This is a genomic window from Pseudomonas sp. MSSRFD41 (assembly GCF_014230245.1).
GTDB classification, from domain to species: Bacteria; Pseudomonadota; Gammaproteobacteria; order Pseudomonadales; family Pseudomonadaceae; genus Aquipseudomonas; species Aquipseudomonas piscis.
Genome location: NZ_JACKZK010000002.1, coordinates 285,974 through 343,284, shown reverse-complemented (window position 1 = coordinate 343,284; position 57,311 = coordinate 285,974). Strand labels below are relative to the sequence as shown.

50 protein-coding genes and 1 riboswitch (2 of these 51 running past the window's edge) are annotated in these 57,311 nt (G+C 64.2%); of the genes, 14 read left to right on the top strand and 36 right to left on the bottom strand.

The window, feature by feature from the left end; all coding sequences use genetic code 11:
- A protein-coding gene (locus H7A76_RS05185; protein WP_185697514.1) for an iron ABC transporter permease crosses the window boundary here: on the top strand, positions 1-1,540 show its 3' portion. The gene continues 20 nt to the left of window position 1, outside the view; 1,540 of the gene's 1,560 nt are visible here — the last part of the coding sequence; its start codon lies off the left edge, out of view; its stop codon occupies positions 1,538-1,540.
- A 46-nt stretch (positions 1,541-1,586) separates the two neighbouring features.
- Here H7A76_RS05185 and H7A76_RS05180 read toward each other — a convergent pair whose 3' ends face one another.
- From H7A76_RS05180 to H7A76_RS05125, 12 genes are all read right to left on the bottom strand, one after another.
- Positions 1,587-3,521, bottom strand: a complete 1,935-nt coding sequence (locus H7A76_RS05180; RefSeq protein WP_185697513.1) for a methyl-accepting chemotaxis protein — start codon at positions 3,519-3,521, stop codon at positions 1,587-1,589.
- 139 nt (positions 3,522-3,660) lie between these two features.
- Positions 3,661-4,953, bottom strand: coding sequence for an adenylosuccinate synthase (locus H7A76_RS05175; RefSeq protein ID WP_022641569.1), 1,293 nt, complete (start codon positions 4,951-4,953; stop codon positions 3,661-3,663).
- Between the two features lie 54 nt (positions 4,954-5,007).
- Positions 5,008-6,195, bottom strand: a complete 1,188-nt coding sequence (locus H7A76_RS05170; RefSeq protein ID WP_185697512.1) for an ATP phosphoribosyltransferase regulatory subunit — start codon at positions 6,193-6,195, stop codon at positions 5,008-5,010.
- Between the two features lie 292 nt (positions 6,196-6,487).
- On the bottom strand, positions 6,488-7,357 hold the full coding sequence (gene hflC, locus H7A76_RS05165; RefSeq protein ID WP_185697511.1) for a protease modulator HflC: 870 nt from the start codon (positions 7,355-7,357) through the stop codon (positions 6,488-6,490).
- Positions 7,357-8,535 (bottom strand): FtsH protease activity modulator HflK, encoded by a 1,179-nt coding sequence (gene hflK, locus H7A76_RS05160; RefSeq protein WP_022641566.1) that lies wholly within the window; start codon positions 8,533-8,535, stop codon positions 7,357-7,359. Before hflK ends, hflC begins: the two co-directional genes overlap by 1 nt.
- Positions 8,536-8,631: 96 nt before the next feature.
- Entirely contained in the window at positions 8,632-9,933 is a 1,302-nt protein-coding gene (gene hflX, locus H7A76_RS05155) for a ribosome rescue GTPase HflX (RefSeq protein ID WP_185697510.1), read from the bottom strand.
- Between the two features lie 12 nt (positions 9,934-9,945).
- Positions 9,946-10,206: an RNA chaperone Hfq gene (gene hfq, locus H7A76_RS05150; RefSeq protein ID WP_007921378.1), complete on the bottom strand. Its 261-nt coding sequence runs from the start codon at positions 10,204-10,206 to the stop codon at positions 9,946-9,948.
- 92 nt (positions 10,207-10,298) lie between these two features.
- Entirely contained in the window at positions 10,299-11,270 is a 972-nt protein-coding gene (gene miaA, locus H7A76_RS05145; RefSeq protein WP_185697509.1) for a tRNA (adenosine(37)-N6)-dimethylallyltransferase MiaA, read from the bottom strand.
- On the bottom strand, positions 11,270-13,183 hold the full coding sequence (gene mutL, locus H7A76_RS05140) for a DNA mismatch repair endonuclease MutL (RefSeq protein WP_185697508.1): 1,914 nt from the start codon (positions 13,181-13,183) through the stop codon (positions 11,270-11,272). Before mutL ends, miaA begins: the two co-directional genes overlap by 1 nt.
- On the bottom strand, positions 13,180-14,607 hold the full coding sequence (locus tag H7A76_RS05135; protein ID WP_221775112.1) for an N-acetylmuramoyl-L-alanine amidase: 1,428 nt from the start codon (positions 14,605-14,607) through the stop codon (positions 13,180-13,182). Before H7A76_RS05135 ends, mutL begins: the two co-directional genes overlap by 4 nt.
- Positions 14,607-15,080 carry a tRNA (adenosine(37)-N6)-threonylcarbamoyltransferase complex ATPase subunit type 1 TsaE gene (tsaE, locus tag H7A76_RS05130; protein ID WP_185697506.1) on the bottom strand — a complete coding sequence of 158 codons (474 nt, stop codon included), beginning with the start codon at positions 15,078-15,080 and terminating at the stop codon, positions 14,607-14,609. Before tsaE ends, H7A76_RS05135 begins: the two co-directional genes overlap by 1 nt.
- Positions 15,068-15,928 (bottom strand): NAD(P)H-hydrate dehydratase, encoded by an 861-nt coding sequence (locus H7A76_RS05125; RefSeq protein WP_185697505.1) that lies wholly within the window; start codon positions 15,926-15,928, stop codon positions 15,068-15,070. The genes tsaE and H7A76_RS05125 overlap by 13 nt, the downstream gene beginning before the upstream one ends.
- A gap of 64 nt (positions 15,929-15,992) precedes the next feature.
- On the opposite strand from H7A76_RS05125, the gene queG reads away from it, so the two are divergent.
- A complete protein-coding gene (gene queG / locus H7A76_RS05120) occupies positions 15,993-17,072 on the top strand; it encodes a tRNA epoxyqueuosine(34) reductase QueG (RefSeq protein ID WP_185697504.1) in 1,080 nt (359 codons plus the stop codon).
- Here the strand turns inward: queG and H7A76_RS05115 are convergent.
- Positions 17,054-17,665 carry a trimeric intracellular cation channel family protein gene (locus H7A76_RS05115; RefSeq protein ID WP_185697503.1) on the bottom strand — a complete coding sequence of 204 codons (612 nt, stop codon included), beginning with the start codon at positions 17,663-17,665 and terminating at the stop codon, positions 17,054-17,056. The genes queG and H7A76_RS05115 overlap by 19 nt on opposite strands.
- 102 nt (positions 17,666-17,767) lie before the next feature.
- A complete protein-coding gene (orn, locus tag H7A76_RS05110; RefSeq protein WP_185697502.1) occupies positions 17,768-18,310 on the bottom strand; it encodes an oligoribonuclease in 543 nt (180 codons plus the stop codon).
- A 108-nt stretch (positions 18,311-18,418) separates the two neighbouring features.
- On the opposite strand from orn, the gene rsgA reads away from it, so the two are divergent.
- Positions 18,419-19,450, top strand: coding sequence for a small ribosomal subunit biogenesis GTPase RsgA (rsgA, locus tag H7A76_RS05105; RefSeq protein WP_185697501.1), 1,032 nt, complete (start codon positions 18,419-18,421; stop codon positions 19,448-19,450).
- Positions 19,451-19,503: 53 nt separating this feature from the next.
- Here rsgA and motB read toward each other — a convergent pair whose 3' ends face one another.
- Both motB and motA read right to left on the bottom strand, forming a co-directional pair.
- Positions 19,504-20,595 carry a flagellar motor protein MotB gene (gene motB / locus H7A76_RS05100; protein ID WP_185697500.1) on the bottom strand — a complete coding sequence of 364 codons (1,092 nt, stop codon included), beginning with the start codon at positions 20,593-20,595 and terminating at the stop codon, positions 19,504-19,506.
- Between the two features lie 3 nt (positions 20,596-20,598).
- Positions 20,599-21,450 (bottom strand): flagellar motor stator protein MotA, encoded by an 852-nt coding sequence (gene motA, locus H7A76_RS05095; protein WP_185697499.1) that lies wholly within the window; start codon positions 21,448-21,450, stop codon positions 20,599-20,601.
- A gap of 165 nt (positions 21,451-21,615) precedes the next feature.
- On the opposite strand from motA, the gene H7A76_RS05090 reads away from it, so the two are divergent.
- Genes H7A76_RS05090 through asd form a run of 3 tightly spaced genes read left to right on the top strand, consistent with a single transcriptional unit; the run spans position 21,616 to position 24,892 of the window.
- Positions 21,616-23,154: an HDOD domain-containing protein gene (locus tag H7A76_RS05090; RefSeq protein ID WP_185697498.1), complete on the top strand. Its 1,539-nt coding sequence runs from the start codon at positions 21,616-21,618 to the stop codon at positions 23,152-23,154.
- 43 nt (positions 23,155-23,197) lie between these two features.
- Positions 23,198-24,013: a thiosulfate sulfurtransferase gene (gene rhdA / locus H7A76_RS05085; RefSeq protein WP_185697497.1), complete on the top strand. Its 816-nt coding sequence runs from the start codon at positions 23,198-23,200 to the stop codon at positions 24,011-24,013.
- An 18-nt stretch (positions 24,014-24,031) separates the two neighbouring features.
- Entirely contained in the window at positions 24,032-24,892 is an 861-nt protein-coding gene (gene asd / locus H7A76_RS05080; RefSeq protein ID WP_185697496.1) for an archaetidylserine decarboxylase, read from the top strand.
- 72 nt (positions 24,893-24,964) lie between these two features.
- Here the strand turns inward: asd and serB are convergent, their stop codons facing one another.
- Positions 24,965-26,179 carry a phosphoserine phosphatase SerB gene (gene serB / locus H7A76_RS05075; RefSeq protein WP_185697495.1) on the bottom strand — a complete coding sequence of 405 codons (1,215 nt, stop codon included), beginning with the start codon at positions 26,177-26,179 and terminating at the stop codon, positions 24,965-24,967.
- A gap of 134 nt (positions 26,180-26,313) precedes the next feature.
- Here serB and H7A76_RS05070 point away from each other — a divergent pair, with 134 nt between their 5' ends.
- The gene (locus H7A76_RS05070) at positions 26,314-27,843 is read left to right on the top strand and encodes an AhpA/YtjB family protein (RefSeq protein ID WP_185697494.1); all 1,530 of its coding nucleotides are present in this window, start codon (positions 26,314-26,316) and stop codon (positions 27,841-27,843) included.
- A 231-nt stretch (positions 27,844-28,074) separates the two neighbouring features.
- On the opposite strand, the gene H7A76_RS05065 is transcribed toward H7A76_RS05070, so the two are convergent.
- The 9 genes from H7A76_RS05065 to H7A76_RS05025 all read right to left on the bottom strand — a co-directional run bounded on the left by H7A76_RS05065 (position 28,075) and on the right by H7A76_RS05025 (position 37,337).
- Positions 28,075-28,785 (bottom strand): membrane integrity-associated transporter subunit PqiC, encoded by a 711-nt coding sequence (locus H7A76_RS05065; RefSeq protein WP_185697493.1) that lies wholly within the window; start codon positions 28,783-28,785, stop codon positions 28,075-28,077.
- A 167-nt stretch (positions 28,786-28,952) separates the two neighbouring features.
- Complete coding sequence (gene parC, locus H7A76_RS05060) at positions 28,953-31,211, bottom strand: DNA topoisomerase IV subunit A (RefSeq protein ID WP_185697492.1); 2,259 nt, start codon at positions 31,209-31,211, stop codon at positions 28,953-28,955.
- A gap of 7 nt (positions 31,212-31,218) precedes the next feature.
- Complete coding sequence (locus H7A76_RS05055; RefSeq protein WP_185697491.1) at positions 31,219-31,740, bottom strand: TIGR02281 family clan AA aspartic protease; 522 nt, start codon at positions 31,738-31,740, stop codon at positions 31,219-31,221.
- On the bottom strand, positions 31,737-32,720 hold the full coding sequence (locus H7A76_RS05050) for an esterase-like activity of phytase family protein (RefSeq protein WP_185697490.1): 984 nt from the start codon (positions 32,718-32,720) through the stop codon (positions 31,737-31,739). Before H7A76_RS05050 ends, H7A76_RS05055 begins: the two co-directional genes overlap by 4 nt.
- On the bottom strand, positions 32,720-34,624 hold the full coding sequence (parE, locus tag H7A76_RS05045; protein WP_185697489.1) for a DNA topoisomerase IV subunit B: 1,905 nt from the start codon (positions 34,622-34,624) through the stop codon (positions 32,720-32,722). The genes H7A76_RS05050 and parE overlap by 1 nt, the downstream gene beginning before the upstream one ends.
- Before the next feature lie 42 nt (positions 34,625-34,666).
- Positions 34,667-35,275 carry a YqiA/YcfP family alpha/beta fold hydrolase gene (locus tag H7A76_RS05040; protein ID WP_185697488.1) on the bottom strand — a complete coding sequence of 203 codons (609 nt, stop codon included), beginning with the start codon at positions 35,273-35,275 and terminating at the stop codon, positions 34,667-34,669.
- Positions 35,276-35,340: 65 nt separating this feature from the next.
- Positions 35,341-36,156 carry a 3',5'-cyclic-AMP phosphodiesterase gene (gene cpdA / locus H7A76_RS05035; RefSeq protein ID WP_185697487.1) on the bottom strand — a complete coding sequence of 272 codons (816 nt, stop codon included), beginning with the start codon at positions 36,154-36,156 and terminating at the stop codon, positions 35,341-35,343.
- 120 nt (positions 36,157-36,276) lie between these two features.
- Positions 36,277-36,729: a DUF1249 domain-containing protein gene (locus tag H7A76_RS05030; protein WP_022641344.1), complete on the bottom strand. Its 453-nt coding sequence runs from the start codon at positions 36,727-36,729 to the stop codon at positions 36,277-36,279.
- Complete coding sequence (locus tag H7A76_RS05025; protein WP_185697486.1) at positions 36,720-37,337, bottom strand: NUDIX domain-containing protein; 618 nt, start codon at positions 37,335-37,337, stop codon at positions 36,720-36,722. Before H7A76_RS05025 ends, H7A76_RS05030 begins: the two co-directional genes overlap by 10 nt.
- Positions 37,338-37,561: 224 nt before the next feature.
- Here H7A76_RS05025 and H7A76_RS05020 point away from each other — a divergent pair, with 224 nt between their 5' ends.
- Positions 37,562-38,308 (top strand): DUF3298 domain-containing protein, encoded by a 747-nt coding sequence (locus H7A76_RS05020; RefSeq protein WP_185697485.1) that lies wholly within the window; start codon positions 37,562-37,564, stop codon positions 38,306-38,308.
- Here H7A76_RS05020 and cytX read toward each other — a convergent pair.
- Together cytX and thiC are read right to left on the bottom strand one after the other, a co-directional pair.
- Positions 38,277-39,563, bottom strand: a complete 1,287-nt coding sequence (cytX, locus tag H7A76_RS05015) for a putative hydroxymethylpyrimidine transporter CytX (RefSeq protein WP_185697484.1) — start codon at positions 39,561-39,563, stop codon at positions 38,277-38,279. The genes H7A76_RS05020 and cytX overlap by 32 nt on opposite strands.
- Before the next feature lie 117 nt (positions 39,564-39,680).
- Complete coding sequence (thiC, locus tag H7A76_RS05010) at positions 39,681-41,570, bottom strand: phosphomethylpyrimidine synthase ThiC (RefSeq protein WP_185697483.1); 1,890 nt, start codon at positions 41,568-41,570, stop codon at positions 39,681-39,683.
- A gap of 165 nt (positions 41,571-41,735) precedes the next feature.
- A riboswitch (TPP riboswitch) is annotated at positions 41,736-41,840 on the bottom strand.
- Between the two features lie 196 nt (positions 41,841-42,036).
- On the opposite strand from thiC, the gene H7A76_RS05005 reads away from it, so the two are divergent.
- Positions 42,037-43,470 carry a TolC family outer membrane protein gene (locus tag H7A76_RS05005; RefSeq protein WP_185697482.1) on the top strand — a complete coding sequence of 478 codons (1,434 nt, stop codon included), beginning with the start codon at positions 42,037-42,039 and terminating at the stop codon, positions 43,468-43,470.
- A gap of 63 nt (positions 43,471-43,533) precedes the next feature.
- On the opposite strand, the gene waaA is transcribed toward H7A76_RS05005, so the two are convergent.
- Entirely contained in the window at positions 43,534-44,817 is a 1,284-nt protein-coding gene (gene waaA / locus H7A76_RS05000; protein WP_185697481.1) for a lipid IV(A) 3-deoxy-D-manno-octulosonic acid transferase, read from the bottom strand.
- A gap of 22 nt (positions 44,818-44,839) precedes the next feature.
- Positions 44,840-45,730 (bottom strand): LysR family transcriptional regulator, encoded by an 891-nt coding sequence (locus tag H7A76_RS04995; RefSeq protein ID WP_185697480.1) that lies wholly within the window; start codon positions 45,728-45,730, stop codon positions 44,840-44,842.
- A 102-nt stretch (positions 45,731-45,832) separates the two neighbouring features.
- Here H7A76_RS04995 and H7A76_RS04990 point away from each other — a divergent pair, with 102 nt between their 5' ends.
- The 4 genes from H7A76_RS04990 to H7A76_RS04975 all read left to right on the top strand — a co-directional run bounded on the left by H7A76_RS04990 (position 45,833) and on the right by H7A76_RS04975 (position 49,275).
- Positions 45,833-46,165, top strand: coding sequence for a multidrug efflux SMR transporter (locus H7A76_RS04990; RefSeq protein WP_185697479.1), 333 nt, complete (start codon positions 45,833-45,835; stop codon positions 46,163-46,165).
- Between the two features lie 112 nt (positions 46,166-46,277).
- On the top strand, positions 46,278-47,453 hold the full coding sequence (locus tag H7A76_RS04985) for an FAD-binding oxidoreductase (RefSeq protein ID WP_185697478.1): 1,176 nt from the start codon (positions 46,278-46,280) through the stop codon (positions 47,451-47,453).
- The gene (locus tag H7A76_RS04980; protein ID WP_185697477.1) at positions 47,450-48,262 is read left to right on the top strand and encodes an aldo/keto reductase; all 813 of its coding nucleotides are present in this window, start codon (positions 47,450-47,452) and stop codon (positions 48,260-48,262) included. The genes H7A76_RS04985 and H7A76_RS04980 overlap by 4 nt, the downstream gene beginning before the upstream one ends.
- A gap of 41 nt (positions 48,263-48,303) precedes the next feature.
- Positions 48,304-49,275, top strand: a complete 972-nt coding sequence (locus tag H7A76_RS04975; RefSeq protein WP_185697476.1) for a metal ABC transporter ATPase — start codon at positions 48,304-48,306, stop codon at positions 49,273-49,275.
- A gap of 43 nt (positions 49,276-49,318) precedes the next feature.
- On the opposite strand, the gene hldE is transcribed toward H7A76_RS04975, so the two are convergent.
- The 4 genes from hldE to msbA all read right to left on the bottom strand — a co-directional run bounded on the left by hldE (position 49,319) and on the right by msbA (position 54,148).
- Positions 49,319-50,752, bottom strand: a complete 1,434-nt coding sequence (hldE, locus tag H7A76_RS04970; protein ID WP_031320616.1) for a bifunctional D-glycero-beta-D-manno-heptose-7-phosphate kinase/D-glycero-beta-D-manno-heptose 1-phosphate adenylyltransferase HldE — start codon at positions 50,750-50,752, stop codon at positions 49,319-49,321.
- A 102-nt stretch (positions 50,753-50,854) separates the two neighbouring features.
- The gene (gene cysC / locus H7A76_RS04965; protein WP_185697475.1) at positions 50,855-51,457 is read right to left on the bottom strand and encodes an adenylyl-sulfate kinase; all 603 of its coding nucleotides are present in this window, start codon (positions 51,455-51,457) and stop codon (positions 50,855-50,857) included.
- Positions 51,450-52,154 (bottom strand): sulfotransferase family 2 domain-containing protein, encoded by a 705-nt coding sequence (locus H7A76_RS04960; protein WP_185697474.1) that lies wholly within the window; start codon positions 52,152-52,154, stop codon positions 51,450-51,452. The genes cysC and H7A76_RS04960 overlap by 8 nt, the downstream gene beginning before the upstream one ends.
- A gap of 188 nt (positions 52,155-52,342) precedes the next feature.
- Positions 52,343-54,148, bottom strand: coding sequence for a lipid A export permease/ATP-binding protein MsbA (msbA, locus tag H7A76_RS04955; RefSeq protein ID WP_185697473.1), 1,806 nt, complete (start codon positions 54,146-54,148; stop codon positions 52,343-52,345).
- Between the two features lie 155 nt (positions 54,149-54,303).
- Between msbA and H7A76_RS04950 the strand changes: the two genes are divergently transcribed.
- Complete coding sequence (locus H7A76_RS04950; protein WP_185697472.1) at positions 54,304-56,136, top strand: bifunctional O-antigen ligase/aminoglycoside phosphotransferase family protein; 1,833 nt, start codon at positions 54,304-54,306, stop codon at positions 56,134-56,136.
- A 59-nt stretch (positions 56,137-56,195) separates the two neighbouring features.
- Here the strand turns inward: H7A76_RS04950 and H7A76_RS04945 are convergent, their stop codons facing one another.
- Together H7A76_RS04945 and H7A76_RS04940 are read right to left on the bottom strand one after the other, a co-directional pair.
- Positions 56,196-57,080 (bottom strand): glycosyltransferase, encoded by an 885-nt coding sequence (locus tag H7A76_RS04945; RefSeq protein WP_185697471.1) that lies wholly within the window; start codon positions 57,078-57,080, stop codon positions 56,196-56,198.
- Positions 57,080-57,311, bottom strand: partial view of a glycosyltransferase gene (locus tag H7A76_RS04940; RefSeq protein WP_185697470.1) — the 3' portion only. 920 nt of this gene lie beyond the right edge of the window; only the last 232 of its 1,152 coding nucleotides appear in the window; the start codon falls outside the window, past its right edge; its stop codon occupies positions 57,080-57,082. The genes H7A76_RS04945 and H7A76_RS04940 overlap by 1 nt, the downstream gene beginning before the upstream one ends.

Sequence of the window (57,311 nt, the reverse complement as noted above, 5' to 3'; positions counted from 1 at the left end):
CGCACGCGCCCCTCGCGCACTGGGGCGCAAGCCCCCTCCTGCCTGGTTGCTACTACCGGTCCTGCTGTTGGTCTGCCTGAGCCTCTTGCCCCTGGGTTATGTGGTGCTCAAGGCCTGGCAAGCCGGCTGGGCGGAAGCCTGGCACCTGCTATGGCGCCCCTACGTATTCCGCCTGCTACGCAACACGCTGTTGCTGATGCTCGGAACGACCGGCGCCTGCGCGATCATCGGCCTGTCCCTGGCCTGGCTACTGGAGCGCAGCGACCTGCCGGGCCGGAGGATCTGGGGCGTGGTGCTATGCCTGCCATTCGCCGTGCCAGCCTTCGTCAGCAGCTTCACCTGGGTGTCCCTGAGCGCCAGCTTCGAAGGATTGGGCGGGGCGATCCTGGTGATGACCCTCTCCAAGTACCCGCTGGTATTCCTGCCTGTAGCCGCCACCCTACGCAATCTCGACCCATCCCTGGAGGAATCCGCGCGCACCCTGGGGCAGGACCGCTGGGGAGTGTTCTTCAAGATCACCCTGCCCCTGCTCTGGCCATCGCTACTGGCGGGATCGCTGCTGATTGCCTTGCACATGCTGGTGGAATTCGGCGCCCTGTCGATCATGGGCCTGCAGACCTTCACCACGGCGATCTACCAGCAATTCGAGCTGGAATTCAGCAACGCCAACGCGGCGATGCTGTCGGCCGTCCTGCTGCTGTTGTGCCTGGCCCTGCTATGGCTGGAACTGCGGGCCCGCGGCAAGGGTCGGCACGTACGCATCGGTCAGGGAGTCGCCCGCCATGCCGAACAGGTGCGCCTGGGCGCCTGGAGCCTGCCCGGACAGCTCTATTGCCTGGCACTGGCGCTGATCGGCAGCGGCATCCCCCTGGCAATGCTGGCCTATTGGCTGGCGGTAGGTTCATCGGCCGCCTTTCCCATGGCCGCCATCGGCGAGGCCCTGCTTTCGTCCCTGGCGCTCTCCCTTGGCGGCGCGGCGCTGTGCCTGCTGCTGGCGGTGCCGGTGGGCCTGCTGGTGGTGCGCTACAAAGGGCGACTGGCGATCTGGGCCGAACGCCTGCCTTACTTGCTGCACGCCTTGCCGGGCCTGGTGATCGCCCTGACCCTGGTGTACTTCGCCTTGCACTATGTGCCGGCGCTGTACCAGACCTCGGCGCTGCTGCTGATCGCCTACGCCTTGCTGTTCCTGCCACTGGCCCAGGCACCGATTCGCACAGCCTTGAACAAGGCAGCACCACAGCTGGAAGAGGCGGCACGAACCCTGGGAGCTTCGTCGTTCGGGGCCTTTTGCCGGGTCACCCTGCCAATCATCTTCCCGGCACTGGGTGCGGCCTTCGCCCTGGTGTTCCTGGATGCGATGAAGGAACTCACCGCGACCCTGCTACTCAGCCCCACGGGGCTGAACACCCTGGCCACCGCAGTCTGGGCCCATACCTCGAACCTGGAGTTCGCCGCAGCGGCGCCCTATGCGGTGCTATTGATCCTGGTCTCGGGCCTGCCGGTGTACCTGCTAACGACGCGCATGTACTTGAACCGCTGAGAGCAGCCGGCCGATGGCTCGCCAGAGCCATCGGCCAGCACCAACCTCAGGCGCGAAACTGGCCCAGGCTGGCCTTGAGCTGCGCCGCCAGGCTGTCCAGCACCTTGCCGCTGGCGGTGGTTTCCACCACCGCCTGGGCCGCACGCTCGGCCTGGGCATGAATGGTCTCGACCCGTCCACGCACCGCCTGCGCCCCCTGGGCCTGTTGCGCCGCAGCCTGGGTAGCCAGACCGATGGCAGCGTGCACCTGCTCCACCGACGACTGCACCGACTGCTGCAATCGAGCGCTGTCGCGCAGCACCAGCAAGCCTTCACTGGCCTGGCGCCCGGCCTGGCCGATAGCCGCCACTGCTTCGCGCGCACCTTGCTGCAAAGCACCGATATGGGCCTGGATATCGCCGGTGGAACTCTGGGTCTTGCTGGCCAAGGCCCGCACTTCGTCCGCCACCACCGCAAAACCGCGCCCGGTCTCGCCGGCCCGAGCCGCCTCGATCGCCGCATTCAGCGCCAGCAGGTTGGTCTGCTCGGCGATGCCATGGATCACCGTCAGCACCACCTCGATCTGCTCGCTCTGCTGGGCCAAGCGCTCGATCACCTTGGCCCCGGTATCTACCTGCCCGGCCAACGCTTCGATCAAGTTGCCGACCTGTTCCGAAGTCCGGGTGGTCTCATCGGTGGCTTGGCGGATCTCTACCACTTGTTGCAACGCGGCCTGCATAGCCTGGCTCTCCGCCTGGGCCTCGTCAGCCATGTGCGACAGGGCCCGCAGGCTCTCCGCCACCTCGTCGCGCTGAGCCGCGGCCGCCGCATCGGCGCCGGCATTACGCAAGCTCATCGCGCCAATCTCGACCCCGGTGCGCTGTGCCACATCGCCCGCCTCACGGACGATCGGCTGCAACTTGTCGACGAAGCGATTCACCGCCGAGGCCATGTCGCCGATCTCGTCGTTGCTGTTGAGCGGCACACGCTTGGTGAGGTCGCCCTCACCGGCCGCCAGGTCATTGAGCGCGGCAATCAGCAGGTGCAGCTTGTTGACCACCCGCCGCCCCAGCACCACCGCCAGCAACAGCAGCAGCGCCAGGCCCACCAAGGCCAGGCCTACGCCAATCTGCCAACGCAGGGTGGCCGCCGCCTCTTGCACGGTACTGGCAGTGTTGGCCTGCATCTCGGCCGCCGTGCCCTGGGCCGACTGCAGCCGTGAACGCATCGCCGCCGAACTGTCGGCGGAAGCCCCCTTGAGACTGTCGCCAACGAGTTGGTCGCTGCTTGCGATCAAGGCCGTGAAGCGCTGGTCCAACGCCGCGATGTCTGCCTCCACGGAAGCCGTGGATACCCCCATCAGCACCTTGCCGATCTCCACCCCATTGGGATTGATCGAGGCCTCGATGTAGTAGACCGAAGGATCGTTCTTCGCCGCATCCAGGACCTTGTCCAGAGCCCGATCGCCCTTGCCCTTCTCCAGCAGGGCGCGGTTGATGGGGTTTTCACGGTTCAGGTAGCGAGTCAGGTGCGCACCCGTGGCATCGTCATACACCACGAAGAGCACGCTAGGATTGCGCTGGGCCCGCCGCGCGAACTCGGACAAGGTTGGCACATCGTTGTCCCACATGGCCCGAGGCGCCACCGAGGCCAGCAACTGGGCCATATCGTTGGCGGAATCCTTCAGGTCTTTCTCCAGCGCGTCGCGCAGCTGTACCTGCTCCTCCTTGAGCCGCGACGACAAGCCAGCCGTGAGCCGCTGGCGAGTACTGGCGGACAGGCTCTCCAGGCTGGAGGTGACCTCCTTGCCCGCCTGCTCCAGTTCCCCCGCAAGCTTCTGGCTGTCACCGCCCAGGCGCGAAGCCAGGTTTGCCTCCAGGGCTGTCACCGTGCTCCGGGTCAGGGCGACGGCGACCAGCACCTGCACCAAAAGGGCGATACCAAGAGTAACGAAAACAGGCCGTAGTAAACGGCTTTGTAACAGTGAGAGAACGGCCGACACAGGAAATCCCTCTACTTTTGACGCCATTATTCTGATGGCACTCTAGAAGTGGATTCCCCAGCAAGGGTCGTGCCGTGCAGCAGGCAGAAACGACAAAGGGCCCCATGAGGAGCCCTTTGCTTGCTACATCAACAGCTTATCAAGCGAACGGATGACGCAGGACGATGGTCTCGTTGCGGTCCGGGCCTGTCGAAATAATGTCGATCGGCGCGCCGACCAGCTCTTCGATGCGCTTGATGTAGGCCAAGGCGGCAGCCGGCAGCTCTTCCAGGGTCTTGACGCCCAGGGTCGACTCGCTCCAGCCCGGCATCTGCTCGTACACCGGCTCCAGGCCAATGTAGCTGTCAGCGTCGGTTGGCGCGTCGATGACTGCACCATCCTGGTTCTTGTAGCCAACGCAGATATTGATGGTTTCCAGGCCGTCCAGTACGTCCAGCTTGGTCAGGCACAAGCCAGAGATGCTGTTGACGTCGATGGCGCGACGCAGGATCACGGCATCGAACCAGCCGCAACGGCGGGCACGGCCAGTGGTGGCACCGAATTCATGGCCACGCTTGGCCAGGAAGGCACCGACGTCATCGAACAGCTCGGTCGGGAACGGGCCCGAACCAACACGAGTGGTGTAGGCCTTGGTGATGCCCAGGATGTAGTCGATGTACATCGGGCCCACTCCGGAGCCGGTGGCAATGCCGCCAGCGGTGGTGTTGGAGCTGGTGACGTACGGATAGGTACCGTGGTCGATGTCCAGCAGCGAACCCTGGGCGCCTTCGAACATGATGTCCTTGCCGTCGCGACGCAACTGATGCAATTCGGCGGTGACGTCGAGCATCATCGGCTTGAGCTGCTCGGCGTACTCCATGCACTCGTCCAGGGTCTTCTGGAAGTCGATGGCTGGCTCTTTGTAGTAATTGACCAGGACGAAGTTGTGGTAGTCCAGCAACTCGCCCAGCTTGGCGGCGAAACGCTCGCGGTGGAACAGGTCGCCGATGCGCAGGCCACGGCGAGCCACCTTGTCTTCGTAGGCCGGGCCGATGCCACGACCGGTGGTGCCGATCTTGGCTTCGCCACGGGCTTTCTCCCGGGCCTGGTCCAGCGCCACGTGGTAGGACAGGATCAGCGGGCAGGACGGGCTGATGCGCAGGCGCTCGCGTACCGGTACGCCTTTTTCTTCCAGCTTGACGATTTCACGCATCAAGGCATCCGGAGCCACCACCACGCCGTTGCCGATCAGGCACTGCACGCCTTCGCGCAGCACGCCGGACGGGATCAGGTGCAGAACGGTCTTCTCACCGTCGATCACCAGGGTATGGCCGGCGTTGTGGCCACCTTGGTAGCGCACTACGGCGGCGGCATGTTCGGTCAGCAGATCAACGATCTTGCCTTTGCCCTCATCACCCCACTGGGTGCCCAGGACTACGACATTCTTACCCATAACATTTGTCCTCATTCGCGCAAACTTGGTGCCGGCGAGCGCCGGCAGGAAAACTCAGGAAACCAGTGGCAATACTTGCCAAATACCATCTTGCTGAACCAATTGCCGGTCGCAGTCCGCTTCCGCGGCGGCGGCCAGGGGCTGCCCTGGCAGGGCCTGGACCACGCGCTGGCCTTCGCTGCGCAGCTGGCAGACGGTCCGCCAGAGCGTTGCGTCGGTGTTATCGGGCATCCAGATACCACCCGACGGCAATTCGATCTCGGCACGCCCCAGGGTCACCAGGGTCTTGAGGTCGGTGGAGAAACCGGTAGCCGGCCGGGCACGCCCGAAGTCCGCACCGATGTCATCGTAACGACCGCCCTGGGCGATGGATTGACCCACGCCAGGGACGAATACCGCGAACACCACGCCGGTGTGGTAGTGATAGCCACGCAGTTCGCCAAGATCGAAATACAGCGGCAGATCCGGGAAACGCACCGACAGGCGCTCGGCAATCGTCAGCAGTTCATCCAGGGCCACCAGCACCGGGGTCGGCGCACCGGCCAGGCGACGGCGAGCGTCGCTCAGTACCTCACGGCTACCGCACAGGTCCACCAGGGAACGCAGCATCTGCGCCAGGTCCGCCGGCAGCCCTTCGGTCAGGCTGATGACTTCATCGATCGCCTTGCGCTGCAAGGCGTCGAACAATTGTTGCTCCACGGCGCCGGACAGGCCGGCAGCCTGGGCCAGGCCACGGTAGATACCCACGTGGCCCAGGTCCATGTGCACATCCGGCACCTCGGCCAGCTGCAGCATGGCCAACATCAGGCTGATGACCTCGACGTCGCTGCTTGGGCTGGCGTCGCCGTACAACTCGGCACCCAACTGGATCGGGCTACGGGAAGTCGACAAGGCCCGCGGCTGGGCATGCAGCACACTGCCGGCGTAGCACAGGCGGCTCGGCCCTTCACGACGCAGGGTGTGGGCGTCGATACGCGCCACTTGTGGCGTGATGTCGGCACGGAATCCCATCTGCCGGCCCGATTGCGGATCGATGACCTTGAAGGTGCGCAGGTCCAGGTCCTGGCCGGCGCCCGTCAACAGGGACTCCAGGTATTCGATATGGGGAGTGACGACGAACTCGTAACCCCAGCTCTGAAACAGATCCAACACCTGACGACGCGCCACTTCGATGCGCGCCGCTTCCGGCGGCAATACTTCTTCGATGCCATCTGGCAGCAGCCAGCGGTCTACCGTTGCCATTACGCCATTCCCCTATGGTCCGGGCGGCAAGCCTGGGGCCAGCCTTAGAGTGAAGCAGAAAACAGTCGCATCCGACGCGAGCTCAGCCGGACAGGCAGCCAGAAATCGGCTGTACAGACCCTTTTCCTCGAAAAATCCCGCCGGACTCTTGAACGAGCCACGGCCAATCAAACATGCAGACGCAAAAAAGCCGGGAATTTCCCGGCTGCCGCATCATACACCCGTTTTCCCAAAGGATCACCCCGCGAGGCATTTTAGCCGCCCGGCGGGGTGCTCCAGGGTCAGGGACGGATCAAGGCTTGGACTTTTCCAGGTAGTGGAAAAAGTCGCTGCTTGGGTCCAGCACCATGACGTCGGATTTGTTCGCGAAGCTTTCACGGTAGGCACGCAGGCTACGGTAGAACGCGTAGAACTCCTGGTCCTGGCCGTAGGCCTTGGCGTAGATCGCTGCCGCCTGGGCGTCACCATCACCACGAATCTCCTCGGACTCACGATAGGCTTCGGCCAACAGCACCCGACGCTGACGATCGGCGTCGGCACGGATGCCTTCGGCCAGCTCGTTACCCTTGGCACGGTGCTCGCGGGCCTCACGCTCACGCTCGGTGCTCATCCGCTCGAACACGCTGCGGTTCACTTCCTTGGGCAGGTCGATCGCCTTGACCCGGACATCCACGACTTCGATGCCCAGCTCTTTCTCCGCCATCTTGTTCAGCGAGCCGGTGATGTCGGCCATCAGCGCATCGCGCTCGCCGGACACCACCTCATGCAGGGTGCGCTTACCGAACTGGTCACGCAGGCCCGACTCCAGGCGGCGGGACAGGCGCTCGTCAGCGATCTGCTTGAGACCGGAAGTCGCGGTGTAGAAACGCTCGGCGTCCTTCACTCGCCACTTGGCGTAGGCATCCACCATCACGGCTTTCTTTTCCAGGGTCAGGAAGCGCTGAGTCGGTGCGTCCAGAGTCATCAGGCGCGCATCGAACTTACGCACCTGGTTCACGTAGGGCACTTTCACATGCAGGCCAGGCTGGACATCGGCCTGGACCACACGACCGAACTGCAGCAACACCGCGCGCTCGGTCTGAGCCACGATGTAGAAGCTGTTCCAGGCAACCACCGCCACGACTACACCCACGATCAGGGCGATCAGCGATTTATTGCTCATCAGCGACTCTCCCTAGAACGCGTCTGCTGCTGTTGCTGCATATGCTCAACCGCCGCGCGCGCATTCGCTTCATTGCTGGAGGTAGAAGCAGAGCCCGTTACCGAGGAGCCACCGCTACGACCACTGTCGATCATCTTGTCCAACGGCAGGTACAGCAGGTTGTTCTGCCCGCCCTTGCCACCGGTCACCAGCACCTTGCTGGTATTGCTGAAGACTTCCTGCATGGTGTCCAGGTATAGGCGCTGGCGAGTGACCTCTGGCGCCTTGCGGTACTCGGCAACCAGCTTGGTGAAGCGATCGGCCTCACCCTTGGCGCGCGATACCACTTCGTCGCGGTAACCGTTGGCATCCTCGAGGATGCGCTGGGCCTGGCCGCGAGCTTCAGGAACCACGCCGTTGGCGTAGGTTTCAGCCTGGTTGCGCGAACGCTGCTCATCTTCACGAGCACGGATCACGTCGTCGAAGGCTTCCTGCACTTCACGCGGGGCCGCTGCGCTCTGTACGTTCACCTGGGTCACGGTAATACCGGTGCGATAGTTGTCGAGGAAACGCTGCAGACGCTCCTTGATCTCGCTGGCCATGAGTTCACGCCCCTCGGTCAACACCTGGTCCATGGCGGTGGAACCCACCACGTGACGCAAGGCACTGTCGGTCGCGTGTTGCAGGCTGATCTCCGGCTGGTCGACGTTCAGCACGAAGTCCTGCAGGTTACTGATCTTGTACTGCACGGTCAGCGGCACCTCGACGATGTTCTCGTCCTCGGTCAGCATCTGGCCCTGCTTGGTGTAGGCACGCTCACGCGTGACGTTTTCCATGTACTTGCGATCGATCGGCGGGAAATAGATGTTCAGGCCCGGGCCAACGGTCTCGTAATACTTGCCGAAGCGCAGCACCACGGCCTGCTCCTGCTCGTCGACGACGTAGACGGCGCTGTACAGCCATGCCGCCGCCAACACCACCAGACCAATACCCAGCAAGCCGAAACCACCACCCTTGCCGGAGCTGGGGCCGTCATCACCACGTTTCTTGCCACCACCGAACAACCCATTCAGGCTTTCCTGCAGCTTACGGAAGGCCTCGTCGAGATCTGGCGGGCCCTTGCGATCGCCGTTATTGCGGCGCTTACCGCCCCAAGGGTCCTGATTATTCGAGTTGCCACCCGGCTCATTCCAAGCCATAGCGCTCTCCATCTGATAAAGCAAAGACGCGCCCACGGCGCGCCGGCCAATGCTACAGAATGCCTGCTACAGCGGCACAACCGCATGCCCAGGCTTTTATTGCAAAGTGTGTTGCTCGATGAAGTCCGACGGTTGCCATCCTTCGCGACTGACCAGCCGATTCAACTCGGCACGGGGCAGGCGAACGGCCAGCAAACTGACACCCTCGTCGTCGTGATCTTCTTTCTGCACAGCGTTCAACTGGAAAAACTGTGCTCGCAGTCGAGCAAAACGCTGGGGCAAGCGCAAGGTGCCCACGAACAAATCTTCCCCCAAAAGCTCGGCGATGGCCTGCTTGAGCAGATCCAGGCCCTGCCCGTCGCGAGCCGACAGCCAGACCCGCTGCGGCTTGCCATCGGGATCACGCTGGATCTGCGGTTCAACCCCCTCGAGCAAATCGAGTTTGTTATAGACCTCCAGGATCGGCAAGTCTTGAGCCCCGATCTCCCCCAGCACCACCATGACCTGCTCGATCTGGGCCATGCGCTCGGGCTCATGGGCGTCGATCACATGCAGCAGCAAATCAGAGTTGCTCGACTCTTCGAGCGTCGCACGGAACGCCTCGACCAGCTTGTGCGGCAAGTGGCGAATGAAGCCCACGGTATCGGCCAGCACGATCGGCCCCAAGTCATCCAGCTCAAGTCGGCGCAAGGTAGGATCGAGGGTGGCGAAAAGCTGGTCTGCCGCGTAGACATCGGACACGGTGACAGCATTGAACAGGGTGGATTTGCCGGCGTTGGTGTAACCCACCAGCGACACCGAGGGGATATCGGCCCGTTTGCGGCCACGACGAGCCTGCTCACGCTGGCTGCGGACCTTTTCCAGGCGAGCCTTGATCTGGCGCAAACGCACTCGTAGCAGACGCCGGTCTGTTTCCAGCTGGGTTTCCCCCGGCCCACGCAGGCCGATACCGCCTTTCTGCCTCTCGAGGTGAGTCCAACCGCGCACCAATCGGGTGCTCATGTGCTCAAGCTGAGCCAGTTCGACCTGGAGCTTGCCTTCATGAGTACGGGCTCGTTGAGCGAAGATATCGAGAATCAGCCCCGTGCGGTCGATCACGCGACACTCGAATGCGCGTTCGAGGTTGCGTTCCTGGCTGGGCGTGAGGACGTGATTGAAAATCACCAGGTCTACCTGTTCGGCTTTGACCAGGTCGCGTAACTCATCGACCTTGCCGCTGCCAATCAGGTATTTGGCGGTTGGCCGATGACGCGGCACGCTGATAAACGCGACGGTCTCGGCGCCGGACGATACTGCCAGCTCCTGAAACTCCTGCGGATCTTCGCGCGCCTCAGGGTCCTGACCTTCCAAGTGAACGAGAATGGCTCGCTCACCACCACCGTGGCGCTCAAAGAACAAAGGAGACTCCTATCAGGCGTTACCTGGCTCAGCGTCACCCTGTTCGGATTCGGATGCGCTAGGCAGGCGAATCGGGCGAACTGGAACCACTGTCGAGATAGCGTGCTTGTAGACCATCTGGCTGACGGTGTTTTTCAGCAGGATGACGAATTGGTCGAAGGACTCGATCGTGCCTTGCAGCTTGATGCCGTTGACCAGATAGATGGAAACCCCAACTTTCTCTTTACGCAATGTATTCAAGTAAGGGTCTTGTAGCGAATGCCCTTTTGACATGTGCCGCACTCCTTTAAGGATCAATAATAAAAACCGGAAAACAGATGACCAAAGCCGTCACACCCCCAAGGATAGACGGCAATTGCAAGGACTCAGCCCAATATGGAGATCGTCCCTAAGTATTTCAAGGCGCGTGGCAGATTGTCGCAATCCAAGCTGTCCAACCATTGCAGGCCGGACCAGCTGCGTAACCAGGTAAACTGGCGTTTCGCCAATTGGCGCGTGGCGATGATGCCTCGCTCCTGCATTTCGGCGAACGTCAACTTGCCATCCAGGTGATCCCAGACTTGGCGGTAGCCCACTGCACGTATAGACGGCAACCCGGCATGCAGGTCACTTCTCGAACGCAGAGCTACGACCTCATCGATGAATCCCTGTTCCAACATTTGTGTGAATCTTTGTGCAATACGTTGGTGCAGTACCTGGCGATTCGCCGGAGCGATGGCCAGATTGGCGACAGTATAGGGCAATTGGCCGTGTCCCGAAGCGCCTGCTTCGGTACTTTGCGCCAATTGACGCTGACGATGGGCCGTCATCGTCAGGCCACTGGCCCGATAGACCTCCAATGCCCGGGTCAAACGCTGGGGATCATTGGGATGGATCCTCGCCGCGGATTCCGGGTCCACCACCGCCAACTGCTCGTGTAGCGCCTGCCAGCCAAGACGCGCCGCCTCTTCTTCCAGCTCGGCGCGGATCCGCGGATCCGCCGGCGGCATATCCGCCAGGCCTTCGAGCAGCGCCTTGTAATACAGCATCGTGCCCCCCACCAGCAGCGGGATCTTGCCCCGAGCGGTGATATCGGCCATCGCCGCCAGGGCATCGGTACGAAAATCCGCCGCCGAATAACTTTCGGCCGGGTCGAGGATATCGATCAGGCGATGGGGAAACTGCGCCAGCAGCTCCTTGGAGGGCTTGGCGGTGCCGATGTCCATGCCGCGATAGACCAGCGCCGAGTCGACACTGATCAATTCGCAGGGCAATACCTTGGTCAACTCGATGGCCAGGTCGGTCTTGCCCGCCGCGGTCGGGCCCATCAGGAAAATCGCGGGAGGAAGCTGGGTCATCAACGGCCGCGCAAAAAGAGTTTGTCCAGGTCGTCCAGGCCCATCTGGGTCCAGGTCGGCCGGCCGTGGTTGCACTGGCCGCTGCGCTCGGTGTTTTCCATGTCGCGCAGCAGTGCGTTCATCTCCGGAATGGCCAGGCGCCGGTTGGCGCGCACGGCGCCATGGCAGGCCATGGTTCCCAGTAGTTCGTTGAGGTGGGCCTGGATACGATCACTGGTACCGTATTCCATCAGGTCGGCCAGTACGTCCTGCACCAGGCGGTTGGCCTCGGCCTGCTTGAGCAACGCGGGTATCTGCCGAATCGCCAGGCTCTCGGGGCCCAGGCGCTGCAATTCGAAGCCCAGGCGCTGGAACCACTGGGCGTGTTCCTCGGCGCAATCGGCTTCGCGTTGGCTCAACGCCAGCGATTCAGGCACCAGCAGCGGCTGGCCACTGAGCCCTTCGCTGGCCATGGCCACCTTCAGCCGCTCGTACATGATCCGCTCATGGGCGGCGTGCATGTCCACCAGCACCAGGCCAATGGCGTTCTCGGCCAGGATATAAATGCCCTTGAGCTGGGCCAGGGCGTACCCCAGCGGTGGAATGTCGCCCTGGCTTTGCGGCAATACACCACTTGCGCTCGGGGCAGTTTCCAGCGGCGCATAGAACTCGCGGTAGACCGCCTGGCTCTCCCCGGCATTCACCGGCTGCGCCGGACGCGGCGTGTACTGATATTGATAACCCGCACCCGCTCCGCTCGAGGAAAACGCCGGACGCTGCTCACCCTGGGGCTGTTCGAGTACCGGCGAAGCCAGGCGCATCTCGCCCTGGGGCCCGAACTCACCCGCCTGCAGGCCGGTCGGGCGGACCATCTCGGCAGTCGAGGCGGGAGCCGCCAGCTGGTCCTCCGGACGCACGTCGGCCAGGGCCCGGTGCAGGGTGCCATACAGGAAGTCGTGGACCATCCGCCCTTCGCGAAAGCGCACTTCGTGCTTGGTCGGATGCACATTGACGTCGACCCCGGTGGGATCGAGCTCGAGGAACAGCACGAACGTCGGGTGCCGGCCGTTGAACAGCACGTCACGGTAGGCCTGGCGCACCGCATGGGCCACCAGCTTGTCGCGCACCGCGCGGCCGTTGACGAAGAAGTACTGCAGGTCCGCCTGGCTGCGCGAGAACGTCGGCAAGCCGACCCAACCCCACAGGCGCAGGCCGTTGCGCTCGACCTCGATCGGCAGCGCCTGCTCGAGGAAGCCCGGGCCGCAGATGGTACCCACGCGCCGGGCCCGGGCCATCTCGTCGACGGCCTCGTGCAGGCTGAAGATGGTCTTGCCGTTGTGGCGCAGGTGAAAAGCCACGTCGAAGCGCGCCAGCGCCAGGCGCCGGATGACCTCTTGCAGATGGTCGAACTCAGTCTTCTCGGCCTTGAGGAACTTGCGCCGGGCCGGGGTATTGAAGAACAGGTCGCGCACCTCCACCGAAGTGCCGACCGGATGCGCCGCTGGCTGCACCCGTGGGGTCATGTCGCGGCCTTCGGTTTCCACCTGCCAGGCCTCGCTGGCCTCGGCGGTACGCGAAGTCAGGGTCAGCCGGGCCACCGAACTGATCGACGCCAAGGCCTCGCCGCGAAAACCGAGGCTGAGCACGCCTTCGAGATCTTCCAGCTCACGAATCTTGCTGGTGGCGTGGCGCGCCAGGGCCAGCGGCAAGTCGTCAGGCGCTATACCACTACCGTTGTCACGTACCCGCAACAGCTTCACGCCACCTTGCTCGACCTCCACCTCGATCCGCCGCGCGCCGGAGTCCAGGCTGTTTTCCAGCAATTCCTTGGCCACCGAGGCCGGGCGCTCGACCACCTCACCAGCGGCGATCTGGTTGGCAAGGCGCGGGCTGAGCAGCTCGATGCGCGAACTACCGAATACCGATTCACTCATTCCTTGGCCGCCAATTCAGTACCGGGGATGGTCAGGACCTGCCCCACTTTCAATTCATCACCCTTGAGGTTGTTGGCACTGCGCAAGGCAGCGGCCGGAACCTGGTAGCGCACCGCGATCATGGCCAGGGTTTCTCCCGGGTTGACCCGGTGGTCACGGGGACCCTGGGCGATCTTTCCGGAATCCCGCAGCCAGGCGATATAGGTGCCTGGGGGCGGATTCTGCTGGAAGAACTGTCGCACGCCGCTGCTGATGGAGCGCGCCAGGGCCTGCTGGTGGCTGGCAGTGGCCAGCTTGGAGGCCTCGTTGGAGTTGGAGATGAAGCCGGTTTCCACCAGGATCGAAGGAATGTCCGGTGACTTGAGCACCATGAACCCAGCCTGTTCCACCCGCTGCTTGTGCAGAGGCGTGACCCGGCCGATGTTGTTCAACACCTTCTGCCCGACGTTCAGGCTGGAGGTCAGGGATGCGGTCATCGATAGGTCCAGCAGTACCCCGGCCAGCATCCGGTCCTTGTCATCGAGGCTGACATTGCCGGCACCACCGATCAGGTCGGAACGGTTCTCGCTGTCCGCCAGCCAGCGCGCGGTTTCCGAAGTGGCGCCGCGCTCGGACAGGGCGAACACCGAAGCACCGAAAGCCGCCGCGGACGGCGCGGCGTCGGCGTGGATCGAAACGAACAGGTCGGCGCCCTTCTTGCGGGCGATCTCGGTCCGGCCACGCAGAGGGATGAAGTAGTCGCCGGTACGGGTCAGCTCGGCACGGTAGCCCTTGACGCCGTTGATCTGGCGCTGCAGTTCGCGGGCGATGGACAGCACCACGTCCTTCTCGTGCTGGCCGCGGGAGCCGGACGCGCCCGGGTCCTCGCCGCCGTGGCCGGCATCGATCACCACGATGATGTCGCGTTTACCCGCCGGGGCCGGAGGCAGCTTGATCGCCGGTTCTGCCGGCGTGACAGGCACCGCCGGGACGGTGGCCACGGCTGGCGGCGGCGCAGTCGGCGGCGCTGCGTCGGCCGGGTTGTCGAACAGGTCGACCACCAGGCGGTTGCCGTACTGGGCATTGGGGGCCAGGGTGAAGCTCTTCGGCGTGACGGCCTTCTTCAAGTCCACCACTACCCGCAGGTCCGTGGGGGTACGCTGCGCCGAGCGCATGGCGGTGATCGGGGTATTGGCCGTGGCGACATTCAGCGAACCACCTAGGGTGGCGCCATTGATATCGATCACCAGACGATCCGGGGCCGTGAGGGTAAAGACGCTGTGTTGAACCGGGCCGGACAGGTCGAATACCAATCGCGTGTTATCCGGTGCCCGCCAGAGGCGGACGCTGCGAACCTGTGTAGCGGCCACAGCATCGACGGCCAATGCCGTAAGCAATAGTCCTACGACAGCAACCAACGCGCGAATGCGCATACCTAACCCCATCAATTATTGAATTCCAACGCCAAAGCGGCACACCAGGACTCGCCTCGCGAGCCTTGAGACAATAGATGTACGCAACGCCCATTATTTTGCGGGGTAATGGTAATGGTCAGGTCGGGCTTTGGCAAAAAGCCTGCACCGCGCTGGGGCCACTCCAGGAGGCACAGGGCATCGCCTTCGAAATAGTCGCGGATCCCCAGGTACTCCAGCTCCTCCGGATCGACCAGGCGATACAGATCGAAGTGGAAGGCCCGCACCGCACCAACCTCATAAGGCTCGACCAGGGTGAAGGTCGGGCTCTTCACCGCGCCAGTGTGGCCCAGGCCGCGGATGATCCCCCGGGACAGCGTGGTCTTGCCCGCCCCCAGGTCCCCTTCGAGAAAGATCACCCCCATGCCACCGGTGATTCGAGCAATGCGTGCACCAAATTCCACCATGGCCTGTTCGTCGGCCAGATAAAGGGTTAACTCAGACACGGTGCTTGCTCCTCCAACAACTGACGAATGGCTGGAATCAGATCACTGGCCGCCAGCCCACGGCCCATTTTTCCTTGCTGCTCGCCGGCACTGGCATGCAGCCAGACCGCCAGGCAAGCTGCCTCGAACGCCGGCAGGCCCTGGGCCAGCAGCGCACCGAGCAAACCCGCCAGGACATCGCCCAGGCCGGCCGTAGCCATCGCCGGATGCCCAGCATCGCAGCGGGCCAAACGCCCATCGGGGCTGGCCACCAGGCTGCCCGCACCCTTGAGCACCGCCACCACACCATACTTGCGACTCAAGGCAAGGGCCGCCGCCGGGCGATCGGCCTGGATATCCGCAGTGGCCAGCCCCAGCAGTCGCGCCGCTTCCCCCGGATGCGGGGTCATCACGCTGCCGCTCGGCACCTGCAGGCCACCCAGGGCCAGCAGGTTCAGGGCATCGGCATCCCAGACCTGGGGCAACCGTGCATTGGCCACCGCCGATAGCAGGCTGCGCCCCCACGCGCCCTGGCCCAGGCCAGGACCGGCGACCACCACCGTGGCCCGGGCCAGCAGCTCCATCAACTGGTTGGCCGAGTGCGTACCCCGGGTCATGACCTCGGGCAGCCGGGCGCCGGCTGCCGCCACGTGTTCGCTGCGAGTGGCCAGCGACACCAGGCCCGCGCCGCCGCGCAAGGCACTTTCGGCCGCCAGCAGCGCGGCGCCGGCAAACCCTCGGTCGCCACCGATCAACAGCACATGGCCGAACTGGCCTTTATGGGCGTCCATTGGACGGGCAGCCAGGCGCGGCAACTGACCGGCCGTCAGCGGCTGGATGTCTGGCAAGGGGTGTTTTGTCTGCGGCATGCGTCTTCCAGCTCCGATGTCTGGCAGAATTATACGCACCTCAGTAGTCGGTTTCTCTCGCCTCATGCCCGCCATCACCCAGGATCTTCCCGCCCTCGCCCAATCCATCAAGGACTGGGGCCGCGAACTGGGCTTCCAGCAAGTCGGCATCAGCGGCCTGGACCTTGCCGAACACGAAAGCCACCTGGAACGCTGGCTCGCCGCTGGCTACCACGGTGAAATGGAATACATGGGCGCCCACGGCAACAAGCGCTCGCGTCCTGCAGAACTGGTGCCCGGCACCCTGCGCGTGGTTTCGCTACGCATGGACTACCTGCCCGGCGACACCCAGATGACCCAGCGCCTGGCCCAGCCATCCAAGGCCTATGTCTCGCGCTATGCCCTGGGCCGCGACTACCACAAGCTGATCCGCAAGCGTGTGCAGCAACTGGCCGAGCGCATCCAACAGGTCATCGGCCCCTTCGGCTACCGCGCCTTCGTCGACAGTGCGCCAGTGCTGGAGAAAGCCATTGCCGAACAGGCCGGCCTGGGCTGGATCGGCAAGAACACCCTGGTCCTCAACCGCAAGGCCGGCAGCTACTTCTTCCTCGGCGAGCTGTTCGTCGACCTGCCACTGCCAGTGGATACCCCCCACGCCAGCGAACATTGCGGACGCTGCACTGCGTGCCTGGACATCTGCCCGACCAACGCCTTCGTCGGCCCTTACCAGCTGGACGCCCGGCGCTGCATTTCCTACCTGACCATCGAGTTGAAGAACGCCATTCCCGAAGAACTGCGCCCACTGATCGGCAACCGGGTATTTGGCTGCGACGACTGCCAGATCGTCTGCCCCTGGAACCGTTTCGCCCGCACCTCGGGAGAGGGCGACTTCAAGCCCCGGCACAACCTGGACAACGCCGAACTGGCGGAACTGTTCCTGTGGGATGAAGAGCAATTCCTGAGCAATACCGAGGGCTCACCGCTGCGGCGCGCCGGCTACGAGCGCTGGTTGCGCAACCTCGCGGTGGGCCTGGGCAACGCACCATCCACCATTCCGGTGCTGGAAGCCCTGAAGGCCCGCCAGAACTACCCGTCGGAGTTGGTGCGCGAACATGTGCAGTGGGCCCTGGCCCAGCATGCCAGCCGTCAATGTTCGTCGTTGTAGACGAACTTGGGCATTTCCCAGTGGAAGCGAATCGCCAGCAAGCGCAGCAGAAAGCCACCGAACAAGGTGATCAGGATCGACTGCTCGCCGGGTAGTTGCAGATAGATGCACAGCATGTAGCACCAGGCAGCGGCGAAGGACACGCTGGCGTACAGCTCACGACGGAAGATCAGCGGAATATCGTTGCAGAAGATATCCCGGAGAATGCCGCCGAAGACCCCGGTGATCACCCCGCTGACCGAAGCCACCAGCATGCCGTGGCCCATCTCCAGGGCGGTCATGCAGCCGATCAGGGTGAAGGCCACCAGACCGACCGCATCGAGCACCAAAAACAGCGAGCGCAAATGGCGCATCAAGGGGGCGATGAAGATCGTCACCAGGGCCGCCACCGACGTCAGCACCAGGTACTCGGGATGCTTGACCCAGGTCAGCGGGTAATGCCCGAGCAGCACATCGCGCACCGAACCGCCGCCCAGGGCGGTGACACAGGCGATCAGGACCACGCCGAACCAGTCCATGCCGCGACGTCCGGCAGAAAGGGCGCCAGTCATGGCTTCGGCGGTAATGGCGATCAGATAAAGCATCAACAACATGTTGGCGGTCCCTTCAAGAAGGCGCGCAGTCTACTCAGTTGGCGCGGGCACCAAAAGAGGGCGGCAGCGGGCACGAGGCAACCGGCCCGCTCGCCAGCATGTTCAGAGCTTGATGAAGTGCTTGCGGTAGTGCTGCAGCTCGGCGATGGATTCGCGGATGTCGTCCAGGGCCAGGTGAGTACCGCCCTTCTTGAAGCTGTCGCGCACCTCGGGTGCCCAACGGGCAGCCAGTTCCTTGAGGGTCGAGACGTCGAGGTTGCGGTAGTGGAAATAGCTTTCCAGGCTCTTCATGTGGCGATAGAGGAAGCGCCGGTCCTGGCAGATGCTGTTGCCACAGATCGGCGACTTGCCCTTGGGCACCCATTGCTCCAGGAAGGCGATGGTCCGGGCCTCGGCCTCGGCCATGTCGATGCGGCTCTCACGCACCCGCTGGGTCAGGCCGGAGTTGCCGTGCTGGCGAGTGTTCCACTCATCCATGCCGGCGAGAATCTCGTCGCTCTGGTGGATGGCGATGACCGGTCCTTCAGCCAAGGTATTCAGGTTGCTATCGGTGACGATGGTCGCCATCTCGATGATGACGTCGGTGTCGGGGTTCAGACCGGTCATTTCCAGATCGATCCAAATCAGGTTCTGCGGGTTTTGCATGGGTGGGCTCCTCGGCGTGGTTGCGCAGTTTAGCCTAGAGGGCCTGCCCGGCGTGCTAAACTCGCCGCCGTTTTACCCAATCGCCGTAATTATCGACACGGAACATCAATGGCCAAACGCCAGCTCAATCGCCGCCAGAACTGGCGCATCGAAAAGATCCAGGGTGAGCGCGCAGCCCGCGCCGCCAAACGCGAGTCCTCCGTCATGGAGGCGCTGGAAGGGGGCGACCTGGGGCCGGAGCAGACCGGCCTGGTGATCGCCCACTTCGGCGTCCAGGTCGAAGTCGAGGCCCGCGAAGGCGAACTGGCCGGCCAGGTATTTCGCTGTCACTTGCGGGCCAACCTGCCGGCGCTGGTGACCGGCGACCAGGTGGTCTGGCGCGCCGGCAACCAGGGCATAGGGGTGATCGTCGCCCAACTGCCCCGCAGCACCGAGCTCTGCCGCCCCGACAGCCGTGGCCAGCTCAAGCCGGTAGCGGCCAACGTCGACATGATCGTGATCGTCTTCGCGCCCATGCCAGAACCCCACGCCAACCTCATCGACCGTTACCTGGTGGCCGCCGAACATGCCGGGATCCGTCCCTTGCTGCTGCTGAACAAGGCCGACCTGATCGACGCGCAGAACGCCCCGGCGCTCAACGCCCTGCTGGCGGTCTATCGCCAGCTGGGCTATCCGCTGCTGGAAGTCTCGGCCCATCACGGCGACGGCATGGAGCAACTACAAGCGCTGCTCGATGGCCGCATCAGCGTGTTCGTCGGCCAATCGGGGGTGGGCAAGTCATCCCTGGTCAACAGCCTGCTGCCAGACGTCTCCACCCGGGTCGGCCCGCTGTCGGAATTTTCCGGACAGGGCACCCACACCACCACCACCGCCCGGCTGTTCCACTTCCCCGGTGGCGGCGAGCTGATCGACTCCCCCGGCATTCGCGAATTCGGCCTGGGCCACGTCAGCCGCGCCGACGTCGAAGCCGGCTTCATCGAGTTCAACGACCTGCTGGGCACCTGCCGCTTCCGTGACTGCAAGCACGACCGAGAGCCCGGCTGCGCTCTGCTCAAGGCCCTGGAAGAGGGCCGCATCCAGCAACAGCGAATGAACAGCTACCGCTCGATCATCGCCAGCCTGCCCGACGACAGCTACTGACCCTGCCTCCACGCAGAAACGACTAGGCCGCGATCATCGCGGCCTAGTCGTTTTTACCTGGCGGTTCCCGGCGTGGCCGTGGGGGCCGTTGCTGGCGCAGCAGGTGCAGGCGTTTTGCCCGCCGCGCCCTGCTCATCCATTTTCAGCACCCCGTCCTCGAAGATGTTCAGGCGCTGGCGCACTTCGTGGGCCGGCAGTGGTTCGCTACCCGGTGGCAAGGCGTGCGGATCGGCTGTCGCCCCCGGTACCTCGCCAGGGGCTCCAGTGCCCTGGGTCGGCGCCGGAGCTTTCTGGTCGCCCTGCTCGCCCTCGATGGCGCGCTGGGCCCGCTTGGTCAGCACCACGATGTCGATACGCCGGTTGACCGGGTTGAACGGATCCTTGCGATCGAACAGCGCCGACGAAGCGAAACCCACCACCCGCGCCACTTGCGGATCAGGATACCCCCCGGCAACCAGCGCCCGGCGAGCAGCATTGGCACGGTTGGCCGACAGCTCCCAGTTGCCGAACTCGCCGCTGCCCGAGTAAGGCGTGGCGTCGGTGTGGCCGCTGATGCTGATCTTGTTCGGCACCGCCTTGATGGTGTCGGCCATGGCCAGCAGGATGTCTTCGAAATACGGCTTCAGGCGGGCACTGCCGGAGTCGAACATCGGCCGGTTCTCGGCGTCCATGATCTGGATGCGCAAGCCGTCAGGCGTGATCTCGAAAAGAATCTGGTCCTTGAACTTCTGCAGCTGGGGATTTTCCTCGACCTTGTTCTGCAATTCCTGCAGCAACAGTTCAAGACGCTCGCGCTCGACCTGTTCGGCCATGCCCTCCACCTGCTCGGAGTCCACCGTGACCTTGTCCGGCTGGGGCTGGGACTTGATCTCGGGGTTCAGGGTGTTTTCCGGCGCCAGCTCCGGCGAGCCGCCCAGGTCGATGATGTAGGGCGTACCGCTTTCGGAAAAGCCGATCGGGTCCTTGAAGTAACCGGCGATGGCGATCTTCTGTTCCGGGGTGGCCGTGGACAACAGCCACAGCACCAGGAAGAACGCCATCATCGCCGTGGCGAAGTCGGCGAAGGCAATTTTCCAGGCGCCCCCGTGATGTCCGCCGGCGAAGCGCTTGACGCGCTTGATGATAATCGGCTGATTGTTTTCCATGACTTAGCGACCGCGAACCGCTTGTTCCAGCTCGGCGAAGCTCGGACGGTGCGCCGGGTACAGAACCTTACGCCCGAACTCCACCGCCAGCGAAGGCGGCATGCCGGAAGCGGAGGCCACCAAGGACGCCTTGATGGCTTCGTAGACGTTCAGCTCTTCCTTGGCATCGTGGGCCAGGGAATGGGCCAGCGGGCCGAAGAAACCATAGGCCGCGAGAATACCGAAGAAGGTACCTACCAGCGCCGCACCCACGTGCAGGCCGATGGACTTCTGGTCACCGTCACCCAGGGACGCCATCGTCACCACGATACCCAGTACCGCCGCGACGATACCGAAACCAGGCATGCCGTCGGCAATACCGGTGACCGCATGGGATGGATGCTCGAGTTCTTCCTTGAGGCTGAACAGCTCCATGTCGAACAGGCCTTCCAGCTCATGGGGAGCCATGTTGCCGGAGGACATGATGCGAAGGTAGTCACAGATGTAGGCGGTCATGCGCTCGTCTTTGAGCACCGCCGGGTACTTGGCGAAGATCGGGCTGGCGGCTGCGTCCTCGATATCGCCTTCGATGGCCATCATGCCTTCGCGGCGGCTCTTGTTGAGGATCTCGTAGATCAGGCCCAGCACTTCCAGGTAGAAGGTATGGGTGAAACGCGAACTGAACATCCCCAGGGATTTCTTGACGACGTGCATCGTCATGTAGCCAGGGTTGGCCTGGAGGAATGCACCAAAAGCCGCACCGCCGATGATCATGACCTCGAAAGGCTGGATCAGCGCTGCGATCTTGCCGTGGGAAAGCACGTATCCGCCGAGCACGCTAGCGAATACGACGATGATGCCGATAATTTTAGCCATAGATAGGAGAGTACTTATGAGTCGGGTTCAAGGTCATATTCGGAAGTTCTTAAAACTCTTCTTCTACTTATCGGCAAAACTGCGCCAGACTATAGCCAGTTAAGGCGAAAAGCCAGTTTGGCCCACTCCGGGCGTGTTCCCAGCAGACAATGATTGCGCCCGACCATGTCCAATGAAACCAGCACCCCGCACTCTGCGCCCAGCTCTCTAGACGCCTGGCTCAAGCTTCTCTGCGCCGTGCGCCTGCCGGTGCCGCAAGCCAGCCACGACCGGGTCTGCAAGGCCATCGCCAATAATCGCAGTTCGCTGCGGGAAATCGCCGACCTGATGCAAGATAGCCCGGCATTGGCCCTTAGCGTGATCCGCGAGGCCAACCGGCATACCCACGGCAGCATGAGCGAGCCGGCGGAGAACCTGGAAATCGCGGTCAACCGCCTGGGCCTCAAGCGTACCCAGGAATTGCTGGAACAACTGCCGACCCTGCCCGAAGCGCAAATTCCCCAGGCCCTGCGGCAGCTGCAGCTGATCAGCCGGCACGCCACCCAACAAGCCAACGGTTTCTTCGCCGGGCGCCTGGCCCGCCTGTGGCAGGACATCCACTGGGGCAGCCTGCTGTTCCTCTCTCCTCTGTGGGCCATGGCCTTGAGCTACCCCACGCTGATGGAAGAGTGGGAGCTGCGGGTCATCTACAAGCACGAGTCGGCGCGCAAGGTTGAACTGCAATTGTTCGGCGTACGCCTGATGGAGGTCTGCCAAGCCCTGGTTCAAGCCTGGCACCTGCCGATCTGGGTGCAACAGGGCTACCGCCTGCTGACCAGCGAGCAACACCTGCTGGCCAAGGTCATGCTGATCGCCCGCGACAGCGACAACCCGCTGCGCCAGCAACAGCGCCTGGACGACGACTCGGAACTGCGGCGCTGGCTGAACCAGCCGGCCAACTGCGTCCTGCTGGCCAACGGCATGGCCCTGGCGGCGCAATTCTCCTGGAACAACCCCCACGGCCAGCGCTGGCAGAACCTCACCGCCCTGTACCTGCAGACGCCGGTCGCCGAGGTCCAGCAGCAGTTGCACCAACAAGCCGCCAACAGTGCCCGCAACGACAGCCAGCCCGATCTCTGGCATCCGGCCCAGGCCCTGCTCTGGCCCTGGAACGTGCGCCGCCTGCACAATGGCGAGCTGCCCGCACCAGCGCCGACCGCCCTGGAACTGGCCAAGTGGCGCCAGCTGTGCAGCGAGCTGCTGCTCGAGCCGAGCCCCTTCACCAATGCCGTGCACCTCACCGGTTGTGCCCGGGATGCCCTGGCAGCGTGTGGCATGCGGCGGATCATGCTGCTGATGGTCGATCGCAGCCACAGCCAGTTGCGAGTGCAACAGCTGCATGGCCTGCCCAGGGAAGCCGCCGGGCTGAGCCTGCAAGCCAAGCAAAGCCCATTGCTGCAGCGCCTGCTGGAGAAGTCCGCGCAGATCCGCCTGACCCCGGACAACTATCGGCAATTCGCTCCTCACCTGCCCGGGGCCCTGCGCCAGCTGTTCCGTGGCGAGCACCTGCTGATCCGCTCGCTGTCCTGCAATGGTCGGGTTCTGCTGCTGGCGATCGCCGACCAGGGCGGCGTGCCCTTGGCCGAAACCAGCGTCCAGGCCTTCGGCAAGACCGCCCAGTGCATCGAGAAAGCCTTGCACAGCTTTACCAACCGCAGCCAGTAGCGCTTGCGCTACAATTCCACCCTTTGTGCCCTGGGGACCTGACATGTCTGACTTTTCCGGCTTGCCGCTGGTCATCGAACCCGGCGACCTGCTCGCCCGTCTCGACGCCCGCGAACTGATCCTGGTCGACCTGACCAGCGCCGCCCGCTATAGCACCGGGCATATTCCCGGGGCACGCTTCGTCGACCCCAAGCGCACCCAGCTCGGCCAGGCGCCAGCCCCCGGACTGCTGCCACCCAAGGCCGCCCTCGAGGCGCTGTTCGGTGAGCTCGGACACAACCCCGACGCGGTCTATGTGGTGTATGACGATGAGGGCGGCGGCTGGGCCGGACGCTTCATCTGGCTGCTGGATGTGATCGGCCACCCGCACTATCACTACGTCGATGGCGGCCTGTCGGCCTGGCTGGCGGAAAGCCTGCCGGTATCCACCCAGGTACCGTCAGCCGTCGGCGGCCCGGTGCCCCTGACCCTGCACGACCAACCTACCGCCACCCGCGAGTACCTGCAGAGCCGCCTCGGCGCCGCCGACCTGGCCATCTGGGACGCCCGCGGCCCGCTGGAGTATTCGGGCGAAAAGGTCCTGGCCGCCAAGGGCGGGCACATTCCCGGCGCAGTGAATTTCGAATGGACCGCCGGCATGGACCAGGCCCGCCACCTGCGCATCCGCCGTGACATGCCGCAGATTCTCGAGAGCCTGGGCATCAGCAAAGACAAAGAAGTGATCACCCACTGCCAGACCCACCACCGCTCCGGCTTCACCTACCTGGTGGCCAAGGCGCTGGGCTATCCACGGGTCAAAGGCTACGCCGGCTCGTGGGGCGAATGGGGCAATCATCCCGATACGCCCGTAGAGATTTAAGGTTTTTAAGGACACCCAATGAAAAAGCGTTTGTTCATCATCAGCCAGTACCTGCTGCCTCACCACCTGCTGTCGCGTCTGGCGGGCTGCATCGCCGAGTGCCGCGTGCGCTGGTTCAAGAATGCCTTCACCAGCTGGTTCGCCAAGCAGTACCAGGTGGACATGTCCGAGGCCCAGGTAGAAGACGTGACCGCCTACGAGCACTTCAATGCCTTCTTCACCCGCGCCCTGAAAGACGGCGCACGGCCACTGGACCCGACTCCGGGCGCGGTGCTCAGCCCCGCCGACGGCGCCGTCAGCCAGCTCGGCCCGATCGAACATGGGCGAGTGTTCCAGGCCAAGGGCCACAGCTACAGCGTGCTGGAGCTGCTGGGCGGTGACCCGGCCCTGGCCGCGCCGTTCATGGGCGGCGACTTCGCCACCATCTACCTGTCACCCAAGGACTACCACCGCGTGCACATGCCGCTGGCCGGCACCCTGCGGGAAATGGTCTACGTCCCCGGGCGGATCTTCTCGGTCAACCAGACCACCGCGGAAAACGTCCCCGAGCTGTTCGCCCGCAACGAGCGCGTGGTGTGCATCTTCGACACCGAGCGCGGCCCCATGGCCCTGGTGCTGGTGGGCGCGATGATCGTCGCCTCGATCGAAACCGTCTGGGCCGGCCTGGTGACGCCACCCAAGCGCGAACTCAAGACCGTGCGCTACGACGAGGCCGCCCGCGCCCCGATCCACCTGGAGAAAGGCGCCGAGATGGGCCGCTTCAAACTGGGCTCCACCGCCATCGTGCTGTTCGGCCCGGACCAGGTGCAGTGGGCCGAAGGGCTGGCGGCCGGTTCGCCGGTCCGCATGGGCCAGGGCCTGGGCGCGCCCACGGCGTGATGCCCGGCTAACACCGCAAACAAAAACGCCGCTGATCAGCGGCGTTTTTCATGGGGGAAGACTCGTACCCGATCAGGCCTGCCCGTCGCGATCGCGCAAGCCCAACAGGTACAGCACGCCGTCCAGGCCCAGGGTCGAGATCGCCTGCTTGGCCGACTGCTTGACCAGCGGCTTGGCACGGAACGCCACGCCCAGGCCGGCAATGCCCAGCATCGGCAGGTCGTTGGCGCCGTCGCCGACCGCGATGGTCTGCTCCAGGCGCAGGCCTTCCTTGTGCGCGAGTTCACGCAGCAGGTCGGCCTTGCGTTGTGCGTCGACAATCGGCTCTACGGCCACGCCGGTGACCTTGCCATCCACCACTTCCAGCTCGTTGGCGAACACGTAGTCGATGCCCAGCTTGGCTTGCAGCTGCTTGGCGAAATAGGTGAAGCCACCGGACAGGATCGCGGTCTTGTAGCCCAGGCGCTTGAGCTCGGCGAACAGGGTCTCGGCGCCCTCGGTCAGGCGCAGGGAGGCGCCGATGGAATCCAGCACGCTGACGTCCAGGCCTTTGAGCAGGGCCAGGCGCTCCTTGAAGCTGGCGCGAAAATCCAGCTCGCCGGCCATGGCCCGTTCGGTGATTGCCGCGACCCGATCGCCGACCCCAGCGGCCTTGGCCAACTCGTCGATTACTTCGGCCTCGATCAGCGTCGAGTCCATGTCGAACACCGCCAGGCGCCGGTTGCGGCGGAACAGCGAGTCCTCCTGGAAGGCGATGTCGACGTTCAACTCCTGGGCCACACTGAGGAATTCGGCCCGCAGCGCCTGGGGATCGGCGGCTTCGCCGCGTACCGAGAACTCGATGCAGCCCTTGCCCTGGTCGGCGGGCATATCCAGGGGCATGCGCCCGGACAGGCGATCGATGTGGTCGATGTTCAAGCCGTACTTGGCGGTGATCGAACTGACTCGCTGCAACTGCTCGGCGGTGACCTTGCGGGTCAGCAGGGTGACGATGTGGCGCTTCTTGCCCTGCCCTGCCACCCACTGCTGGTAATCCTCCTCGGACACCGGGGTGAAACGCACCTGCTGGTCGAGCTTGTAGGCGGTGAACAGGATGTCCTTGAGCACCGAGGAACTGCGCTCGTTGTCCGGGATCTCGACCAGGATGCCGAACGACAAGGCGTCGTGGATCACCGCCTGACCGATGTCGAGAATGTTCACACCACCCTGGGCCAGGACGCCGGTAATGGCCGCAGTCAGACCGGGACGATCTTCGCCGGTGATGTTTATCAGGACAATTTCGCGCAAGGCGCACCCCCGAGGTGGAAAAAAAAGCGCATTCTACCCATTTTCGCTGACCATCGGGCACAGCCAGCGCTTTGCCGGCCTAGGGCCTCTCGCTATACTGCGCGTCAACTTCACGGACTAAAGAGCCGAGCTCAGTGAACCGGCCCACGCCAGTTAAAAACGATAACTTCTTCTTGCTGATCTTCCGTGCACTGCGCCACCGCCGTGTACCGATTGCATTGCGTATTGCCAGCCATAACGTGATCCTGGTCGCCCTGGCCCTGGTGATCTATGCCGGCGTGATGGGCCTGCAATTCAAGCAAGCCATGCATGAGCAGGCCGACGCCCTGGGCCAGAGCCTGACTACCCAGACCGCCACCTCGGCCACCGAGCTGCTGGTGTCCAACGACATCCTCAGCCTCAACGTCTTGCTCAACAACCTGACCAAGAATCCGCTGGTGGCCCACGCGGCGATCTACAGCGTCGACAACCGCATCCTCGCCGAGGCCGGCCAACGCCCCAAGAGCAGCCTGCTGGGCGAAACCGAAGGCGTGTACCAGACCAAGATCACCTTCCAGGAGGTCACCGCCGGCAACCTGCGGATCAGCCTGGACATGGCCCAGTTCCAGCAGCCGATGACCATCAGCCTGCAGAGCATGGGCATCCTCAGCGCCATCCTGCTGGCCCTGGCGCTCGCCCTGAGCCTGCGCCTGGGTCGCCATATCTCCACCCCGCTGCTGCAATTGCGGGTCTGGCTGCGGGACCTGGACGAACATACCCCGGCGATCCAGCGCCAGGATGAAATCGGTGACCTGGCGCGCCAGCTGCACGCCCGCCTCGCCCCGGAGATCCCCGAGCCAGAGCCTCAGCCCGAACCGCAAGAACAGGACGAAGAAGACGCCCCGGCTTTCGAAATCCGCAACCTGCGCGATCCGAGCTTCGATGAAAGCGCCCCGGTGGCCGGCTTGAAACCAGCGCCACGGCACCTGGTCAGCGCCGAGGAAGACGAACTGGACGAAGAAGACCCGTTCGCCGACCTGCGCGATCATTCCTCGTCCTCGGCGCCGTTGGCCAAGCCCCAGGCACAGCCCGAGGTCCCGGCCGAACCCCAGCACAGCGCCGTGCTGGCGGTGCAACTGGGCGCCCAGGAACAGCTGCGGCGCCTGCCCCGGGCGCGCCTGACGGAATTGCTCGAACGCTACCGTGATTGCCTCGACCAGGCGGCCTCGCTGTACCAGAGCGAGCTGCACACCCTGAACGATGGCAGCACGCTGATGCTGTTCCACAGCGAAGACAGCGGCGATGACTACCTGACCAACGCCATCTGCTGCGGCGAGCTCTTGCGCGCCCTGGGCCATGCCCTGCAGATCGAAGTGGCGGACAGCGGCATCACCCTGCAACTGCAGCTGGGCCTGACCCTGGGCGAAGGACTGTTCGGCCTGAGCCAGATCGACCTGCTGCTGACCGAGACCGCCCAGGATGCCCTGGCGCTGTCCCAGCACAGCCGCAACCTGCTGCTGGTGGAGCGCAAGGTCAATGATGACGCCCTACTGCGCCAGCGCGCACGTATCCGTCCGATCGCCAGCCCGGAAGGTGCCTGCTGCGTCGAACGCCTGATGGAACCCTACCCGTCGATGCTGGAGCGACAGCTGGCGCGCATGCACGAGACCCGGGCCAAGCTGTAACGCCTGTCAACACAGCCGGCCCTGCGCGTGATGCCGATCAGTTATGCAAGGTGATCCCGACGCTCGATTGCTCGCGATGGTCGTTAACAGTCGCACGTGCTGACTGGATACACGCACATCGCGGGCAAGCCTCGCCCCTACAGCATTAGCCCGGCACGGGCTTTTTTGTGCCTGCTCCCCCAGAAACCACAAGGCCCGCCAATGGCGGGCCTTGTCTTGCTGCGGATCACATCAGAACCGGAACACTTCCATATCCGTGCGGATCGGCGTGGCCATCGGCATCTTCGGCCGCTTTTCCGGCTCAGCCGGCTTGGGCGCCGGCGCCGGTGGCGCCTTGCGCGGCACCTCGGCCACCGCAGGCTGGTTGGCCAGGGGCTTGAGGGCACCGGACAATTGTTCGGCCAGGCGCTGCAACAGCACGCCTTGCGCCTGTACCTGGGACGCAGTGGTCCCCGCATGTTGCTCCTGCAGGTGAACGATGCGGTTGTCGCGTACCTGGCCGCGACGGTCGATCAGGCGCCACTGGGCATCCAGTACCGCCGGCTGGGTCTTGCCGGAATCCAGGCGGGTGATCGACAGCAGTACCTGCACATCCGGAGTGAAGCCGTTGGTGGCCGGGGCCAACACCACCCGCTGGCTATCCAGGTGACCGGCTACCTGGCGCAGCAGCAACTGGTCGATATCCGAAGAGAGGCTGCCAGCCCAACGGCCGTCGGTCGCAGCCTGCAGGCTGCCATCATCCTGGCGCTGCAGCAGGGTTTCACGTTGCAGGTAATCGGCAATCAGCACCGGCCCCAGCAATACCGACATGCCGGTGCTGGCCGGCTGGGCTGGACTTCCGCTGTCCAGCTGATACAGCGACACCGGCTGGTGAACGCTGCAACCCGCCAGGCCAAGAACGCCCGCGAGCAGGAAAATAAAAGGAAGGCGCAGAACAGTCATCATCCCATCCAGGTGGCGACCACCAGGCCAGCCACAGTGAAAATACTCAAGAAAACAGAATAACGCCGGACCAGGCCGGCGTTTGAAAGCGCATATCATCCGTGAATATGCGCCATGACTCCAGTGTTCCAAGAACGATCGACCAGTTAAATGGCTGATCGTGCCTCTCAATTGAGAGGCTCTACCAACAACGCATCCACTCGCTGGAAGCCCCGCGGCAGCTTGTTGCCGCGACGCCCACGCTCGCCCTTGTAGTGCTCCAGGTCGTCGGCCTTGAGCGACAGGGTGCGCTTGCCCGCCTGCAGCACCAGGGTCGCACCTTCCGGCAGCACCGCGATATCGGTCACATACTCCTCGCGACTGGCGACTCGCTCACCGGGAATCCCAATGATCTTGTTGCCCTTGCCCTTGCCCAGCTGCGGCAGGTCGCTGATCTTGAACACCAGCAGGCGACCTTCGGTGGTCACCGAAGCCAGCCAGTTCTGCTCGCGATCGGCCACCGGCCTTGGCGCCAGGACCTTGGCGTTGTTCGGCAGGCTCAACAGCGCCTTGCCCGCCTTGTTCTTGGCCTGCAGGTCCTCGCCCTTGACCACGAAGCCGTAGCCGGCATCGGAGGCGATCACATACAGCGCCTCGTCGTCCGGCAGCAGCACGCAATCGAAGGTCGCGCCCGGCGGCGGCGTCAGGCGGCCGGTGAGCGGTTCGCCCTGGCCACGGGCCGATGGCAACGTGTGGGCCGCCACCGAATAACTGCGACCGGTGGAGTCGATGAACACCGCGAACTGATTGGAACGCCCGGCGGCAGCGGTCTTATAGCCGTCACCAGCCTTGTAGGACAAGCCAGTGGCGTCGATATCATGCCCCTTGGCGCAGCGGACCCAACCTTTTTCCGACAGAACGATAGTCACCGGTTCGGTCGGCATCAGCTCGTTTTCCGACAGGGCCTTGGCTTCGGCACGTTCGACGATCGGCGAACGACGGTCGTCGCCATAGGTCTCGGCGTCCTGCAGCAACTCGGTGCGCACCAGCTTCTTGAGCTTGGCTTCGCTGTTGAGCAGCGCCAGCAGCTTGGCCTGTTCCTTGAGCAATTCGTCCTGCTCAGCCCGCAGCTTCATCTCTTCCAGGCGCGCCAGTTGCCGCAGGCGAGTGTCGAGGATGTAGTCGGCCTGGATCTCGCTGAGGGCGAAACGCTCGATCAGCCTGGCCCGCGGCTGGTCCTCGGTCCGGATGATGTGGATTACTTCATCCAGGTTGAGGTAGGCAATCAGCAAGCCGTCCAACAGGTGCAGGCGGCGCTCGACCTTGTCCAGGCGGAACTGCAAGCGGCGGCGCACGGTGGCGACCCGGAACTCCAGCCATTCCACCAGCAGCGCACGCAGGTTCTTCAACTGCGGCTTGCCGTCCAGGCCGATGATGTTGACGTTGACCCGGTAGGTTGACTCCAGGTCGGTGGTGGCGAACAAGTGCTGCATCAGTTCGCCCGGATCGACCCGGTTGGAACGCGGGATGATCACGATACGGCAAGGGTTCTCGTGATCCGACTCGTCCCGCAGGTCGGCTACCATCGGCAGCTTCTTGGCCTGCATCTGGGCAGCGATCTGCTCCAGTACCTTGGCCCCGGAAACCTGGTGCGGCAACGCGGAAACCACGATGTCGCCGTCTTCGACCCGGTACACGGCGCGCATGCGCACCGAGCCACGACCCGTCTCGTAGATCTTCAGCAGGTCGGCACGCGGGGTGATGATCTCCGCCTCGGTGGGATAGTCCGGCCCCTGGATGTGCTCGCACAGCTGTTCCACCGTGGCCTTGGGCTCGTCCAGCAGGCGTACGCAGGCCGAAGCCACTTCCCGCAGGTTATGCGGCGGTACGTCGGTGGCCATGCCCACGGCGATGCCGGTGGTGCCGTTGAGCAGGATGTTCGGCAAGCGCGCCGGCAGCACCAGCGGCTCCTGGAGCGTGCCGTCGAAGTTCGGCCCCCAGTCCGCGGTGCCCTGGCCCAGCTCGCTGAGCAGCACCTCGGAGTAGCGCGACAGTCGCGCCTCGGTATAACGCATGGCCGCGAAGGACTTGGGATCGTCCGGTGCACCCCAGTTACCCTGGCCGTCCACCAGCGTGTAGCGGTAGCTGAACGGCTGGGCCATGAGCACCATGGCTTCGTAGCAGGCGGAGTCGCCGTGCGGGTGGAACTTGCCGAGCACGTCACCCACGGTACGGGCGGACTTCTTGTGCTTGGAATCGGCATCCAGCCCCAGCTCACTCATGGCGTAGACAATACGCCGCTGTACCGGTTTCAGGCCGTCGCCGATATGCGGCAGCGCACGGTCCATGATCACGTACATGGAGTAGTTGAGGTAGGCATTTTCGGTGAAGTCAGCCAGTGACCGGCGTTCTACGCCATCCAGGCTGAGATCAAGGGAGTCGCTCATGCGGGCCTCATTGGTTCGTGGTCTGGCGCAGCAGCATGGTGCCGCCGCGCTGAGTAAATTCAAGTTTCTTCAAAGCGCTCATGCCCAGCAGGACCTGGTCCCCGTCGAGCCCCGGAGCCACCAGGGCCCGGACATCGCGCAGGGTGATATCGCCCAGTTGCAGACGCTCGATACGGGTCCGGTAGCCCTCGCTGCGACCGTTGGCGGTACTCAGGGTCACCGGCAGTCCTCGCTCCAGGCCCAGGCGCTCGGCCAGCCCGGAGGGGATCGAGACTTCGGTGGCGCCGGTATCGAGCATGAATTGCACCGGCTGGCCGTCGATATGGCCGCTGGCGACGAAATGCCCCTGGCCGTTGCCGACCAGCTTCACTTCGATGTAACCCTCATGTTGTTGCGAACTGACGACAGTGTTGGGGTTCTCCTGGCGCGCTTCCCAATCGGCGAAGAACCGCGTGGCCAGGAACAGCCCCGCCGCCCAGGCCAGGATCAGCAACACTCGGCCGGCACTGCGCCCCGGTTGCTGGCTCAAGGTTTGGCACTCCAGCCGCCTTGCGGCGCGGCAAAGCGCCAGACGATCGGTCGGCTTTCACCATCGGCGCGGGCGCCATTGTTGTTATCCAGGCCGATCCAGGCGCCTTCGGCATCCACCACCAGGGCTTCGGCCAGGCCGTAGGGCTGTGGATAACGCCGTGACTCCACCAGGGCTTCGGCAGCGAAGGACCAGCACTGCTCGACCTTGGCGCTCTGCGCATCGCGGCGGCAGATCTGGTAGGCGTTGCGTTCCAGGGTGAACAGCTTGCCGTCGAACAGCGAAAGATCGGCGAAGTCACGGGTCACGGCCTTGGCATGGGGCGCCTGCTCGGGCTGCATCTGCAGGCCGGCTTCGCTGAGCAGCACGCAACCGCCATCGCAATCCCAGGTGCTCTGCCCGCGCTTGATCAGCAACAGGCCGCGCCGCTCACGCTCCGCCGCCAGCCAGATGCGATCCCCAGCAGGGTTCACCGCCAGCCCCTCGAACAAGGCGTTGAAGTGCAGCAGCATGCCGCTGGCCCGGGCTTCGCGGACCATCAGCGGGGAAATCTTCAACCACTCGGGCGCGCCCTGGGCCGGGACCTGCAACACCGAGGCATGGGCCTCGCTGACCACATACTTGTTGCCGGCGGCATCGCAGGAAATGCCTTCGAAGTCCAGGTCTCCGCCACGCACGAAGGACGCCGCCCAGGTCCGTGACTTCAACCCCCAGGGCAAGCCGGTATCGGGTACCGGCGGCACCTCCAGCTTGACCGTCTCGGCCTGCCAGACGCTGTCGCGGGTATCGAGCCGGTAGATCTGGTCGTCGTCGCGGTCCGAGACGGTCCACAGCTCCTGGCCGCACAGCGCCAGCCCCGAGAGGTTGCCGCCGCGCATGCCTTCTACCGGATGCTCGGACAGCAGGCTCAGCTCGGGGGCCGGCGCGGCCACCGCCGAGGTTGCCGATAGCGCCAGGGCCAGGACCAGGCCTTTGTGCATCAGGCCAGCACCTCGGCCAGGTTGCCCTTGGACTCCAGCCAGGACTTGCGGTCGCCGGCGCGTTTCTTGGCCAGCAGCATGTCCATGATTTCCGCGGTGGCCTCGACGTCGTCCAGGGTCAACTGCACCAGGCGCCGGGTATTGGGGTCCATGGTGGTCTCGCGCAGTTGCGGCGGGTTCATTTCGCCCAGGCCCTTGAATCGCGTGACCTGCGGCTTGCCGCGCTTCTTCTCGGCCACCAGGCGATCGAGGATGCCGTCACGCTCGGCGTCGTCCAGGGCGTAGAAGATCTCCTTGCCCAGGTCGATCCGGTACAGCGGCGGCATGGCTACGTAGACGTGGCCGGCATCCACCAGCGGGCGGAAATGCTGGACGAACAGGGCGCAGAGCAAGGTGGCGATGTGCAGGCCGTCGGAGTCGGCGTCGGCGAGGATGCAGATCTTGCCGTAGCGCAACTGGCTCATGTCCTCGGCGCCCGGATCGACGCCGATGGCCACGGCGATGTTGTGCACCTCCTGGCTGGCCAGCACCTCGCTGCCGTCCACTTCCCAGGTGTTGAGGATCTTGCCGCGCAGCGGCAGGATCGCCTGGTATTCCTTGTCCCTTGCCTGCTTGGCCGAACCACCGGCGGAATCACCTTCCACCAGGAACAGCTCGGAACGCATCGGGTCCTGGCCGGCACAATCGGCCAGCTTGCCCGGCAATGCCGGGCCCTGGGTAATGCGCTTGCGCTCGACCTTCTTGCTGGCCTTCAGGCGCCGGCCGGCGTTGCTGATGGCCAGCTCCGCCAGCTGCATGCCCAGTTCGGGGTTGGCGTTGAGCCACAGGCTGAAGGCGTCCTTGACCACTCCAGAGACGAACGCCGCAGCCTCGCGGGACGACAGGCGTTCCTTGGTCTGGCCGGAGAACTGCGCGTCCTGCATTTTCATCGACAGGACGAAGGCGATCCGCTCCCAGACGTCTTCCGGCGCCAGCTTCAAGCCGCGCGGCAACAGGTTGCGGAACTCGCAAAACTCGCGCATGGCGTCCAGCAGGCCCTGGCGCAAGCCGTTGACGTGGGTACCGCCCTGGGCGGTGGGAATCAGGTTGACGTAGCTTTCCTGGACACTGTCGCCGCCCTCGGGCAGCCACAGCAGGGCCCAGTCCACTGCCTCCTTGTTACCCGCCAGGCTGCCGCAGAACGGCTCGGACGGCAGGCGCTCGAACTCGCTGACGGCATCCACCAGGTAGGAACGCAGGCCATCTTCGTAGTGCCACTCGACCTTCTCGCCGGTGCCCTTGTCCTCAAAGCTGACCAGCAAGCCCGGGCACAGCACGGCCTTGGCCTTGAGCACGTGCTTGAGGCGGCTGACGGAGAATTTCGGCGAATCGAAGTATTTCGGGTCCGGGGCGAAGAACACGGAAGTACCGGTATTGCGCTTGCCAACGCTGCCGACCACTTCCAACTCGGAAGCCTTGTAGCCGTCGGCGAAGGTCATCTGGTACTCGCTGCCATCGCGCTTGACCCGCACCCGTACCTGGCTGGACAGGGCGTTGACCACGGAAATGCCCACCCCGTGCAAGCCGCCGGAGAACTGGTAGTTCTTGTTGGAGAACTTGCCGCCGGCGTGGAGCTTGGTGAGGATCAGCTCGATGCCGGATACGCCCTCTTCCGGGTGGATGTCCACCGGCATGCCACGACCGTCGTCGGACACTTCCAGGGAATGATCGGCATGCAGGATGACCTGTATCGACTTCGCATGGCCGGCCAGGGCTTCGTCGACACTGTTGTCGATGACTTCCTGGGCCAGGTGGTTGGGCCGCGTGGTGTCGGTGTACATGCCCGGGCGTTTGCGCACCGGGTCGAGTCCCGAGAGGACTTCGATGGCGTCTGCGTTATAGGAGCTAGCGCTGGGAGTGGCCATGGGTTCTCGTCGTTAGTCGTTCAATGAATATGGGGCGCGGCTTCACAGTGCGGTGAAGTCGAACGCCTGGTACTGATCGGCGGTAATGCCGGCAAAACTCAACATCGCCGGCAATTGGCCGGTAAAACCTTGGAAACTATGGTCGCCGCCTGCCTGGATGCGCAAGGCGCAAGCGCGGTAGTACGCCTGGGCGTGGCGATAATCCAGCGTCTCGTCCCCGGTCTGCAACCAGACCTGGTAACGCTGCGGATCCTGAGGCGGCGGGACCTCCAATGCCTCCAGGGCCGCCACGTGATCGAGGGTCAGCTCCCAGGTTTCATCGGTATACAGGTTCTGCTGCGGGCCCAGGTAACCATCGAACAGGCGGTGCGGGTTGACGGCGGGATTGATCAGCAAGGCTTTCAGACCGTGGCGCTCGGCAAGGTGTGTCGCATAGTAGCCGCCGAGCGAGCTGCCGACCAGCAATGGACGGCCCAGCTCGACGATCGCCTGCTCCAGCTGGCCAATGGCCTGGCGCGGATGATGGTGCAGGGCCGGTACCCGCAACTGGTCGCCCAGGCCGATCTGCTCCATGACCCGGCGCAACTGGGAGGCCTTGGTCGAAGCCGGAGCGCTATTGAAGCCGTGGATATAAAGGATGGAAGCGGACATGCAGACTCCCTGTGCCTGGGCAAAGGCCGCAGTTTACAGGGATGGCGCCGGGTTACGAAGCGGCTTCAGTAACCGTCGCTGCCGTAGTCCACGGTGAAGGCATAACCCTCGACCCGCTGTACGCCGGTTTCCAGCCGTCCGTCGGCCAGCAGCCGCAGCCAGCGGTAACCCGGCGCCCGCTCCTCGACCTTGAAGTCATCGCTGCGAGGCTCGAACTGGATGCAGGTCGAGGGTGAGGCCAAGAGTCGCAGGTCGTCGCGCCAGCGGTCGATCTCCTGGTGTACATGGCCCCATAACAAGGCCCGGACCTGCGGCCGCCCCTCGATCACCTCGAACAAGGCCTCGGCATTGCGCAGGCCGATGGGCTCCATCCACGCACAATCGATGGACACCGGATGATGGTGCAGGCAGATCAGGTGATGACGCCCTGGCGCCTCGTCCAGGGAGCGGACCAGCAGTTGCAGCTGCTCGTCCTGGAGAAACCCCGGTACCGAGCCCGGCACGGACGAATCCAGCAGGATGATGCGCCAGTTGCCGATGTCCACCACAGGTTGCAGCAGCTCGCTGCCTTGGGCGGCCAGGCGCATGACGCCTGGTTCGTCGTGGTTGCCCGGCAACCAGCGGGCGGGTGCCGGGATCTGCGCACTCAACTGGTGAAAGCGCTGGTAGGACTGCAGGCTGCCGTCCTGGGACAAGTCGCCGGTGGCCAGCACCAGGTCGACCTGTGGCTGTTGCGCCAGCACCAGGTCGATGACCCGTTGCAGACTGTCGGCGGTGTTCATGCCCAGCAGCGTGCCGTGCGTCTCGGCAAACAGGTGGCTGTCCGACAGTTGCACCAGCAACACGGAATCATCGGCGGGCGAAGCGGGTACGCTTGGCAAGGAGTTCTCCCAGGGCAGGACCAAGGCATGAGGAATGGGGCAATTATGCTTGGGGAAGTCGCCAGGTGGAAACCGCGGAACCGGACCCAGTTCACATCTTCATTCTGTCCGCTTGCCGGCCTAGCGCACGGCCTCGAACTCGTGCCCGCAGGCCAGGCAATGGCTCAGCCATTCGCCGAGGAAGATGTTCAGCTGGGCCTTCTCGTCCGGCTGGTGCATGAAGGCGTTGGGATAGGGATAGATGCTGCGAAAGCGCCGTGCGTGCTCGGCGCTGATCACCTCGGCCATGCGCGCGTCATGGTAGACCTGCACCTCCAGCTGCGGGACCGGCAGCCAGGGCAGGCTGTGCTCCTGGCGCACCTGCAAGGTGGTGGTATAGGGACAGGCCAGCACCACCTCCAGGGCCAGCACGCCAAGCATCTGCTCGCCCTGGGTCACGGCGATGCGTCGCGCCTCCGGCTGGTTGCGCATGTCGGGCAACAGGCGCATCAACCGGGCGTAGTTGGCCTCGCAGGAAGCTTGCAGCCCCGCGAGGTCCACCCGATAGCGATCACGCACCTTGTTTACGACCATAAACCCCTCACTTGCGCGCGATTGAGCGCCAGCCACTGCAAGGCAATGATGCTGGACGCATTGCAGATCCACCCGTCACGCATGGCCTGCTGGGCATCCTCGTAGGCCATCACCGAAACCCGGATATCCTCCGCTTCCTCCTCCAGCCCGTACAGTCCGCCGGCGGCGCTGCTGTCGCAGCGTCCCAGGTACAGATGGACGAACTCGGTACTGCCGCCGGGCGATGGGAAATACCGGGTCATGGGCCACAGCGCCGAGATGTCCAGGCCCGCCTCCTCCTGCGCCTCGCGACGGGCGACCTGCTCGGGCTGCTCGTCCTTGTCGATCAGGCCAGCCACCAGCTCCACCAGCCAGGGCGAGGCGGCCTTGCCCATGGCGCCAACGCGGAACTGCTCGATCAGCACCACCTCGTCGCGCTGCGGATCGTACGGCAGTACGCAGACCGCATCGTGACGGACGAAGACTTCACGATTGATTTCAGGTCCCATGCCGCCGGCGAACAGCTCGTGGCGCAAGTGCAGGCGTTCGAGCCGATAGAAACCCTGGAAACAGTTTTCGCGCCGGATGATCTCGACGGCACTCGGCGTGGAGTGGGCAAAGTCAGTCATAACAATCCTCGTGTACTACCTGTTCGATCCGAGGATCCTCCTCGACTTCGCGCAATCCTAACGCGCTCGCGCCTGCCCATGCAGCCCCTTTGCCCTCAGCGGGATAGACGGCGAGGGGCTAAACCTACTCTAATTGCCTCCATTGAGCTTAGTGGCGAACCGACTGCCCCGCAGGTAGTCGAAGCCGGTAGCTTTCGCCTCCCCCTGGTTTATGAAGGACGCCCATGTCGCTTGTCAAAATCGCCTCCGTGGCCTGCATCGCCCTGACCCTGGGCGCCTGCCAGAGCCTGTTCCAGCCAAGCTACAAGGCCCCCCTGGAGGTCACCCGAGATAAATCCGAACAGCTCAAATCCGGCTGCAGCGGTGCCGACTGCCCGCTGGTCAACCTCGACCTCGTGCACTTCCCCGCCGAGCCGCAGCTGGATGCCATCGTCGAGAAACGCCTGTTGCAGATGACTCGTACCAGCCCCGAGGCGCCGATGCCGGCCAGCCTGGTGGCCTACCGCGAGCAGTTCCTGCGCAGCGCCGCGGACCGCCACGGCATGTACCTGCAATCCAAGCTACGCGACCAGCATGACGGCCTGGTGATCGTCGAACTGGCCAGCTACCTGGACACCGGTACCGCCAATGGCACGCCGGGCCGTGGCTTCGTCAACTATTCGCGCCAGCAGCACAAGGCCCTGGGCCTGGCCGACATGCTGCTGCCCGGCCAGGAAGAGATGTTCTGGAAGGCCGCCCGGGTCGCCCACAACAACTGGCTGATCAGCACCCACCTGGATCGCGAGGCCGAGTTCATCAGGACCTGGCCATTCCAGAAGACCCCGAACGTGGCCCTGACCCGCAACGTGGTGACCCTCAAGTACGACGTCAACAGCATCGCCCCGGCCCCCTTGGGCCACGTCGAGCTGCAGATCCCCTACTCGCGCCTGCGCGGCATACTCAAGCCCGAGCTGCTTCCCGACGCCGACTGAAGCCCAGCACTCCGTGCAACAGCCCTGCCAGCAACAGCGACGGCAGGGTTGCCCCAACATCCGGATAGAAATTGGCCAGCAGGTGGTAGGTGCTCACCCCACCGAGCCAGGCCAGCAGTGCCGGACCGTGCCAGGCCGCCAGTGAGGCCCGGGCACCGCGCCGGCGCAGGATGAAGTGATCCACCAGCACCACGCCGAACAGCGGCGCGAACACCGAGCCGATCAGCAGCAGGAAGTTCTGGTACTGGGCCAACGGCGCCAGGCAGGCGATCAAGGTGCAGAGCACGCCAATGCCCAGGGCCAGGTGCTCGACCTGCAGCCGCAGCAGGATACCGCTAGACACCGCCGCCGAATGGATGTCGGCGAAAGCGTTTTCCGACTCGTCCAGCAGGATCAGCAGCAGCGGGAGCCCCAACCCGGCCCCGGCCAGCGCCAGCAACAGGGCATTGGCCTCGCCGTCGGGCGCGAAGGCCAGGGCATAGGCCACTCCCAGGGTCATCAGCCAGGCATTGCCGATGAAGAACCCCAGGGCGGTGCCGCCGAACACATTCCGCGCGCTCTTGCCGAAGCGCGAGTAGTCGGCGATCAACGGTAACCAGGACAGCGGCATGGCGATGGCGATATCGAAGCCCACGGCGAACGGCATCGAGCCGTCCCCGGCCCGCTTCCACAGCGCCACCAGGTCGGCCCGGGCGAACAGGTTCCAGGTCAGCCACAGGCAGGCCGTCAGCAGCAGCCAGATCCCCCACTTGCGCAAAATCCGCCGGACGAAGGTCAAGGGTCCGCTGACCGCCAGCAAGGTGGCCAGCGCTCCGAAGAACAGGGTCCAGAGCACGGGACTGGTCCAGGCGCTGCCTTCACCGAAGGTCCGGGCTCCCAGGAGGCTGGCGGCATCGCGCATGACGATGATCTCGAACGATCCCCAGCCCACCAGCTGCAACAGGTTGAGCAACGCCGGCAGCCGGGCACCGTGGCGTCCCAGGCTGAGCCTGAGGGCGGCCATGGCGGACAGCCCCGTATCGCTGCCGATCACCCCCACGGCCGCCAGCAACAGCACCCCCACCGCGCTGCCCAACAGGATCGCCAGCACCCCATGGGCCAGCCCCAGCCCCGGCGCCAGCAGCGCGCCGGTTTGCAACACCATCAGGCCGATGCCGAGTGAGAACCACAGGGAAAACAGATCGCGGGCGCCGAATACGCGTTTGTCGGCAGGGACCGCAAGGTCGGGAGAGTAGGTACTGGTTGGACTGCTCAAGGCGGTGGTCTCGAAAGAAAAAGGGACAGAGGCAAGGAGCAGCAGCTAGCGCCAAGCTGCAAGCAAGAGCCGTGGGCCCTCGCCTGCTACTTGCCGCTAGCCGCGTGCCGCTGCCTCTCAGACTTTCTTGTACAGCTGGCTGCCTTCCTGCTTGAAGCGCTCGGCCTGCTCGGCCATGCCCTTGGCCACGTCGACATCCACCGCCTCGATGCGCTGGTTGGCGGCGTACTCACGGACTTCCTGGGTGATCTTCATCGAGCAGAACTTCGGCCCGCACATGGAGCAGAAATGCGCCACCTTGGCCGAATCCTTGGGCAGGGTCTCGTCGTGGAACGCACGCGCGGTGTCCGGGTCCAGGCCGAGGTTGAACTGGTCTTCCCAGCGGAACTCGAAGCGCGCCTTGCTCAAGGCGTTGTCGCGGATCTGCGCGCCCGGGTGGCCCTTGGCAAGGTCGGCGGCATGCGCGGCGATCTTGTAGGTGATGATCCCGGTCTTGACGTCATCCTTGTTCGGCAGGCCCAGGTGTTCCTTGGGCGTGACGTAGCAGAGCATGGCGCAGCCGAACCAGCCGATCATCGCCGCGCCGATGCCCGAGGTGATGTGGTCATAGCCCGGGGCGATGTCGGTGGTCAGTGGGCCAAGGGTGTAGAACGGCGCCTCGTCGCAGCATTCCAGCTGCTTGTCCATGTTCTCCTTGATCAGTTGCATCGGCACGTGGCCAGGGCCTTCGATCATGCACTGCACGTCGTGCTTCCAGGCGATCTTGGTCAGTTCGCCGAGGGTTTCCAGCTCGCCGAACTGGGCTTCGTCGTTGGCGTCGGCCACCGAGCCGGGACGCAAGCCGTCGCCCAGCGAGAAGCTGACGTCGTAGGCCTTCATGATTTCGCAGATTTCCTCGAAGTGGGTATAGAGGAAGTTCTCCTTGTGGTGGGCCAGGCACCACTTGGCCATGATCGAGCCGCCACGGCTGACGATGCCGGTGACCCGCTTGGCGGTCAGCGGCACATAGCGCAGCAGCACGCCGGCGTGGATGGTGAAGTAGTCCACGCCCTGCTCGGCCTGCTCGATCAGGGTGTCGCGGAACAGCTCCCAGGTCAGGTCCTCGGCCACGCCGTTGACCTTCTCCAGGGCCTGGTAGATCGGTACGGTGCCGATCGGTACCGGCGAGTTGCGGATGATCCACTCGCGGGTTTCATGGATGTGCTTGCCGGTGGACAGGTCCATGACCGTGTCCGAGCCCCAGCGGATGCCCCAGGTCAGCTTGGCCACTTCTTCTTCGATGGACGAACCCAGGGCACTGTTGCCGATGTTGCCGTTGATCTTCACCAGGAAGTTGCGGCCGATGATCATCGGCTCCAGCTCCACGTGGTTGATGTTGGCCGGGATGATCGCGCGGCCGCGGGCGATTTCCTCGCGCACGAACTCAGGGGTGATTTCCTTGGGGATGCTGGCGCCGAAGCTGTGGCCAGCGTGCTGCTGCTTGAGCAGGCCGGCGGCGCGGGCTTCCTGCAGCTTCATGTTTTCGCGGATGGCGACGTATTCCATCTCGGCGGTGATGATGCCCTTGCGCGCGTAGTGCATCTGGCTGACGTTGGCCCCGGCCTTGGCCCGGCGCGGGTTGCGCACATGGGCGAAACGCAGCTTGGTCAGCTCGGCATCGGCCAGGCGCTGCTGGCCGAAGTCGGAAGACAGGCCGGCCAGGCGCTCGGTGTCGGCGCGGTCGTCGATCCAGGCCGAACGCACGTCGCCCAGGCCCTTGCGCACATCGATCACCACGTTGGGGTCGGTGTAAGGGCCAGAAGTGTCGTAGACGGTCACCGGCGCGTTGATCTCGCCACCGAAGTCGGTGGGAGTCACATCCAGGGTGATCTCACGCATGGGCACGCGAATATCCGGGCGCGAGCCCTGGACATAGATTTTTTGCGAGCGGGCAAAGGGCTGCACCGATTGCTGGTCGACTTGGGCCGACTCACTGAGGTTGCTAGCGTTTTTTAGTTTTGTCGTCATCACGGGCTCTCCAGACAGCATCCAGGCAGTGGAAGTTTGTCGGAGCGAACCTGTAGCGGACGGACGCACCCTGCCTAGGCGACTAGTGAGTGCAGTGCTTGGTGCTCAAGAGGAATGTTCGATTGTCGAACAACATCCCGGACGAAGCACAAGAGGACTCGCCGGGTGACGAGAAATCTTGTTCCCTACGCAGGCCTTAACCTGATCAGGTTCAACGGGATCCGGATTATCCGATCTCAGCCTCATGGCAAGGCACCCCGACAAGAACCGGGGCAGTCTAGACAAAGCCGGGACAGAACGCCAACACCCGAGCGATAAGCGTGATGAATGGCGCAATCGACGGATTGTTGTACCAGGGCCGCGCCTCTACACTCGTTGCGCAGCGTCGAGCCTTGACGCTCCGGGGGGTGCGCCGTAGCCTTGGCGCCTGGATTATCTGCGTAATATCAATACTAGGGATCGCCGAATGCTGCGCAAACTCTCACTGGCTGTTGCCGTGTCTTGTGCGTCCAATGGAATGGCATGGGCAGCCGAAGCGCCTTTGTCCGTCACCAAGACCGACCTGGTCAGCGTCTACCAGGAAGCGGTGGACAACAACGCCGACCTGGCCGCCGCCCGCGCCCAATACGGCGCCCAGAAAGAAATCGTGCCCCAGGCCCGGGCCGGGCTGCTGCCGAACCTGTCGGCCGGCGCGGACATGAACAACACCCGCACCAAATTCGACGAACCGTCGATGACCTCTACCCGCAGTGGCAATGTCTATCGGGCGACCCTGGCCCAACCGCTGTTCCGCGCCGACCGCTGGTTCCAGCTGCAGGCCGCCAAGGACGTCAACGAGCAGGCCGCCCTGCAACTCTCGGCCACCGAGCAGAACCTGATCCTGCAAAGCGCCGAGACCTACTTCGCGGTACTGCGCGCCCAGGACAACCTGGCCTCGACCAAGGCCGAGGAAGCCGCGTTCAAGCGCCAGCTCGACCAGTCCAACGAGCGCTTCGACGTGGGCCTGTCGGACAAGACCGACGTGCTGCAATCCCAGGCCAGCTACGACACCGCCCGGGCCAACCGGATCGTCGCCCAGCGCCAGGTGGAAGATGCCTTCGAGGCCCTGATTACCCTGACCAACCGCGAATACCATGCGATCCAGGGCATCGTCCATACCCTGCCGGTACTGACGCCGACCCCGAACGACGCCAAGGCCTGGGTCGACACCGCCGCCAAGCAGAACCTCAACCTGCTGGCCAGCAACTACGCGGTCAGCGCCGCCGAGGAAACCCTCAAGCAGCGCAAGGCCGGCCACGCCCCGACCCTGGACGCGGTGGTGCAGTACAAGAAGGGTGACAACGACGCCCTGGGCTTCAGCAACCCCAATCCCCTGACGCGCTATGGCAGTGACGTCGAGCAGCGCTCCATCGGCCTGCAACTGAACATCCCGATCTACAGCGGCGGCCTGACCAGCTCCCAGGTCCGCGAGTCCTATTCGCGCCTGAGCCAGTCCGAGCAGCAACGCGAATCCCTGCGCCGCCAGGTGGTGGAGAACACCCGCAACCTGCACCGGGCGGTGAACACCGACGTCGAGCAGGTCCAGGCCCGGCGCCAGTCGATCATCTCCAACCAGAGCGCCGTGGACGCCACGGAAATCGGCTACCAGGTGGGTACGCGCAACATCGTCGACGTGCTCGACGCCCAGCGCCAGCTGTACAGCTCGGTGCGCAACTACAACAACAGCCGCTACGACTACATCCTCGACAACCTGCGCCTGAAGCAGGCCGCCGGCACCCTGAACCCCGGGGACCTGCAAGACCTGGCCCGCTACCTCAAGGCCGACTACAACCCGGACCGCGACTTCCTGCCGCCGGACCTGGCCAAGGCCGCCGCCGAGCAGCTCAAGGCTCGTCCCTGAAAGCAGCGGACCGAAAAGACCAAGGCCACCGTTCAGGTGGCCTTGGTCATTCGACGCCAAGCGTTATGGGCGCTGTTGCAGCAAACGGTCCAGGCCGTCGAGCAGGCGCTGCAAGGCGCCCTGGTTGGCGCGCATGACCGCCAGGCCCGCCTCGCCCATCTTGCGTGCGTCCTGGGGCAGCTCGAACAGGCTCTGCACCGCCACCGCCAGGCCCTGGGCGTCGTCCACTTCCTGCAAGGCCCCGGCCTCACGCAGCATCGCAGCGATCTCCAGGAAGTTGAACAGGTGCGGGCCACTGATCACCGGCTTGGCCAGGGCCGCGGGCTCCAGCAGGTTGTGCCCGCCGTTGGCCACCAGGCTGCCGCCGACGAAGGCGCTGTCGGCCAGGGCATAGAGGAACAGCAACTCCCCCATGGTGTCCCCCAGCAGCACCGAGGTAGCGGGCGTCACCCTCTCGCCACTGGAGCGCCGCACCGTCGCCTGCTCCTGCTGCCGGCACAGCTCGAACACCGAGTCGAAACGCTCCGGATGCCGCGGCACCAGGATCAGCAAGGCATTCGGATAACTGGCCAGCAATTGCCGATGGGCTTCGAGCACCACTGCATCCTCGCCTTCGTGGGTGCTGGCGGCGATCCACACCGGACGCTCCATGGCCTGCCATTGTCGACGCAACTCGGCGGCGCGCTCTGGCAGTTGCGGGTCGATGTTCAGGTCGAACTTGATCGAGCCGGTCACCTCCACCGTTTCTGCACGCGCGCCCAATTGGCGGAAACGTTCGGCTTCGGCCCGGGTCTGCACCGCAAACAGGCTCATCTGCGCCAGCATCGGCGCGGTCAGGCCGGCAAAACGCCCATAGCCCTTGGCCGAGCGTGCCGACAACCGGGCATTGGCCAGGGCCACCGGGATCCCCCGGCGAGCGCACTGGTCGATGTGGTTGGGCCACAGTTCGGTTTCCATGATCACCGCGAGCCGGGGCTGTACCCGCTCGAGAAAGCGCGCGGCGGCGCACGGCAGGTCGTAGGGCAGGTAGCAGTGCTGGATCCGCGGCTCATCGGCGAACAGTGCGCGAATCCGCTCGGAGCCGGTGGGAGTCATGCAGGTCACGGTAATCGGCAACTGCGGATGGCGAGCCAGCAACCCGCGAATCATCGGCGCCGCGGCGATGCTTTCGCCCACCGACACCGCATGCACCCAGATACCGCCAGGCTGCATGACCGGCAGGCCGAGGGAAAAACGCTCGCCGATACGCTTGGCATAGGCCGGCGCCTTGCGCGAGCGCAGCCACAGACGAATCGCCACCAATGGCAGCCCCAGGTAAAACAGTGCGGTGTAGAGAGTTCTATTCATGGCGGCGGAGTTTATCGGTTTTTTAGCCGATCGCCTTCAGGTGCACGGCAAAACGTTCAGCCAGCCAACGCGCCGCCAACCCCAGGGGTTCGTCGCGGCGCCAGGCCAGTTCCACCACCAGCGCCGGCGGGGTCCATTCGCTGGCCAATTCCACCATCTGGTGCTGATAGGCCGAGTACTGCACCACATGCCGTGGCAGCCAGGCCCAGCCCAGGCCGCGCATCAGCCATTCGGCCAGCACGTAGAAGCTGTCGGCCCGCCACACCTGGGGACTGAACTGCTCGCCTCCGGGGTAGCCGCTCTGCTGCGGCGCAATGAGCAATTGCCGGTGCAGGGCGAGGATCTGCCGGTCAACCCGCCTCTGGCAGGCCAAGGGATGGCCCACGCCACATACGGTGACCATCTCGACGCTGCCCAGCGCCTGGCGCTCCAGGGTCTCGGGCATCTGCTCGTGGTGGAACAGCAGGCCCAGGTCGGCCCGGCGCTCCACCAGCCGGCGCGCCACGTCGCCCTGGGCGCTGCTGGCCAACTGTACTTCGAGGCTAGGGAAACGCTCGGCCAGGGCTTCCAGGCTGTCGAGCACCGGCTGGTAGGGCATCGCCTCATCCTGGGCCAGGCGCAACCGGGCCTCCTGGCCACGCATCAGGGCCAGCGCCCGGCCATTGAGGCGATCGCACTGGCGGAGGATTTCCCGGGCTTCCTGCAACAAGGCGCTACCCGCCTCGGTCAGCTTCGGCGGGCGGCCGCTGCTACGCTCGAACAGGCTCACACCCAGGTCGTCCTCCAGCAGCGAGATGGCGCTGCTGACCGCGGACTGGGCCTTGCGTTGCTGACGAGCCACCGCCGAGAACGAACGCAATTCAGCCACGCCGACAAACAGCCTCAGCTGTTCCAGGTTCCACTGAGTACTCATGGAGCGCCCTATCTACTATTCAGATAGGAAATGACTTTACCCCATCTGGGCAAACACTAGAATGCCGACCCCAGAAAGCAGCCCTGTCACGAGGACCCTCCCATGAACGCTTACTACTACCTGGCCATCGCCATCTGCGCGGAAGTGATCGCCACTGTTTCACTCAAAGCGGTCAAGGGCCTGAGTACCCCGCAGCCGCTGCTGTTGGTCATCGCCGGCTACGGCGTGGCCTTCTGGATGCTGACCCTGGTGATGCGCACGGTCCCGGTGGGCGTGGCCTATGCCGTGTGGTCCGGCCTGGGAATCGTCATGGTCAGCATCGCCGCGCTGGTGTTCTACGGCCAGAAGCTGGATATCCCGGCCATGCTGGGCATGGCATTGATTGTCCTTGGCGTGGCGGTGATCCAGTTGTTCTCCAAGACCGCCGGGCACTGAAAGGCAACGGCAAGCCTCGAGCGACAAGAAGGCGCAAGCGCCGGTTGTCGCTTGCAGCTTGAGGCTTGAAGCTAGAAACTTGCGGCTTCGATTGGTTCTCCGAGGTTGCTGCATGCCATCCGCTATTTCCACCGATGTGCTGATCGTCGGCGCAGGCGTCGCCGGTCTCTGGCTCAACGCTCGCCTGCGGCGCCAGGGTTTTTCCACAGTACTGGTGGAGAACGCCAGCCTCGGCGGCGGACAGAGCGTCAAGTCCCAGGGGATCATCCACGGTGGCGCCAAGTACGCCCTGCACGGAGCCCTCACCGGCGCCTCGGAGGCCATCGCCGACATGCCCCGGCGCTGGCGCGAAGCCCTGGCCGGCAATGGCGAGCTGGACCTGGCCGGCGTGCGCCTGTTGTCCGAGGCCCACTATCTCTGGTCCCCCGGCACCCTGGCCGGCAACCTCACCAGCTTCTTCGCCAGCAAGGCCGTGCGTGGCCGGGTCGACCAGGTCAAGGGCGAGCAACTGCCGCCGGCCCTGCAGGACAAGCGCTTCAAGGGCAAGGTCTACCGCCTGGCCGAACTGGTAGTGGATGTCCCCAGCCTCATCGAGCGCCTAGCCCAGCTGGCCGGCGACAGCCTGCTGGCCGGCCAGCGAATCCAGCCCCTGGTGGAAAACGGCCAGCTGGCGGGACTGCGGGTCGATGAGCGCGAGATCCGCGCCCAGCGCATCGTCCTCAGTGCCGGCGCCGGCACCGCCGACCTGCTCCAGGCCCTGGGCCTGGAACAACCGGCCATGCAGCGCCGGCCACTGCACATGGTGCTGGTCAAGGGCACGACCCTCAAGCCGCTGTACGCCCACTGCCTGGGCGGTGGGCCCAAGCCGCGGATCACCGTCACCACCCACCCGGCCGCCGATGGCCAGTGGGTCTGGTACCTGGGCGGCGATCTCGCCGAAGCCGAGGGCGTGGCCCGGGAACCGGCGGAGCAGATCGCCGCCGCCCAGAAGGAACTGGCCCAACTGCTGCCCTGGGTCGACCTCAGCCAGGCGCAATGGGCCACCTTGCGGGTGGATCGCGCCGAACCGGCACAATCCGGCCTGGTCCGCCCGGACAACGCTTTTCTCGCCGAACAGGATCGCCTGCTAGTGGGCTGGCCGACCAAGCTCGCCCTGGCCCCGGACTTCGCCGACCGGGTCCTGGCGGTCCTGGAGCGCGACGGTATCCGCCCGGCCCACGGCGAGCCGCTGCCGGAACTGCCGCGCCCGCCGCTCGGCCAACCGGCCTGGGAGCAACTGCTGCCATGAGCCAACTCACCCTGCACGAACTGCATCGCCCGCTGGGCAGCACCGGCCTGCTGGTGTCGCCCCTGGGCCTGGGCACGGTCAAGCTGGGCCGCGACCAGGGGGTCAAGTACCCCAACGGCTTCCAGATCCCGGACGACCAGCAGGCGCGGATGCTGCTCAAGCTGACTCGCGACCTGGGCATCAACCTGATCGACACCGCCCCGGCCTATGGCCGCAGCGAAGAGCGCCTGGGCCCGCTGCTACGCGGCCAGCGTCATGAGTGGGTGATCGTCAGCAAGGTCGGCGAGGAGTTCGCCGACGGCATCTCCCGCCATGACTTCAGCGCTGCCCACACGCGGCTCTCGGTGGAGCGCAGCCTGCAGCGCCTGGAGACCGATTTCATCGACCTGGTGCTGGTGCACTCCGACGGCAACGACCTGGAGATTCTCGAGCACAGCGCGGCCTACCAAGTCCTCGCCCAGCTCAAGCAAGAGGGCAAGATCCGCGGCTTCGGCTTCTCCGGCAAGACCGTCGACGGCGGCCTGAAGGCGCTGGAGCAAGGCGATTGCGCCATGGTTACCTACAATCTGAACGAACAGGCGGAGAAGGCGGTCATTGACTATGCCGCCGCCCACCACAAGGGCATCCTGGTGAAGAAGGCCCTGGCCAGCGGCCACGTCTGCCTGAGCCCGGGCACCGATCCGGTAAGGGCCAGTTTCGAGCTGCTGTTTGACCAGCCCGGTGTCGCCAGTGCTATCGTCGGGACCATCAATCCACTGCACCTGGCCCACAACGTGACAACCGTGGCACAGGTCCTGGGCAAGAACTGACGCCGCCAGGGCGGCCGCCCCCGACGCAGGAAGGAGCCGAGATGTCGCGACCGCTGATCAGAAAGAATCCCAGCAACTTCAAGACCTTGCCCCTGTTCGTCGAAGCGACTCCCGAAGGGCTCTGCTACCAGAGCGTCGGCATGCCGCTGAACTTCGCCCAGACCCTGCAGCGTCGGCGCCCGGTGAGCGTCGCCGACAACGAGCGCTTCGCCCTGGAACTGGCGAACCTCGGGGTCTCGGTGCGCCTGACCCTGCACTGGCAGAACCGCGACTATTGGGTGCTGGTGCGCCAGCGCCGCCAGGACCGCGGCGATGTGGTCCTGAAGCTGATCTCCGGCTACGTGCCGGCCCACGAGCTGAACCTGCCGCTGCACACCGCCATCCAGGAAATCGCCGAGGAATGCCTGCTGGAAACCCCGGAAGGCTGGCTGGCCGGGCGCTTCAACGATACCTGGCTGCCGGCGCCCTATGCCGGGGCCCTGCATTACCGCGAGACACCACATTTTCGCCTGACCCCGCTGTCCGGCGCGGCGCGCCCGGTTCGCTGCGCCAACCTGCACTTGCTGGAACGCCCCCGGGCCTACGTGCACCTGCCCACCGCCTCGCTGCAACTGATCTACGACCTGCGCCTGGATGTCCCCAAGGAAGCCAAGTCCCTGAGCCTGTTCCATGTCGACGAACGCCTGGAAGGCGACCAACTGGTGGCCCGCCTGGATCGCAAGCGCCCCGACCTGTACCTGATGCCCCTGGAAAACGGCCAGCCCTGCGCCGAGCTGTACACCTTGAAGAAGGACCAACTGCATCCGGCCAGCACCCGTGGCCTGTACCTGGCGGAAAGCTTCGCCCAGCAGGAAGGCTGGGTGGTCGGCGATGAGCGGATTCGCTGGAAGGACTGGCTCAGGCAGCGCGGCCTGAGCGAACCGGAAAAGGACACCCAGCTGGCACGCCTGACCGTCAAGGCACGGCAGATCCTGCGCAAGATGGTGCCCGCCAAGAACCGGCGCCAAGGCTAAAAAAACGGCGCCTCGAGGGGCGCCGTGATTCAGTACAGGAGCCTCACTGGGCCTTGTCGGTCTTGCGGATCTTTTCGACGATGGCGGTGGTCGAGCTGTTCTCCACCAGCCCCAGCACCTTCACCGTACCGCCATAGGCCTTGACGATATCGGCCCCGACCACCTGGTCGATGCCGTAGTCGCCGCCCTTGACCAGGACGTCCGGACGCACCTGGGCCAACAGGTTTTCCGGGGTGCCTTCGGGGAAGCTGATCACCCAGTCCACCGCACCCAGCCCAGCCAGGACCGCCATGCGCCGGTCGACGCTGTTGATCGGCCGGCCCGGCCCCTTGAGCCGGCTGACCGAAGCGTCGTCGTTGATCGCCACGATCAGGCGATCGCCCTGGGCCCGGGCCTGCTCGAGGTAGGTCACGTGTCCGGCATGGAGAATGTCGAAGCAGCCATTGGTGAACACGATCTTCTCGTTGTGCGCCCGCGCATCGTCGATGGCCAGCAGCAACTGGTCGAGGCTCAGCACGCCGCGCTCGGAGCCTTCTTCGCGCTGGATCGCCCGACGCAGCTCGGGAGCGCTGATGGCCGCGGTCCCCAGCTTGCCGACCACGATACCCGCCGCCAGGTTGGCCAGGCCCACCGCATGGGGCAGCTCCTCGCCAGCGGCAATCGCCGCCGCCAGGGTGGAAATCACGGTATCCCCGGCACCGGTGACATCGAACACTTCGCGGGCTCGGGCCGGCAGATGCAGGGGCGGATGATCCGGACGCAACAGGGTCATGCCGTGCTCGCCACGGGTCACCAGCAGCGCGCCCAGCTCCAGGTCGTGCATGAGCTTGGCGCCCTTGCTGACCAGTTCGTGCTCGTCGGCGCAGCCGCCAACGATGGTTTCGAACTCACTGAGGTTCGGCGTGATCAGGCTGGCGCCACGGTAGATGGAGAAATCCTTGCCCTTGGGGTCGGCCAGCACCGGGATGCCGCGGGCCCGGGCGGCGGCGATCAGCACCTGGTGATTACGCAGCGCGCCTTTGCCATAGTCCGACAGCACCAGCACCTTGATGCCGTCCAGCAAGGTGTCGACCTCGGCCGCCAGGGCCAGGGCGTCGGTGGCGAAGGGTTCTTCGAAATCGATGCGCAGCAACTGCTGGTGGCGGCTCATGACCCGCAGCTTGACGATGGTCGGCTGGTGCTTGATGCGCTGGAACAGGGCCCGCACGCCAGCGCCCTGCAGGCTGTTGGCCAGGCTGTCGGCAGCCTCGTCGTCGCCGGTCACCCCAACCAGCGAGGCTGGCGCGCCCAGGGCAGCGATGTTCAGGGCAACGTTGGCGGCACCGCCCGGGCGGTCCTCGATCTGCTCGACCTTGACGACCGGCACCGGCGCCTCAGGGGAAATCCGTGAGGTACCACCATGCCAGTAACGGTCGAGCATGACATCGCCGACCACCAAGACGGGGGCTTGATCGAATCGCGGCATGGACAACTTCATGGAGCATCCCACATACAAAATGAACAGGGGCGCGATATTAGCACAGGGTTGGCGCCGCCTAGTTCTATGGCTTGCGTGGCTCCGACGAAGAATTGACCTTGCTCATTTGCGCTGCAAAAGCTGCAGCAGGCAACGGATCGCCTCGGGCAACGCCATGCTTGCGGTATCGATCCGGCAATCGGCTTCGAGCGGCGCCTCATAGGGACTGTCGAGCCCGGTGAAGTCCTTGATCCGTCCCTCAGAGGCTGCCCGGTACAGGCCCTTGGGATCACGCCGGGCGCAGGCAGCGAATGGCGTGCTCACATGAACTTCCAGGAACTGCCCGGGAGCGAACAGCGCCCGGGCGGCATCACGCTCGGCGCGAAACGGCGAGATCGCCGCGACGATCACCACCAGCCCGGCCTCCACCATCAGTCGCGCCACCTCGGCCATGCGCCGGATATTTTCCTTGCGCGCCTCGACGCCCATTCCCAGGTCCCGGCACAAGCCGCTGCGTACATTGTCGCCATCGAGAACGAAGGTATGCATGCCCAATTCGTTGAGCCGCAACTCCAGCAGGTTGGCCAGGGTCGACTTGCCGGCACCCGACAGGCCGGTCAACCACAGGCAGCGCGGCTGCTGGTGCTTGATCTCGGCCCGGGCAGCGGCCGACAGCGCCAGGCTGTAGGGGCGAATTGACGGCTGTTCCTGGGCGGTTTCATTCATAACCGAGCATCTCGTAGTCACGCTGGTAGACCCGGCGCACCAGGCGCCGGGTACGGACCGAACACAACTCCCGGACGGGAGTACTGTGGCGGTATAGGGTTCCGTTGACATGGGGCAGTTGCGCCTGGATACCCAACCGCTCGCACAACAGCTGGAAATCCCGCTGCAAATGCTCCTGGTAGCCGACGAAATCCAGGGACATACGCCCCAGGGAGTCCACCAGGAAATCACTCTGGGCAGCGAAGTGCATCTGCCGGTTGATGGTTTCCGGATGCAGCCAGCGACCGATGAAGTCATCGAAGTCGCGGTAGTGCGCAACCAGTTCCTGGGCAGCCCGGTCCCGCCGTCCCAACGAGTTGCCACGCAGGAAGGCATAGGCCGAATAGGCTCGTTCCAGGGGGTCGCGGACGAAGGCGAATTTGAAGCTGCTGGCATATATCCGGGGAAACTGATGCTCGTACCAGTACAGCGGCAAGTGACCGGGCATCCAGCCATCGAACAGGGCCGAGCAGATGCTGCTTCCGGCGCACTTGGGAACGTGGATGAACAGGCAGGAACGGCGGGAGAACTCCGCCGGGAAACACACATTGGCGGACATGGATTTGTTGACCACCTGACGATCCACCACCGACAAGCGCCCAAGCAGGAAATGCCGCTGGGTCTTGGGCAACAACTTCCACACAAAGCGCTGCAACATTCCGCCTCTCATACGAGAAGGTTGGCCTTCCCGATCTGTTCGAAGATTCAGGGCGGAACCATAACAAGCGACAAACGCGAAATTATTTAGCCTTGGTCAAGACTGTAAGGGAGACGCTACAAATGCCGCCAAAGTGCTAATCATCTGGCGAGGGGGACGGGGGCGACGCGAGCCGCCCCCGAAGCGGATCAGGCGATTCCGCCAGGCGCAGGCTCTTCCTGGCCCATGGCATGCAGCCTGGAGTAGTAGCCGTTCTGTGCCAGCAACTCGGCGTGGGTACCACGCTCGACGATGCGCCCCTGGTCCATGACCAGGATCAGGTCGGCTTTTTCGATGGTCGACAGGCGATGGGCGATCACCAGGGTCGTGCGCCCTTTCATGACCTTGTCCAGCGCCGCCTGGATATGCCGCTCGGACTCGGTGTCCAGGGCCGAGGTGGCCTCGTCGAGGATCAGCAGCGGCGCGTTCTTGAGCAGCGCCCGGGCAATCGCCAGGCGCTGGCGCTGGCCACCGGAAAGCAGCACGCCGTTCTCTCCGACCTGGGTATCCAGGCCTTCCGGAAGCTGGGAGATGAAGTCCATGGCATAAGCGTCGGCGGCGGCCTTCTCGATGTCCGCCCGAGGCGCTCCCGCCAGGTCGCCATAGGCGATGTTGTTGGCCACGCTGTCGCTGAACAGGGTGACGTGCTGGGTGACCTGGGCGATGTGACGGCGCAGGTTCAGCAGGCGGTACTCCTCGACCTCGGTGCCATCCAGGAGGATCTGGCCCTTGTCATGGTGATAGAACCGTGGGATCAGGTTGGCCAGGGTCGACTTGCCGCTGCCGGAGCGCCCAACCAACGCCACCATCTTCCCGGGCTCCACGCTGAAGCTGATGTCGTCGAGCACCTGGCGCTCGGTTCCCGGGTAGGTGAAGCTCAGGTTGCGCACTTCCAGGTGCCCGCTGACACTGGCGTGCTCGACGGTGCCGTGATCGACTTCCGGCTCCACGTCCAGTTGCTCGAAGATGCTTTCCGCGCCAGCCACCCCACGCTGGATGGTGGAGCTGACTTCGGAAAGCTGGCGAATCGGCTTGGGCAGCAAGCCGGCCATGGTGATGTAGGCCACCATCTCACCGGCCGAGGCATCGCCACGCAGGTACAGGACCAGGAACATCAGGATGGCCATGGCGCTGTAGATCACCAGTTGCAGCAGCGGGGTGTAGATCGCCCCGGTACGGGTCATGCGCAGTTGCTTGTCGGTATTGCCCTGGCTGGCCGCGAGGAAACGCTGCTGCTCGTAGGTCTCGCCGCCGAAGCTGCGCACCACGCGATAGCCCTGGATGGTTTCCGATGCCACATGGGTCACGTCGCCCATGGCTACCTGGATCTTCTTGCTCTGCTTGCGGAACTTCTTGCTGGCGGTACGAACCATGACGGCGATCAGCGGCAAGATGGCGATCATCACCAGGGTCAGCAACCAGTTCATCCACAGCAGCGAGGCGAACAGGAAGATCACCGTCATGCCTTCACGAATCACCACCTTGATCGCATCCGTCGCCGCCCCCGTGACCATGGTCACGTTGAAGGTAATGCGCGAGATCAAATGCCCGGAGTTGTGCTTGTCGAAGTAACGGTTGGGCAGGGTCAGCAGGTTATTGAACAACTCGACCCGCAGGTCATGCACCAGACCCAGGGAAACCTTGGCCAGGAAGTAGTTGCCCAGGTACGAGCCCAGGCCCTGCCAGGCGGCGATCAGCACGATCAGCAGTGGCACCGCCTGCAACAGTTGCATGTCACGCAGGTAGGGCACGCTGGGGAACAGCACGGCCTGGGGGTTGGACAGCCCATCGACGAAATACTTGAGGATGTAGCCGAGCATCGGCTGGGTCGAGGCAAAGATCAGAAACCCGATGATGCTGATGAGGAACAGACCAATGTAGGGCCGTACATAGCCGAGCAGGCGGAAATAGATTTTCAAGCTTGAAGGGCTTGCGCCAGGACTGGAATCGGTCATATCACGCGAACGTCGTTAAAAAGGAGGGAGACTTTAGCACAGCTTGCATTACGCTCCGAGAATCGCCCGCCATCCCGCCGTTCAACAGACAAACGACACCATCGGACATTAGCCGTTATGATGCCGCACTTAATTTCTGGGATGAACGTCTAAGCATGCAACTCAATGCTCTTCGCAATACGTCCAATCGAGTATTCGATTTCATCTGCCTGTGGATCTTGCCCCTTGGCTATCTGCTGCTGCTTTGCGCACTGTTCTTCATCCCCGGTCGCAACGTGCTGCACAAGCTGTACTACGGGCTGTTCAGCATCCCGACCCTGATTGCGCTGTGCCTGCGTCCGGGCGAGCTGAAGCACCTGGTGCGCGAACCGATCTTCATCGCCGTGGTGCTGTTCTGTGGCTGGGCGCTGGTCAGCCTGGCCTGGAGCCCGCCGGTCGACAGCGTGGCCGGCGAGTTCAAGACACCATTGCACCTGCTCATGCTCTTTGCCGGCTGCAGCCTGTTGGCCAGCTATCGGCGCGACGTATTGCAGCCCCTGCTGTTCTGCGCGGCAGTCATCGCATTGCTGGCCTCGGTCCTCAATCTGTATCTGTTCAGCAAGGTCTATGTACCCGGGACACGCATGATAGGCAGCGGGGCCTTCGACAATCCGCTGTTGAGCTCCCATGTCTTCGGCTTCTTCCTGGTGTATTGGCTGTGGCTGAGCATGACCTGCCAGCGCATGCGGCTTCTGTTCCTGAGCGTTCCGGCGATGATCGTCATGTTCGCCACCGTCATCGCCACCGGTTCGCGAACCCCACTGGTGGCCCTGACGCTGGCGGCAGCATGGATCTGCTTCATCTGCTGGAACCGACGCTCGCTGCTGCTGCTGGCAGCGATGCTGGTTGGCGGTACCACGGTGCTGATCCTGTTCGCGCATATGCTGGGCGAACGCGGTAACTCCTATCGTTTCGAAATCTGGACGCTGGTACTGGGCTACATCGCCAACCACCCCTGGATCGGCCATGGCTATAACGCCGAGCTGAGCGTGGATGTCGATATCGGCTACATCCTGGCCGAACCCCATAACTTCGCCCTCGGCGTGCTGTATTACGTGGGCATCATCGGCTTGCTGCCCTGGCTGTTCATGCAGGCCTGGGCCCTGCTCAAGAGCTGGCAGTTACGCAGTTCTCCCCTGCTGATCCTGGCATCGACCTGGCTGATGTTCGGTATCGGCGCAGGCCTCACCGAAGGTGGCGGGATCATCTCGCGTCCCAAGGAGCACTGGTTCCTGCTATGGATTCCGCTGGCCCTGATCACCGCCCTGTGCATCGCTCATCGAGCCCGGCGCTCGCCGCCATCGGTGAGCCAGGTGCTGGCGCCGGCCAGCAGCGAACAGCTCACCGCCAATGCCCAGGTGATCGAGTCCGACGGCCTCGGGCCCAAGGTCCTGCGCCTGGAAGATGGCAGCTTCCTCAAGCTGTTCCGCCCCCGTCGCTGGTACACCTCCGGGGGGTTCAACCCCTATTCGGAACGCTTTGCCAGCAATAGCGAGCGACTGCGTGAAATGGGGATCGTCACACCGACCATCATGGGCCTGTATCGCCTGACCGACGGTAGCGGCGCCGTGCGCTATCGCCCGCTGTCAGGGCAGACCCTGCGCCAGAGCCTGCAACACGCCGGCAGCGCAGAGGAGCGTGCTGCACTGATCGAGCGTTTCGGAACGTTCATGGCCGACCTGCATGAGAGTGGCGTGTACTTCCGCTCCTTGCACCTGGCGAACGTGCTGGTCCTGGAGGATGGTGGATTCGGCCTGATCGACCTGGCCGATCTACGGGTCTACCCCTCGCCGCTGAGGGCTGCCCTGCGCCAGCGCAACCTGCGCCACATGCAGCGCTATACCGAAGACAGCCAATGGCTGTTCCACGAACACCTGGATGCATTGCGAGCGGGCTACGCCCTGTCGACCTCACCGGGCCGGGCCCAGGGACTGCTCAAGGCGCCCTAGGGCGCCCGCCACCCTCCAGGCAAGACCAAAAAAGACAGCCCGAAGGCTGTCTTTTTTGCTCAGTCCTTTTCCAGCGGGGAAAAGAGCAACCGGCCCAGGCCGCGCCAAGTCTTCTTGTCCCAGGCCTTGAGCGGGATCTGTGCCAGCAGCTCGCGCGCCAGCACCCGGTCCCGATTGGAGACCTTGAGAAACATCGAGTTCAGGGCCTTGTAGCGCACCTCGTCGTACAGCGGATGATCACTGAACAAGGCGTAGGTACGCAGGATGTTGTCGATCATGAACCGATGGTTCTTGTAGGAGTTGGTGGCGTGCTTGCGATAGCGTGCCATCACCACGTTCAGGCCATCGATGAAGTAACCCGCATGGGTGACTTTCAACTCGATCAGCAGGTCTTCGAGACGGATGTTCGGATCGAAACCACCGACCTTGTCCAGTGCTTCGCGGCGAATCATCAGGGTCGGCGCCGGCGGATAGGGCTTGCGCTCCAGGAACATATCCTCGAAGTCCAGGCGCCGGAACGGCACGTCACGGCGCTGGCGCTTCTCGGGGAACAGGTTGCCATCGCTGTCGATCAGCTCGATGTTGCCCGCACAGATACCCACTTCAGGCTTGCCATCCATGTAGGCCACCTGAATGGCGATACGCTCGGGCACCATGATGTCGTCGGAGCCGAACGGCACGATCAGACTGCCCCTGGCCCGGGCTATGGCGCCATTGAGCGTGTTGGTCAGTCCCTGGTTCTGCTGGACCCGAAAATCAAAGCCATAGCGCTCTTGCAGACGCTGGATGCGCTCGACGCTGTCATCCTTGGAGCCATCGTCCACCACCAGCAACTCGATGTTCGAGTAAGTCTGGTTGATGACGCTGAGGATGCTCTGCTCGATATAGGGCGCATGGTTGTAGGAGGCGATGATCACCGTCACCACAGGTTGCTGGTCTGTCATTACTGCCTCTTGCCCGCCTGATTCAAACCCGAGTCGATCAACTGCAGGTATTGCGCACGGAATACCTCGATATCATGTTCTTTCTGTAAATAGCGATAGGCTTGCTGTCCCTTGGCGACCAGTTCCTCGTCGGACAGTCCCAGGTAGGCATCCAGCGCCGCCGCCAGCGCCGGCACATTGGCCGGCTCCACCGCCAGGCCGCCGGCGCCTTCGATCAAGGGCAGCATGGCC

Coding starts and splice junctions, on each gene's coding strand:
- H7A76_RS05175 (WP_022641569.1), bottom strand. CDS start 4,953: ATGGGTAAGAATGTCGTAGTCCTGGGCACCCAGTGGGGTGATGAGGGC.
- H7A76_RS05170 (WP_185697512.1), bottom strand. CDS start 6,195: ATGGCAACGGTAGACCGCTGGCTGCTGCCAGATGGCATCGAAGAAGTA.
- hflC (WP_185697511.1), bottom strand. CDS start 7,357: ATGAGCAATAAATCGCTGATCGCCCTGATCGTGGGTGTAGTCGTGGCG.
- hflK (WP_022641566.1), bottom strand. CDS start 8,535: ATGGCTTGGAATGAGCCGGGTGGCAACTCGAATAATCAGGACCCTTGG.
- hfq (WP_007921378.1), bottom strand. CDS start 10,206: ATGTCAAAAGGGCATTCGCTACAAGACCCTTACTTGAATACATTGCGT.
- miaA (WP_185697509.1), bottom strand. CDS start 11,270: ATGACCCAGCTTCCTCCCGCGATTTTCCTGATGGGCCCGACCGCGGCG.
- mutL (WP_185697508.1), bottom strand. CDS start 13,183: ATGAGTGAATCGGTATTCGGTAGTTCGCGCATCGAGCTGCTCAGCCCG.
- H7A76_RS05135 (WP_221775112.1), bottom strand. CDS start 14,607: ATGGGGTTAGGTATGCGCATTCGCGCGTTGGTTGCTGTCGTAGGACTA.
- H7A76_RS05125 (WP_185697505.1), bottom strand. CDS start 15,928: ATGCCGCAGACAAAACACCCCTTGCCAGACATCCAGCCGCTGACGGCC.
- queG (WP_185697504.1), top strand. CDS start 15,993: ATGCCCGCCATCACCCAGGATCTTCCCGCCCTCGCCCAATCCATCAAG.
- H7A76_RS05115 (WP_185697503.1), bottom strand. CDS start 17,665: ATGTTGTTGATGCTTTATCTGATCGCCATTACCGCCGAAGCCATGACT.
- orn (WP_185697502.1), bottom strand. CDS start 18,310: ATGCAAAACCCGCAGAACCTGATTTGGATCGATCTGGAAATGACCGGT.
- rsgA (WP_185697501.1), top strand. CDS start 18,419: ATGGCCAAACGCCAGCTCAATCGCCGCCAGAACTGGCGCATCGAAAAG.
- motB (WP_185697500.1), bottom strand. CDS start 20,595: ATGGAAAACAATCAGCCGATTATCATCAAGCGCGTCAAGCGCTTCGCC.
- motA (WP_185697499.1), bottom strand. CDS start 21,450: ATGGCTAAAATTATCGGCATCATCGTCGTATTCGCTAGCGTGCTCGGC.
- H7A76_RS05090 (WP_185697498.1), top strand. CDS start 21,616: ATGTCCAATGAAACCAGCACCCCGCACTCTGCGCCCAGCTCTCTAGAC.
- rhdA (WP_185697497.1), top strand. CDS start 23,198: ATGTCTGACTTTTCCGGCTTGCCGCTGGTCATCGAACCCGGCGACCTG.
- asd (WP_185697496.1), top strand. CDS start 24,032: ATGAAAAAGCGTTTGTTCATCATCAGCCAGTACCTGCTGCCTCACCAC.
- H7A76_RS05065 (WP_185697493.1), bottom strand. CDS start 28,785: ATGACTGTTCTGCGCCTTCCTTTTATTTTCCTGCTCGCGGGCGTTCTT.
- parC (WP_185697492.1), bottom strand. CDS start 31,211: ATGAGCGACTCCCTTGATCTCAGCCTGGATGGCGTAGAACGCCGGTCA.
- H7A76_RS05050 (WP_185697490.1), bottom strand. CDS start 32,720: ATGCACAAAGGCCTGGTCCTGGCCCTGGCGCTATCGGCAACCTCGGCG.
- parE (WP_185697489.1), bottom strand. CDS start 34,624: ATGGCCACTCCCAGCGCTAGCTCCTATAACGCAGACGCCATCGAAGTC.
- H7A76_RS05040 (WP_185697488.1), bottom strand. CDS start 35,275: ATGTCCGCTTCCATCCTTTATATCCACGGCTTCAATAGCGCTCCGGCT.
- H7A76_RS05030 (WP_022641344.1), bottom strand. CDS start 36,729: ATGGTCGTAAACAAGGTGCGTGATCGCTATCGGGTGGACCTCGCGGGG.
- H7A76_RS05025 (WP_185697486.1), bottom strand. CDS start 37,337: ATGACTGACTTTGCCCACTCCACGCCGAGTGCCGTCGAGATCATCCGG.
- H7A76_RS05020 (WP_185697485.1), top strand. CDS start 37,562: ATGTCGCTTGTCAAAATCGCCTCCGTGGCCTGCATCGCCCTGACCCTG.
- thiC (WP_185697483.1), bottom strand. CDS start 41,570: ATGACGACAAAACTAAAAAACGCTAGCAACCTCAGTGAGTCGGCCCAA.
- H7A76_RS05005 (WP_185697482.1), top strand. CDS start 42,037: ATGCTGCGCAAACTCTCACTGGCTGTTGCCGTGTCTTGTGCGTCCAAT.
- waaA (WP_185697481.1), bottom strand. CDS start 44,817: ATGAATAGAACTCTCTACACCGCACTGTTTTACCTGGGGCTGCCATTG.
- H7A76_RS04995 (WP_185697480.1), bottom strand. CDS start 45,730: ATGAGTACTCAGTGGAACCTGGAACAGCTGAGGCTGTTTGTCGGCGTG.
- H7A76_RS04990 (WP_185697479.1), top strand. CDS start 45,833: ATGAACGCTTACTACTACCTGGCCATCGCCATCTGCGCGGAAGTGATC.
- H7A76_RS04985 (WP_185697478.1), top strand. CDS start 46,278: ATGCCATCCGCTATTTCCACCGATGTGCTGATCGTCGGCGCAGGCGTC.
- H7A76_RS04980 (WP_185697477.1), top strand. CDS start 47,450: ATGAGCCAACTCACCCTGCACGAACTGCATCGCCCGCTGGGCAGCACC.
- H7A76_RS04975 (WP_185697476.1), top strand. CDS start 48,304: ATGTCGCGACCGCTGATCAGAAAGAATCCCAGCAACTTCAAGACCTTG.
- hldE (WP_031320616.1), bottom strand. CDS start 50,752: ATGAAGTTGTCCATGCCGCGATTCGATCAAGCCCCCGTCTTGGTGGTC.
- cysC (WP_185697475.1), bottom strand. CDS start 51,457: ATGAATGAAACCGCCCAGGAACAGCCGTCAATTCGCCCCTACAGCCTG.
- H7A76_RS04960 (WP_185697474.1), bottom strand. CDS start 52,154: ATGTTGCAGCGCTTTGTGTGGAAGTTGTTGCCCAAGACCCAGCGGCAT.
- msbA (WP_185697473.1), bottom strand. CDS start 54,148: ATGACCGATTCCAGTCCTGGCGCAAGCCCTTCAAGCTTGAAAATCTAT.
- H7A76_RS04950 (WP_185697472.1), top strand. CDS start 54,304: ATGCAACTCAATGCTCTTCGCAATACGTCCAATCGAGTATTCGATTTC.
- H7A76_RS04945 (WP_185697471.1), bottom strand. CDS start 57,080: ATGACAGACCAGCAACCTGTGGTGACGGTGATCATCGCCTCCTACAAC.